Source organism: Salinimicrobium marinum, assembly GCF_014651535.1.
GTDB lineage: Bacteria > Bacteroidota > Bacteroidia > Flavobacteriales > Flavobacteriaceae > Salinimicrobium > Salinimicrobium marinum.
Genome location: NZ_BMXB01000005.1, coordinates 1 through 57,671, shown reverse-complemented (window position 1 = coordinate 57,671; position 57,671 = coordinate 1). Strand labels below are relative to the sequence as shown.

Genomic DNA, 57,671 nt, shown 5'->3' with positions numbered 1-57,671 from the left:
GAGAAAAAACGCTGACTTTAAAACAATTTGAAAAAAGGTATACCCCAAGATTTCTTCGCATCGCAAATGAACATCGGGAAAATACGATATTTCACAGGTATGAGCGGCTTTCTTCAGAAGAAAAAAACAATAAAAATTTAATTGAGGCGTTGCGTAATTTGGATGTTGCAGTCAATGTAAATTGGTTGCTTATACATATAGGTGCTGCACAGCGATATCTGGTAAATAAGAATAACTCAGTAGCGCCGGCAACAGGAGGAACCAACTGGAAAGAGTTCCTGCCGCCCAGTTTTCAGCGGATATCATTTTTTCCGCAGTTATGGAGTGAAGAGGAGTTGAAAACCTGGGGAAAAGAATGGGTGGAAGAGACATTTAATAATAAAAATTGAGATTTACATTGAAAAGATTAAGTTACCTGCTAGTGATGATGTGGGCGTTTACGTCCTGTAGCGATGAGGTTAGACAAGCTGAAATTGCTGAAGTGATAGAGGAAGAACCTGCTCCTGTGGTACAGGAATTTGGTTTTACCTTAAACGATTATGTGGTGGTGAGGGATACAATTCGATCTGGAGATAGTTTTGGTAATATTCTGATCAACCATGGGGTAAGTCACGGTGATGTCTTCAAGATTGTGCAGGAGGTGAAAGATATTTTTGATCCTCGTAAAATTGTGTTGGGAAAGCCTTACGTGATTTTGAAAGCGAAAGATTCTGCGCAAACTCCTAAAGCTTTTATTTACGAGAATGATAAGATCCAGTATACGGTTGTTAATACAGGCGACAGCATAGCTGCTTATAAGGCAGAAAAACCGGTAACCATCAAGCAACGTGCAGTTTCGGGCGTTATCAGCTCCAGTTTGTCTGCAGCGGTAGAAGAGGAAGGATTGAACTTCCTTATAACACACGAAATGAGCAACATTTACCAGTGGAGTATTGACTTCTTTAGATTGCAAAAGGGTGACAAATTCAAGCTGGTTTTTAACGAAAAATATATCAACGACACTATCTACGCCGGAATAGACAATATAGAAGCTGCGGTTTTTGTCCACCAGGAAAAACCTTACTATGCTTTTAATTATGCCAGTGATTCTACTTCGGGAGACCTGGCTTATTATGATGAAGAAGCAAGACCTTTGCAAAGTTTCTTTTTAAAAGCCCCTTTGAACTACAGCAGGATCTCCTCAAGATTTAGTCCGCGTAGATATCATCCGGTACAGAAAAGATGGAAAGCACACAAAGGAACAGATTATGCTGCCCCGCACGGGACACCCATTTGGAGTACTGCAAACGGCGTGGTTATCGCTTCCAGTTATACAGCCGGAAATGGAAATTATGTAAAAGTGAAGCATAATGGTACTTATACCACCCAATACCTGCACATGTCTAAAAGAGCTGTAAAGCAGGGACAACGTGTGAAGCAGGGAGATGTGATTGGTTATGTGGGAAGCACAGGTTTGGCTACAGGACCTCATGTGTGTTACCGATTCTGGGTAAACGGGGAACAAAGAGATCCATTCCGACAAAACTTACCATCGGCCGAACCTATTGAAGATAAATTAAAACCAACTTATTTTGCCGCTATTGAGCCTTTAAAAGCTGAATTGGGTAAAATTGAATTTAAAAATATATAACGAATGAAAAATATTAATCCAACCCATACAGACGCCTGGAAAAAATTAGAAGAACATTTTCAATCTGCAAAAGATTTTCAGATGAAGGAGCTCTTCAAAGAAAATCCCGGTCGTGCAGATGAATTTTGTATTCAATGGGAAGATTTTTATGTTGATTTCAGTAAAAATATTATAGATAAAGAAACACAGTCACACCTCTTGTCTTTAACTGAAGAGGTTAAATTAAAAGATGCTGTAGATTCTTATTTTTCAGGAGAAGCTATTAATAGGACCGAGGGCAGGGCTGTTTTGCATACTGCTTTAAGAGAGGGTAGTGACGCAAATGTGAAAGTGGATGGTGAAAATATTATTCCTGAAGTGTTTGAAGTAAAGGAAAAGATCAAAAATTTTAGTGAGGCTGTCATTGACGGTACTCGTAAAGGTTACACAGGACTTCCTTTTACAGACATCGTAAATATTGGAATTGGAGGATCGGACCTTGGTCCTGTGATGATCACCGAATCACTTGAGTACTATAAAAATCATTTGAATGTGCACTATGTCTCCAATGTAGACGGGGATCATGTTCATCAGGCTATAAAAAATTTAAATCCTGAAACCACTCTTTTTGTAGTGGTTTCCAAATCCTGGTCTACCCAGGAAACCTTGTCTAATGCCAGCACGATAAGAACTTGGTTTACCAAAAAGGCGCCGCAGGAGGCTGTGGCAAAACATTTTGTGGCCGTTTCAAGTAATGTAGAGGCGGTTCAGGAGTTCGGGATCGACAGTGATAATATTTTCCCGATGTGGGACTGGGTTGGAGGAAGATTCTCCCTTTGGAGTGCAGTGGGTCTTTCCATCAGTTTATCTGTAGGATTTATTAATTTTGAATCACTTCTGAAGGGGGCAAATGCGATGGATGTGCATTTTAAAGAAACTCCTTTTGAGCAGAATATTCCTGTTCAACTTGCACTTTTAAGCGTGTGGTATAATAACTTTTTCAAGGCAGAATCTGAAGCGGTTATACCTTATTCACAATACCTGCACCGTTTGCCTGCATATCTTCAGCAGGCAATTATGGAAAGCAACGGTAAAAGTGTGGACCGTAACGGAAAACCTGTAGATTACCAAACCGGAACGATCATCTGGGGTGAACCCGGAACAAATTCACAGCATGCGTTTTTTCAGTTGATACATCAGGGAACAAAATTGATTCCTGCGGAATTCATCGGATTTAAAAAATCCCTTTTTGAAGATAAGGATCACCACAACAAGCTTATGGCTAATTATTTCGCTCAAACCGAAGCTCTTTTGCAGGGAAAAGATGCGGCCACGGTTGAAGCTGAGTTAAAAGCAAAAAATGTTTCCGAAGAAGAGATTGGTCATCTTGCACCTTTTAAAGTATTTTCAGGAAATAAACCGACTACCAGCATTCTTATTGATAAGTTAACACCTGAAAGTTTAGGGAAACTTGTAGCCCTTTATGAGCATAAAATCTTTGTTCAGGGAGTGATCTGGAATATATACAGTTATGATCAATGGGGAGTGGAATTGGGTAAACAGTTAGCAACGAATATCTTGAAAGAGATAGAGGGAAATGACGTAGCACAGCATGATTCTTCTACAGAGAAAATGTTAAAATTTTTCCTTAGTTAGATTCTTTATTCATGTAGCTATTGTTATGTACTTGTTAAGTATATGATAATTAGTTGTTTGTAATTTTTAGTTAAAAAGTTTTGGATGAGAACTTTTGAAAAAAAATCTTAACGTTCAGTTAAAGGTTATTTTTCAGGAAATGCGTTCTTTTGCATCAACTTTTAAAACTCAAACTAACAAATTACACAATGAGGAAATTATTAGCATTAGCGTTGTTTCTAACATCAGCGACAATTTTTGCTCAGGGGACTATTACCGGAACGGTAATAGATGCCGAAATGGACGCTCCATTGCCGGGTGCAAACGTAGTGGTCACCGGTACCGATAACGGTGCTATTACTGACTTCAACGGAGAATTCAGTCTTAATGTGCAGCAGGGAACAGGTACTATAGAAATTAGTTTTCTGGGCTTTGTAAAAGAAGTGATTAGCTTCAACGTTTCTAACGGAGCTACTGTAGATCTAGGTCAAATCCAAATGTCTCCCGATGCAGATGCATTAGATGAGGTAATTGTTACCAGCTATGCATTGGCAATTGACCGTAAAACACCTGTAGCTGTTTCTACGATTCGTGCAGAAGAAATTGAAACTAGATTAGGAAACCAGGAATTTCCTGAGATCTTGCGCTCTACACCTGGTGTTTATGCTACCAAAGGTGGTGGTGGTTTCGGTGATTCTGAACTAACGTTAAGAGGTTTTAACTCAGAAAATATTGCAGTAATGATCAATGGTATTCCTGTAAATGACATGGAAAACGGTCGTGTTTACTGGAGTAACTGGGCAGGTCTTTCAGATGTTACCCGTACTATGCAGGTGCAACGTGGATTAGGAGCTGCACGGGTTGCTGTTCCATCTATTGGAGGTACTGTAAATATCCTTACCAAAACTACAGATGCCGTTGAAGGTGGTAATATATTAATGTCAACCGGAAACGATGGTTACCAGAAATATGGCTTCACTCTTTCTACAGGTCTGCTTGATAATGGTTTTGCAGCTACAGTTTCTGCATCCAGAACTACGGGTAACGGATATATTGACGGAACTCAGTTTGAAGGTTATTCTTACTTCGTAAACCTTGCAAAAGATTTCGGTGATGATCACCAATTATCTTTCACTGCTTTTGGAGCACCACAATATCACGGTCAGCGTCAAAACGCAGAATCTATTGAAACTTACAGAGACAGTGAGAGCGGAACAAAATTTAACCGTGACTGGGGTTACAGAGACGGTCAGGTTGTGCATATCGAAGACAACTTCTATCACAAACCACAGCTTTCCCTTAACCACTACTGGACAATTTCAGAAATCACTTCCTTATCTACGGCTGTGTATGCTTCCTTTGGACAAGGTGGCGGCGGCGGCTGGGGAGGCGTCAACAAATTTGGAATTGGAAGTTACAACAACCCAAATCCATATCGTGATGGCTACCTTCAACCCGTAAATGTAGATAGAATTGTAGATGAGAACGTTGCTCGTGGAGCACTAGGTTCTGAAACCTACTTAAGAGCTTCAAGAAACAACCACAACTGGTATGGAGCAATTTCTACACTTTCTACGGATATTACAGATAATATTGAATTTATTGGAGGAATTGATGCGAGATATTATGTTGGAGAACATTATACGGAAGTAACAGATCTATTAGGAGGCCGTTTTGTATTTGATGATGATGATGCAAACAATCCTGTAGTGATGGCTCAGGTGGGCGATAAAATTGATTATTATGATGAAGGAACTGTACTTTGGGGTGGAGCTTTTGCACAGGCAGAATATTCAAAAGACGATCTTTCTGCATTTATATCTTTAGCCGCTTCTAATACTGGTTATAAAAGAGAAGATTTCTTTAGCTATTTAGATACAGATCCTTTAAGAGAAACAGATTACCAAAATTTCTTTGGATATAGTGGTAAAGGTGGAGCTAACTACAACCTTGATCAAAACAATAACATTTTTGCCAATATTGGATATTTCGAAAAAGCACCTTTCTTTGATGCTGTATTCTTAAACTATCGAAATGATATTAATGATGAGGCCAAAAACCAGAGAATCTTTAGTGCTGAACTTGGATATGGTTTCCGTAGCCCAAATTTCAGGGCAGACCTTAACCTATACAGAACTAACTGGAGAGATAAAACTTTGGTTCAGTCATTCCAGAATGCAGATGGTAGCTCAGGTTCTGCGAATATTTTAGGTGTGAATGCACTTCACCAGGGTGTGGAACTTGAATTCTCTTACAGACCATGGGAAAACCTTACTTTTACAGGGATGGGCTCAATAGGTGACTGGAGATGGCAGGATGATGTAACAGGAGTTCAATTGTTTAATGATGAACAGGAATTGGTTGCTACAGTAGATCTTTATATTGAAGATCTAAAAGTAGGTGGATCTGCGCAAAATACATTTGCTTTAGGAGCAGATTATGAGGCTATCGAAGGAACTTTCATCCGGCTTAACTTCAACTATTTTGATGAGTTGTACACAAACTTTGATCCTAACACTCGAAACAATCCGGAACTTGGACAATCTTGGGAAGTGCCAGCATACAGTCTCGTGGATTTCGGTGTAACGCATGATTTTGAATTTGGTGGATTTGATGCTACTTTAATGGGGAACATCAACAACCTTTTTGATACCGAATATATTGCTGTGGCACGTGACTCCGGACAATATTTCTACGGGTTTGGAAGAACCTTCAATGTTGGAGCAAAAATTAAATTCTAAAAAAAATATAAAATGAAAAACTCAATTTATTTTTTAATGTTGTTAGTAGGCCTGGTCTTCACCGGTTGTGAGCCTATGGAAGACATTCACGAGGACGTGGACGCGGAACTGGAGGCGAGACCTAATGCCGGAAATCAGGAATATACTTTGACTGACGAGGATTACGAAGCTCTAGGTTTGGAGTATGGAAATTTCAACTCTGTTGAAGAGGCTAACGAATTACTTCCGGAATATTTATCTGAATTGTATCCTGTTTTGGGAAGAGGTTCAATTGCTAATGTAACAATAGATATTTATCATCCTAACCGTGCGACCGAGGTAGAAAACAGTACTGAACATGAAGTAACTGAAGAAGAATACGAGGAGCTGGGATTCAACTATGGTAACTTTGACAGTGCCGATGATATGCAGAAATTTCTTGATTGGAAATACGCTGATGCAACTGCCGGAGACGTTGTTGAATTAACCTACAAATACTACGCGGGAACAACTACTGAACGCACAACAAACTTTGTTCTTGTAGATGAACAATGGACTCCTGCTGTAACACTGGAGAGAGAAGATTATACTGACATGGGTCAATCTTATCCTAACTTTTCTAACAGGGAAGATGCTCAGAGTTACATTGCTACTTACTTAGGACTAAATAATCCGTATGCTGTAGAAGGCGATGAAGTAGCTGTTATTTTTGATATGTATTCAAGTGGATCTACCAATACGTATGTAGAAGTATTTACTTACAATGGTTCGTCCTGGGCAGCACCTGTTCCGGGTGCTTTAGTTCCAACTACGTTGCAGTTTGGGCATAACGGTGATGAATGGGAGCCAGATAATACTATTTTGTACACTATGACCGCAGCTGATTTCAGCCTGGTTGGGGAAACTCTTGCAGACGAGTATACAGATCCTGCCTGGAGTGCAGGAAACTATGCGAATTTTGACAGACGTGAAGGAAACAGAAATTACTGGAGCGATGAAATGCTTCTTGAAGCAGTTAACATTGTATTGAATAATGTTGCTTCAAACGCCGAAGAAGGACAGAAGTACGTTGTATATTTTGAGATATACAATGGATCTGCAGGTGTTGAATCCCTGAATGTTATTAAACAAGACGGTGAGTGGATTCTTAATCAATAGAATTCTATCTTCATATTTATTAGTACCGCCCCTCAAAAAGGGGCGGTTTTTTTGTGTAAAAAAACTACCTTTACAAATAAAATTAATCTTATGTATTCAACCGTATACTTTATTCATTCCTGGTGGGCTTATCTTGTAGTATTAGTACTAATTATTGCATCGGTCAATGCTTTGATCGGGCTCTTTACTAAAAGAGATTACAACGCAAATGATTTCCGTATTTCTCTCTTTACTTTAATCGTTTCCCATATTCAGCTGCTAATAGGTATAGTTTTATTCTTTGTCGCGCCATATTTTCAGGTGCTTTTAAATAGCGGAATGGGTGAAGTGATGGGTGACAGTACCTTGCGGCTATACATTGTGGAACACCCGTTAATGATGATCATTGCAGTAGTTTTGATCACTATAGGTTATTCCAAGCACAAAAAGAAACTTACATCAAACCCTAAGTTTAAAATGCTGGCCATTTTTTATACCCTCGGATTATTATTTGTTCTTTCCAGAATACCGTGGGCGACCTGGCTGAGCTAGAGAAATCTTAGTCTTTATTTACCTTTCTCCATGTTTTAAAGTAAATGAAGCGTACTGATGAACAAAACAAAAAACCGGGAACAGACTCTTCTAAAATGAATGATCTGTTTCCGGTTTTTTTGCTTCTGAAGGAGCAGTAGTAATAGGAAAGTTTCAGGAATAGAGGTTCTATTTTTAATCTTCGGTTTCAGAAAATAATTCTGAACCGTTACTCTCCTTGATAAGATAAATGTACACCGGAAAATGATCTGAATATTCTCCCGTGTATCCGCTATACCCAAAACTCCTGAAAGGATAGTCTTTGTACTGCCCTGAAGTCGTCACCAGAAAATTATCATTTGCTATGTTCGCCCGGTAAAATTGAAAGGAGGAATAATCCTTTTCAAGAAATGGTTTAGAAGGAATGATCTGTTCACAAATATTCTAGCCATCTCTGTAGCCGAACTCCCAGTGCTTTTTTGGAAAAGGATGCCATAGGATTATAAAGATCTTTTATCCGACTGGTTTTCCTCCGGAAAAGTGGATCTTTCCTGTGCCGAAGGAACAGGTTACATAGCCTTCAAATTCACCGGAAGTGATTTGCCGCACTACGACGGGATCTATGAACTGGATGATGTTTTAGTCACTTCGGATTAATTGAACCAGAGGAAGTGAAATTCAGTATTCTTATAGCAAAGGTGAATCAGTTATATTTGCAGCATTCTAAATATACAAATGCAGCACGAATACAATATACAGGTACCACCCGAAACAGCAGGAAATCAGGAAGCTTTAAAACAATTTGTTTCTAAACATGCTGAAATTTCCCTGCATGAAATTTCACACATCAGAATCCTGAAAAGGAGCATTGATGCCCGGCAGAAAGCGATAAAAGTGAACCTACGAGTGTTGGTTTTTGTTCAGGAGGATTTTAAAGAACAGAAACCGTCACTTCCCAATTACAGGAATGTTACAGGTGCCGAAGAAGTTATAATTATTGGTGCAGGTCCGGCAGGATTGTTTGCGGCTTTGCGTTGCATCGAACTAGGAAAAAAACCCATAGTCCTTGAACGTGGAAAGGATGTGAGGGCGCGACGTCGGGACCTGAAAAAACTCAATATTGAGCACATTGTCAACGAGGATTCCAACTACTGTTTTGGAGAAGGTGGCGCCGGAACTTATTCCGACGGAAAGCTCTACACCCGAAGCAAAAAACGCGGAGACGTCAACCGGATCCTGGAGCTATTTGTTGCCTTTGGTGCGACCGATCAGATTCTGGTGGAAGCGCATCCGCATATCGGGACAAACAAGTTACCGGGAATCATCCAGGAGATGACAAAAACCATTCTTGACAATGGGGGAGAAGTGCTTTTTGAATCACGGGTAGTAGATATTGAGGTAAGGAATAATGAAGTAGCCGGAGTAGCCCTCGCGACCGGAACAAAAATTCCTGCAAAGAAACTGATTTTAGCTACCGGACATTCAGCAAGGGATATTTTTGAGCTGCTGCATAAAAAAGATATTCTTATTGAAGCAAAATCTTTTGCGCTGGGAGTGCGAATAGAGCATCCTCAGGTGTTGATAGATAAGATCCAGTACAATAGGAAAGACAGAGGAGAGTTTTTGCCGCCATCGGCTTATAGTTTGGTAAAACAAGTGGAAGGTCGGGGAGTGTATTCCTTCTGTATGTGCCCAGGTGGGATCATTGCACCCTGTGCCACCTCTCCGGGAGAAATTGTTACCAACGGCTGGTCGCCAAGCAGGCGGGATCAACCTACGGCCAATTCCGGAATTGTGGTGGAAGTTCGCCCGGAGGATTATAAGATCTTCGGAAATTCTCCTCTTGCAGCATTAAATTTTCAGAAGCAGGTGGAACAGAAAGCCTGGCTGGAAGGTGGAAAAACACAAACGGCACCCGCACAGCGAATGGTGGATTTCAGTAACGGAAAACTCTCTGCAGACCTTCCGGAATCTTCCTATAAACCAGGAATCGCTTCGGTAGAACTGGGCAGTATACTTCCGGAATTCATTTACAGAACCCTACAAAAGGGATTTCAGGAATTTGGGAAAAGTATGAGAGGATACTACACCAATGAAGCTGTAGTCCACGCAACGGAATCCCGGACTTCTTCGCCTGTGCGTATTCCGAGGGACAGGGAAACTCTGGAGCACGTTCAGATCAAAGGATTATACCCGTGTGGCGAAGGCGCAGGCTATGCCGGCGGAATCGTTTCTGCGGCTATAGACGGTGAAAAATGTGCTGAGAAGGCTGTGGGTGCGATGAAAAATTAAATTGTTTAAACAAGATACCTCTCAGGTTTTTAAAACCTGAGAGGTCTACTATTGAATTTGTTTTTGTTTTATCTTTAAGTTATAGAATTCAGCTAACTGTGATTGTTGTAAATGGTTCCGAATTTCGTGCACAGCTTGACAAACTTCTTGATGACGTTGAGAAGAAAAGTGAAACCTTTGTGATCAAAAGGGGGGAAGAGCAAAGGCAAAGGTGCCGTCATAATTTCCCTTGATGAATATTATTTTGTCATGGAAACAATACATCTATTGGGTTCAAGGAAAAATGCAGAAAGGTTTGTTTGAATCCGTTCAGCAAATGGAGGAGAAAGAAGAAAAGATGATCGATAAAAAATAATTAGAAATCGAAGGTGTAGAGACCTCACAGGTCTACGAGACCTGTGAGGTCTAATCAATAACTATTGTCCCTTCTTATACGCCTCTTCGTAAGGAGACCAGATTTCATAAATAGGATCACCTTTTGAACTTTTTCCGCTGTGGTACCATTCTCCGTCTTTTACTTCATATTCGAATTCCAGGTTGGCTCCTACACGACTGTCGTCTCTTGAAAAGAATTCAATGTTTTCGGTGTATTTTCCATTTTCAGCAGAATAGGTACCGCCGCCTGTACCGCTGAATTCCTTAGTTTCAGAATTAAATGCCACCCACTGAAACCTTCCGCCTCCAAGGATTTTTATAGTTCTTCTTGCTCCCGGGGTGCTGTGGCGGATTTCTCCATCCCGCATTCTTCCCGTGATTACCCAGTTTCCATTTAGATCATCATCTCTTTCAGAAATTCTTTCCCACACTTCAGAATACTCGTCATTCCAAATCTTTAGTTTATCTCCCTGTACGCCAAATTCAAACTGACTTGTCTTACCAATTTTTTCAGGTTTTTCAGTATTGAAATCCTGAGTTTCCTGGTAAAATGATTCGTTCAGTGAATATTCTCCGCCAGCTGCTTTTACAAATGCATCTGTAGCTTTTTCTTTTGTTCCGTAAGCGAAGTATCCATCCTGGTAAATACGTACTGTTTCTTCATCTGTTACCCATTGTCCCTCTTTTTCAATAAGTTTCCATGAGCCTTCGATATCCTGAGCAGAAATGATTCCGAAGAAAAATAAAAAGCCGAGTAAAAATAACTTTTTCATAATCAGTGGTTTAATAGGTGATTAAAAATAGTAAATTTTAAAAATAGAAAGCCTTACAAATTATGATATCTGCAAGGCTTATAAAATTTTGTTGTGTATTGAACCTATTCTTCCTCTTCCCCATACGTATCATATTCGGGGTACAGGAAATTGTTATACGGAAACCTTGTGATGTGGATCTCACGAACGGCTTCATATACTTTCCTTCTGAATTCTTCCATATTCTCCTTGTTGAGGGCCGAAATGAAAAGCACATTGTCTCCCAGCCTGTTCATCCATGTATTTCTCCAGTCGTCCAGAGTATAATGGGATTCGGTTCTTTCGGTCATCAGATCGTCTTCTTCAATTTGTTCAGCAACATAATTGTCGATCTTATTGAATACCATTAAAGTTGGTTTGTCTGCTCCTTTAATTTCAGAAAGCGTCTGATTCACGGAAGCTATATGTTCTTCAAAGTTGGGGTGAGAGATGTCCACCACGTGCAGGAGTAAATCGGCTTCTCTTACTTCATCTAAGGTAGATTTAAAAGACTCTACCAGTTGGGTCGGTAATTTCCTAATGAATCCTACGGTATCGGTTAACAGGAAAGGTAAATTGCGAATTACAACTTTTCTTACTGTGGTATCGAGTGTGGCAAAAAGCTTGTTTTCGGCGAAAACTTTACTTTTGCTAATCACATTCATTAAGGTGGATTTTCCCACGTTGGTGTAACCTACAAGGGCAACCCGCACTAATTGTCCTCGGTTTCCGCGCTGTACCTCCATCTGTTTATCGATGGTTTCCAGTTTCTTTTTAAGAAGTGCTATTTTATCCCGAACAATCCGGCGGTCAGTTTCAATTTCTGTTTCTCCGGGCCCACGCATTCCAATCCCACCACGCTGTCTTTCAAGGTGAGTCCACATTCCCGCAAGTCTGGGGAGTAAATATTGGTATTGCGCCAGTTCTACTTGTGTGCGGGCATAGCTGGTCTGTGCCCTTTGGGCAAAAATATCTAGAATTAAATTAGTTCTGTCGAGTACTTTGCACTGAAGGATCTTTTCAATGTTCTTTTGTTGTGCAGGAGAAAGTTCGTCATCAAAAATGGCAGTTCCAATTTCGTTTTCAGAGACATACAACCGAACTTCTTCCATTTTCCCTGTTCCAATAAAAGTCTTGGGATTGGGCATGTCAAGTTTTTGTGAAAACCTCTTTTGTACCTCGCCACCGGCAGTATAAGTGAGGAATTCCAGCTCATCCAGATATTCCTTTAGTTTTTCTTCATCCTGTTCCCTGGAAACGATTCCTATTAAAACAACCTTCTCATATTCTAAATTGTTCTTTTCTAGCATAGAATGTTTTGCTTTTACTACAAAGTTACATAAATGATTGCTATTAATTTCGTCGAGAAGAGCAGCCTTTAATATTAAATTTAATATTCAAATATGCCGCAAATATTTAAAAGTTCTCTTTACCGAAACTTTAAATTTTTGGAAGGATTAAATTAGTAATAATATCTTTCAGGAAGAATGAACAAACCTGTGATTACTATTATTCTATAATTATTCGTGGAATTAGTTGCTTTCGAGAAATATCAATATTTCCTGAAATTTGCCGCGAATGCACGAATGTTCTTTTTCTACAAATTCCGAAAAGAAAATTCTAAGGCAAAGGAATGGGTTCGTTTGCATCTAATCCTCACGGAAGGAAGCAAATAATAAATGATTATCCGTGAATTTGTGGTTTTCATTCAACAAGAGAAAAGGAAAGTTACAAGGGGTAACCTGATTAAAATTCAATGTTGAAACCTAAACCAAATACTTCCCTTATCTGAAAAGCACCCACGGCATTATCATCATAGATTGCCTGAAATATAAGGTTAGTGGTTAGGAAGCTGTTGACCCCCATTTCAAGGTTAAGAAGATAATCAAGGTCTACATTATCGGCATTTTCGAGATAATTGGAATACAGACTCAGTGTGTTTTCCATAACAACATTCTCAATAATTTCGAATTTTCCATATCCTGTGAGGGATGCACCCCATTCAAATCGTGTGGATTCTCCTTTGGAAATCCCAAAATACCTTCCGTCCTCATAATTTTCACTGCTTGTAAATCGCGCATCTACAAAAATAAATCTGGCAGTGGAAGGGGCGATATTGAAAAAGAAATCTTCATTCTTTTTCCACATAATCCCAGGTCCGAACTGGAGGTAAGCAGGGGAAAGAAAAGTGGTGAATTCGGTTCTGGATTCTTCCCCGGTGTCGGGGTTATTGGCGTATTGATAGCCTTTGTCGATCTGAGTTCTAAAGTTGGTGAAAAAGGAATAAAACCAGTATGATTCTTTCAGCTGTTTTCCAACAGTAGAATTAATTTCGAGTCGGTCGCTGGTTTTCCGGAAGTAATCGCTGGCTTCAGTACGTGTGAGTCCGTAGTTGGCAAGGATCTTTGTGCCCCAGGTGATATCATCTTTCCGGTAATTGAAATCGTAGTCTAAAGTTGCATTTCCGGCAATACTGGAAGTTCCGCCGCCGGTCCATTCTTTATTAAATGCCGACTGATTAAAAAGGATCTGAAATTTACCTTCTGAAGACCATTCTCTCGTTTCTTCATCTTCCTCCGCATCTTCCTGAGCCTGACCCGAATAAATTCCGAAGAAAAGAATTGCAGAAATAACCCACTTGTACATATACCCGTTTATTTTTTAAAGAGTGGAACAGAAGAACAGGCTTCCCCGTACATAAGGCTTCGCGCCACAGGCTGTAATTTTTCAATAAGCTGTATGTAAGCATTTTGCGGCACAGGTTTGTTGGAGCAGCCTTTAACAATAACTGGTTTGTCCTTATATTCAGATACATCAAGCTTATCAATAACCTCTGCGTATAAAATACTGTTTAAGGTTTCCAGGTCTCCTACCACTACTTTTTTTGAATATGGAGATAGATAAGTGGTAAGAAGCATATATGCCCAACCTGGAATAATGGCATCTGTTGAACAATGTAAGGCAACAAATTTATCCTGATAAATTGACCAGTCATGATGTTTTGCTGCTTCCCGGAAATCTTTCTCCCGCAGCACAAATCCTTCCAGCAACCAGTCTTTGATATCAAAAAGAACTCTTTCCCCCTTTGGATAATGATCTTCCAGGTCAAAGGTTATCAACTTGCTATTCGCAATTCTGTTTACTATTTCTGCTGACATAATTTTTCCTTTTTTTCGGCTATTTTTACCACAAATCCCCAAATAAAAATTCAGAATTCGGAGTTTATACAATGTAAACCCTGTCTCCTGAATTTTTGCAAAATCTTGTGAAGTGTAATTTACAATTACAACATTCCGAGTTCCAGTTTGGCTTCTTCGCTCATAAGCTCCTGCGTCCATGGCGGGTCAAAAGTAATCTCCACCTCTGCGTCTTTGACCTCATCAAGTGACTTTACTCTTTCTTCAACTTCCTGTGGTAAAGATTCTGCTACCGGACAGTTTGGGGTAGTAAGCGTCATTAATATTTTAACCTCATCATCTTCATTGACCATAACGTCATAGATAAGGCCCAATTCGTATATATCTACCGGAATTTCGGGATCATAAATGGTCTTTAATACCCTTACAATTTTCTCTCCTAATTCCTCTGAGTTCTCTGCGTGTTCCATCTTAATTCAATTGTGTTTGGTATGCTACAGCATACATTTTTAGCTGCTTGATCATACTCACCAATCCGTTGGCACGGGTGGGCGAAAGGTGTTCTTTTAATCCAATTTCATCAATGAATTGGGTATCTGCATCAATAATATCCTTCGGGTGTTGGTTTGAAAAAGATCTTATCAACACGGCAATGATACCCTTGGTGATAATGGCATCACTATCTGCAGTGAAGATCAATTTTTCGTTCTTCATTTCAGCATGTACCCAAACCTTACTTTGACAACCCATAATGAGATTATCTTCAGTTTTATATTTTTCGTCAATTAGTGGAAGAGATTTTCCCAATTCGATCATATGCTCATAACGTTGCATCCAATCATCGAAAAGTGCAAATTCATCTACAATTTCTTCCTGTATCTCTTTTATATTGTTACTCACTTTAATTCGATTTAGTTAACGTAATTAGAGGTCTGTTCCCTTCGGAAAAGAAGGTGAATTCATCTCCTGTACGAATAAATTTTGTAGCTTCTTCAAAGGATTCCAGTATTCGCTGTTCGGTTTTCATTTTACCTTCGCAGTATTTCCTGGTACTTATAGGCGTAGTGAAATTCACATCCCTGCCTTCCTGATAGAAATTAGCCGAAAACTGATTGCAGCCGGTATTTCCCGAAATGATATTACCAATAGGATTAAAACTGAAAACGATCTCTTCGGAAAAAGAATTCCCGCGTAATCCTGTTAATTGATATTCCCCGTCCAGAACTTCATCTGAAACAGTATCTGCGGTATTAGCACAGGATACTGAAAATATTACCGCCAAAATGAACAGGAGAGCTCTCATATCAATTAAGATAACATGGTTTTTGCCTTTTTCACTGCTTCTACAAAGGTATCTATTTCTTCTTTAGTATTATAGAATGCAAAAGAAGCTCTTACTGTTCCCGGGATTTTATAGTAATCCATAATAGGCTGGGCGCAGTGATGCCCTGTTCGGACCGCAATTCCCAGTTTATCTACAATGGTGCCTATGTCATAGGGATGAATTTCGCCAATATTAAAAGAGATCACGGCCGTTTTCTCTTTTGAAATTCCGTAAATTCTTAGATCTTGAATTTCCAGTAATTTTTCTGTGGCATACTCCAGTAATTCATGTTCGTATGCCGCAATTTTTTCAAAACCAATATTGTTCAGGTAATCCAATGCTGCTCCAAAAGCAATTCCGCCGCAAATATTGGGGGTTCCGGCTTCAAATTTATGTGGCAGACCTGCATAGGTGGTTTTTTCAAAAGTCACTGTTGCGATCATTTCACCACCACCCTGATATGGAGGAAGTTTTTCCAGCCATTCTTCTTTTCCATATAGTATCCCAACTCCTGTAGGACCACACATTTTATGTCCTGAAACGACGTAGAAATCTACATCCAGTTCCTGTACATCTGCTTTTATATGAGGGGCAGCCTGTGCTCCATCAAGCAGAACAGCTGCTCCTTTAGTATGTGCTTTCTGAATGATTTCTCTCACCGGATTTATAGTTCCCAATGCATTGGAAACGTGGTTTAAAAATACAAGCTTTGTTTTTTCTGAAAGTAATTCTTCAAATTGATCCATTTGCAACATCCCGTTGTCATTCATGGGAATAACTTTCATCACTGCTCCGGTGCGTTCGCATAGCATTTGCCAGGGAACGATGTTGGAATGATGCTCCAGTGCAGAAACCAGAATTTCATCACCTTTGGAAAGTAATGAACCAAAACCATGTGCTACAAGATTAATGGCGTGTGTGGTTCCTGAAGTAAATATGATCTCATGACTTTTTTCAGCGTTGAAATGTTGCTGAACTTTTTGCCTCGCACCTTCATAAGCATCTGTTGCCTCCTGTGACAATGTGTGAACACCTCTGTGGATATTTGCATTATAACCTGTGTAATAATCTGAAATGGCATCAATTACCTGCTGAGGTGTTTGAGAGGTTGCTGCATTGTCAAAATACACCAGCGGATATCCGTTCACCTTGCGGGAAAGAATAGGAAAATCCTTCCGGATAGATTCGACGTCAAAAATATTTTTTTCAGCAGCAATTTTCATTTCAGAAGTAAATTAAGAGATGTTGGAACTTCGGTTATTAGAGATTGAATCCGATGCTTACGCCCAGTTTATTGGCGATGATCTTATTGATTTTTCTTTTAATTTCCGGAATCTTTACACTTTCCAGTACATTATTGGCAAAAGCATACATTAACAATGCACGTGCTTCTTTCGCCGGAATTCCACGGGAACGTAAATAAAACAACGCATCTTCGTCAAGCTGACCAATGGTACAACCATGACTACATTTTACATCATCTGCAAAGATCTCCAGTTGGGGCTTTGAGTTAATGGTGGCTTTATCGTCTAACAAAATGTTATTGTTGGATTGAAAAGCGTTGGTTTTTTGTGCTTTTTTATCTACCAGTATTTTACCGTTAAAGACCCCTGTGGAGTTTTCTCCGAAGACACCTTTGTAATCCTGATGACTTTCACAGTTAGGCTCCTGGTGATGAACCAATGTATTGTGATCTACATGTTGGTTTCCTTCTATCACCGTAATTCCCTTTAAAGTAGAATCTATGCGTTCTCCTTTTTGATAGAAGTTAAGATTGTTCCTTGTAATGTTTCCGCCAAAGGAAAATGTATGAACAGAGCAAAAGCTTTCACGGTGCTGTTCAATAAAAGTGTTATCTACCATAGAAGCAGATTTTCTGTCATTCTGGATCTTATAATAGTCCACAACTGCACGTTTATCAGCAAAGATCTCTGTCACTGAATTTGTCAATACCGGATTATCAGAAAGGCTTTGATGACGTTCAATGATCTGAACATGGGAATTTTCACCCACCACGATCAAATTTCGGGGTTGTACAAGCAAAGCAGCTTCATTTCCGGTAGAGAAATTCACCACTTGTATAGGCTTGTCGGCCATCGTGTTCTTCGGAATATTAATGTAGGCTCCTTCCCTTGAAAAAGCTGTGTTCAGGGAAGTTAGGCTTTCTTTTGGTGCTACTTTGTTAAAATAATTGTCTATTACCGCCTTATACTTTGGACTGTTCATAGCCGAAGACATAAGACATGCATCTATTTTTTCATGAGTGGTAGCCGAAAGGTGAGAAGAATAAATCCCGTCAACAAACACAATTTTATAAGTGTCGATGTCGTCGATAAAATATTTCTCAACATCCCGATAATCAATCGCATCCTCCTTTTTAGGGAAAACAGTGTAATCGTGCTTTAAAATTTTATTTAAAGAAGTGTATTTCCATGCTTCCTGCTTTTTAGAGGGAAAACCCAAATCATCAAAATCTTTAATGGCACGACTTCGTATATCATGCACTTCAGAATGCATATTCACCTGCTCTTCAAAAGCTAGAAAAGAGGATAATAATTTATCTTTTAATTCCATATCAATATCAAATTGTCCTTTTCCGTTAACCGGAAAATATATTTTGTAAGCTTCTTTATGTTCAGTTTTTGCAACTGAGTCTATGAGGCGCTCACTTCTTCTTTCAGCCAGTCGTAACCTTTTACTTCAAGCTCTTTTGCAAGCTCTTTGGTTCCGGATTTTACGATCTTTCCGTCCACCATTACGTGTACAAAATCCGGAATGATATAATCCAGTAATCTTTGGTAGTGAGTGATCACTAAGGTAGCATTGTCTGGCCGTCTCAGTTTGTTCACTCCGTTTGCAACGATTCTAAGAGCATCAATATCCAGTCCGGAATCTGTTTCATCAAGAATAGCTAATTTCGGCTCAAGCATCGCCATCTGGAAGATCTCATTTCTTTTCTTCTCCCCACCGGAAAATCCTTCATTGAGAGAACGGGATAAAAACTTACGGTCGATCTCAAGAAGTTCAGATTTGTCTCTAATCAACTTAAGCATTTCATTGGCCGGCATATCTTGCATGCCCTTTGCTTTTCTGTTGGCATTGATCACAGCTCTCATAAAGTTTGTTACAGACACTCCGGGAATTTCAACAGGATACTGGAACGAAAGGAAAACTCCTTTGTGTGCTCTTTCTTCCGCATCAAATTCTGTAAGATCTTCTCCTTCAAAGTTAATCTCCCCACGCGTCACTTCATATTCCTCTTTTCCTGCAATCACAGATGAAAGGGTACTTTTTCCCGATCCATTGGGCCCCATGATAGCGTGAATCTCTCCCGGATTAATTTCCAGGTTAATACCTTTTAATATTTTAAGGCCTTCTACTTTAGCGTGTAAATTCTTTATTTTAAGCATAATTTCTATTGAATATTTCCTGTTCTCCAGGTATTTCCTAAATTTTATTCTTCAAAAGCTTCTTTTTCTGAAGCCGGTTTACTTTCCGGTAATTCCAGTACTTCCCTAATTTCTATAGTTTCATTCCAACCCCTGGTACTACTGTTCTTCAGGATTTTGGCTTTCACTTTTACGGGTACCATATCAAAACTTTCATTTTTGAATGGTTTTACCTTTTCGGCAAGATTCAGAGAAACAGAATCTATAGCCACCCCATAAATGAAACTTTCTCCTTTAAGTATTGCTTCATTTGAAAGGAATATGAATTGCCCTTCCAGGGTAGGGATGCTGTCTGCAACAGCCTCTGGTTCCATGCTTTCCATTTCATCATCACCCGAATCTCCACAAGCGGAAAACAGGAACAAACAAAGTAGTAATGCTAAAACCTTCTCTTTCATACTTATTATCCTACAGATCCTTCCAGGGAAATCTCCAGAAGCTTTTGTGCTTCCACTGCAAATTCCATTGGAAGTTTATTTAAAACTTCTTTACTAAATCCATTTACAATAAGTGCAATGGCTTTTTCGGTGTCAATTCCACGCTGGTTACAGTAAAATATCTGGTCTTCACCAATTTTACTGGTGGTCGCTTCGTGTTCTATCTTAGCCGTTTTATTCTTTGCTTCTATATAAGGAAAAGTATGAGCGCCACATTCATTACCCATTAACAGAGAGTCACACTGCGAGAAATTTCTTGCATTTTCTGCCTTGCTGTTAATTTGTACGAGTCCGCGATAGCTGTTTTGCGATTTTCCGGCGGATATTCCTTTGGAGATGATGGTACTTTTTGTGTTTTTTCCAATATGGATCATTTTAGTACCGGTATCTGCCTGTTGATAATTGTTGGTAAGTGCAATGGAATAAAATTCCCCAACAGAATTATCGCCTTTTAAGATACAGCTAGGATATTTCCATGTAACGGCCGATCCTGTTTCTACCTGAGTCCAGGAAATTTTTGCATTTTTCTCGCAAATCCCTCTTTTTGTCACGAAATTGTAAACTCCGCCTTTTCCTTCTTTGTTCCCGGGGAACCAGTTTTGTACAGTGGAATATTTGATCTCTGCATTATCTAACGATATCAATTCCACAACTGCAGCATGCAGTTGATTTTCATCCCGTGATGGCGCAGTACAACCTTCAAGGTAGCTAACATAACTTCCTTCATCTGCAATTACCAGCGTACGTTCAAACTGGCCTGTACCAGCCTGATTAATTCTGAAATAGGTAGAAAGTTCCATTGGACAGCGTACTCCCTTTGGAATATAACAAAAGGAACCGTCACTAAATACTGCTGCATTTAGGGCAGCATAAAAATTATCTCTCTGAGGAACTACAGTCCCCAAATATTTCTTGACCAGTTCGGGATGCTCCTGAATTGCTTCTGAAATTGAACAGAATATAATTCCTTTTTCTGCCAGTGTTTTTTTGAAAGTTGTGGTTACGGAAACCGAATCCATTACAATATCCACGGCCACCCCGGCTAGTTTTTTCTGCTCATCAAGAGAAATTCCAAGTTTCTTGAACGTATCCAGCAATTCCGGATCTACTTCATCCAGGCTGTCGTATTTAGGCTTCTTATTGGGAGCCGAATAATAAGAAATATTCTGAAAATTAGGTTTTTCGTAATGTACGTTTGCCCAATCTGGTTCCTTCATTTTCTCCCACGCGCGATATGCTTCCAAACGCCAGTTGGTCATCCATTCCGGTTCGTTTTTCTTTTTGGATATCGCACGAACAATATCTTCATTCAAGCCCACAGGAAAGGTATCAGATTCTATATCGGTATAAAATCCGTACTTGTATTCTTCTTGCTGGTCGAGCTCTTTTTTTAAGTCGTCTTCAGTATATGCCATATTCTTGGTTTAAAGTTCAAGGTTCAAAGATTTTTCCCGAACCTGAAAGCTTAGATTTACTTTTCTGATGATAATTGTAAAGCCAATTATCACATACTCAGTATTATTTTAATGGATTAAAGTGAAAAACTTTCTCCGCATCCGCAGGTTCTCTGGGCGTTCGGATTGTTAAAAACAAACCCTTTTCCGTTCAAGCCTCCCGAATATTCCAGCGTAGTGCCGGCAAGATATAAAACACTCTTTCTGTCAATTACTATCTTTATATCATTATCCTGGATAAGTTTGTCACCTTCAGCCTGACTTTTGTCAAACTTTAATTCATAGGAAAGGCCCGAGCAGCCTCCACTCTTAACTCCAACGCGTACAAAATCCTGTATCGCATCGTAGCCGTCTTCTGTCATTAATGCCGCGATTTTCTTTTTCGCGCCTTCGCTTACCTTTATCATAGCTTATAAAGATTAAATCTAAATTGTCTGCAAATATACTACAATCTGTAGGTTTTACCATAGTGAAATCCATTAGAAAAAGGAATAAGACTATCATTCTTCGCTATTCCCTGTATTCCACGCAGATCTGCTTAAAAATTTGTAAACTTGCTGATTCTTAAATAGTTTGGTTAAGGTTCTAATCCTGGTCAAACTTTCTAAATACTTCTTTATCCAAATTAGTGCCGTAATACCTTGTTTTGAAATTTTATCCTTTAATTTTGCAGTTCAAAACAATCAGGATATGTTCGAGAATAGTGGAGAAAACAAAACAAGCCTTTCAGAATTAGGAGAATTTGGTTTAATAGATCATCTAACGCAACATTTTAAGATCATTCATTCTACAACGATCAAAGGAATTGGGGATGACGCTGCTGTTATCGATTTTAAAGAGGAAAAGGCAGTTGTTACTACAGACTTGCTTGTGGAGGGTGTACATTTCGATCTTGCTTATATGCCTTTAAAGCACCTGGGGTATAAATCTGTGATGGTAAACCTTTCAGATGTGTATGCAATGAATGCAAAGCCAAAACAAATTACTGTTTCTATAGCAGTTTCCAGCAGGTTTCCGCTGGAAGCGCTGGAAGAGCTTTATTCCGGAATCGAACTTGCTGCCAAATTATATAAAATTGATGTGGTTGGTGGTGACACCACCTCTTCTACTTCCGGATTGTTAATCAGCATCACTGCTTTGGGTGGGGCAAACGAACAAGATATTGTCTACAGGAGCGGAGCAAAACCGAACGACCTGTTGGTAGTGACCGGAGATCTTGGTGCTGCTTACATGGGGCTTCAGGTACTGGAACGGGAAAATGAGGTTTTTAAAGTAAACCCACGTTCACAACCCGATCTTGAACCGTATTCTTACCTGGTGGAAAGACAGTTGAAGCCTGAAGCAAGGCAGGATATTCCGCCGTTGCTGAAAGCGCTGGAGCTGAAACCAACTTCTATGATCGACATTAGCGACGGACTTTCTTCTGAAATTATTCATTTGTGTAAAAGTTCTAAAGTAGGTGCAAATCTTTTTGAGGAGAAAATTCCCTTAGATCCTGCAGTAATTTCAGTATGTGAGGAATTTGAGATCGATAGTACCACCATTGCTTTAAGCGGAGGAGAGGATTATGAACTTTTGTTTACCATAGATCAGGGGGATTATGAAAAGATCAAAGGGAATCCCAATTTCACGGTTATTGGGCATATGACTGAAGAAAATGAGGGAATGCACCTGGTGACCCGTGCAAATCAAAAAATTCCGTTGATTGCAAGAGGCTGGAATGCATTAGGGAAAGAAGAGGAATAATTTAGACTCTAAAGTAGTTTTCGAAGGATAGGAAAGCCTGAAATGATATTCTGCTTCATGCTTAAAAGATATTTTTCCATTGCTTTTTTGGGCCTTGGACTGCCGGACAAACCTCTTTGTAATGTAGATTTCGATCAGCTGAAGGAACTTTTATGAAGCGGAAGTTTATCTGTGAAAATCGTATTAAGAGGCTTTTGGATATGCTCTTATCCTTCTTCTGCGATCATGTATCTTCGCCAGGAACGCGTTGGTTTCCTTAAATTTTGGAGTTAATTTCTCCAGAAGTCCGTTGGCAGTATTGGTTACTTCTTCTCCGCAATACCTGCATTTGTATTCTTTAATGTGATCTGTAATCACATTGGACACCCGGTAATTATGACCGAAAACTGAGCAGAAGATCCGGGTGACCGAAAAAGAATGGGGGGCTTTTTCGTAATTCACTTGTTAAGTGTTAAGGGTTTCCCGTAAACATACTAAAAAAAAGTTAAAACACGACAAAAGTGGTTTTTTATTCGATGAAATACATTATTCTAAGAAATTCCTCCTTGTTTTCCATGCTTGTAAGATGACCTCCCGGAAATGAATAAAATTTACATCCGGTTTTTTCTGCTAAAGTTTTGATGTCGTTGTGGTTCAGGATAGGATCCTGTTCTCCTGCAAGAATGAATTTCTCACCTTTAAACCTGGCTAAAACAGAAATCCGGTCTTTGCGAATCTTCATTCCTTCCAGGGCAGCGGTAATTCCTTCTGTGGGGAATTGCAGGGCTTCAGTCTTTATTGCTTTCAATTCAGATTGAAACATCTGGTGGCTTTCGGGAGTGAGTAAGTTGGAAATGGCCATATTGACAAATCCTTCTTTATTTCGCTGCACCAGGTCTATCGCTCTTTCTCTGTTCTCTTTTCGTTCTTCGGAATCTGCTGCGGGGGTGGAATTAAGCAGTACGATTTTTCCTACCATCTCCGGATACTTTTCCAGAAAAGCTAATGAAACATAGCCTCCCATTGAATGCCCAATGAAATCAACTTTTTCCAGTTTCAGTTCCTGGAGAACATGATGAACGGCTTCTTCCATTTCTTCCATGGTGTGGTTTTTTCCTATAACCCCGGATTTTCCGTGGCCGGGAAGATCGATGGTGATCATTTGACGGTTTCCGGAGTAGTCATTTAAAAGATCTTCCCAGATATTTCCAGATTCCAGGAATCCATGCAGGAGAACTACCGGGTTGCCGGTTCTTCGGCTGGTATAGAAGATGTTGGTGTTTTTGTATTTCATTGAATTTTTTCTAAAATTTAATCAATATACAGAAAAGCCGCAAGTCATTGAAGGTTGACTTGCGGCTTTTAAAATATTTTTTCAGGAGTGAGATTATTTAGAATTCATAATTTCTTCTATTTCCTCTGCCTCAATAGGAATGTTTCTCATAAGGTTAAACGGATCTCCTTTAGACTGGATCACAACATCGTCCTCAAGCCTAATTCCAAAACCTTCATCGGGTAAATAAATTCCCGGCTCCACCGTAAATACCTGGTTTGCTTTCATGGGTTCATGCAGCAACCCGTAATCGTGGGTGTCAAGACCAATGTGGTGAGAGGTACCGTGCATAAAATATTTTTTATAAGCCGGCCATTCAGGATCCTCATTCTGAACATCCGCTTTATCCAGAAGTCCTAGTCCCAGCAATTCCGAAGTCATTAATTTTCCTACTTCCACGTGATAATCTGCCCAGATTGTTCCCGGAACCAGCATTTTTGTGGCGTCATTTTTTACGCGGTTCACGGCATTGTAAACTTCTTTCTGTCTCTTAGTGTATTTACCTGAAACAGGAATTGTTCTGGAGAGGTCACTGGCGTAATTAGCGTATTCTGCCCCGGTATCCAAAAGGATTAGTTCTCCTTCTTTACACTGCTGGTTATTCTCAATGTAGTGCAGTACATTAGCATTGCTTCCACTGGCGATAATAGGGGTGTAGGCGAATCCGCGGGAACGGTTTCTAATCATTTCATGCCAGTATTCGGCTTCGATCTCAAATTCCCAGACTCCGGGTTTTACAAATCGAAGTACCCGGCGAAAAGCTTTTTCTGTAATATCACAGGCGGTCTGCATTAAATCCAGCTCAATAGGGTCTTTGACAGATCTAAGGCGCTGCAGGATAGGGTTGCTTTTTTCTACCTTGTGTGCAGGGTAATTTTCTTTGCACCACTTCACAAATCTTGCTTCCCTGGTCTCCGTTTCAATATTTGCACGGTAATGCTCGTTGGTGTTGAAGTAAACGGTTTCTGCCTGAGTCATCACTTCAAAAAATACCTTTTTGAAATCTTTTAGCCAGTACACATTTTTGATCCCTGAAACTTCAAGCGCTTTTTCTTTAGTAAGTTTTTCTCCTTCCCAAACCGCAATATGTTCATTGGTTTCAGTAAGAAAAAGCATTTCTCGATGTTTTTCTGAAGGCGCATCGGGGAACATCACTAAGATGCTGGTTTCCTGATCTACCCCGCTCAGGTAAAAAAGATCTCTCGCCTGCTGAAACGGCATAGTGCTGTCTGCTCCAATCGGGTAAATGTCATTGGAATTGAAAACCGCTAAACTTTTTGGCTTCATGTTGGCCATAAAATTCTTGCGGTTCTTTATGAATAAATCCCGATCTATTTGATGATATTTCATGTTTGCATTTTTATGTTGTGCCACAAATTTAAATATAATTAAGTGAAGGATGTGGGTGACGGCCGGAAACTTCTGTATTTGAAAAAAGACCTTCAGAGGTTCTTTAAATCCATTCTAAATAGCAGTTAAAAAAAGTGTGAAAGTTTGTTAATCACTTTAAAGGGGTGTATTTTTGCCTCACTTTTTATCAAATAATCATTTTATTTTATGGCAAAATCTGCGCTATTAAAGTCATCTCTGGCAAAAAAATACTGGATGGCTTTCACCGGCCTTTTTCTTTGTGTGTTCTTAGTTGGGCATCTTGCGGGAAATTTACAACTGTTGGTTTCCGGGGAAGGTGCAAGGGATCAGTTCAATGAATATGCTCTCTTCATGACCACAAATCCGGTGGTGAGGATCTTATCTATTGTAACATTTGTGAGTATCCTTTTTCATGCTATCGACGGAGTGATCCTGACTATTAACAACCGAAAGGCAAGACCTCAGGGATATGTTAGTTTCAGGCCATCAACAAATTCAACTTGGTCTTCTAGAAATATGGGAATTCTTGGAACAGTGATCCTTGCTTTTATAGTGATCCACCTGGTGAACTTTTGGGGCGAAATGAAATTCGGCGGGCTCGATAATACAATGTACACCACTGCGAACGGAGATGAGGTAAAGGATTTATATTCTTTGACCATTATGACTTTTCAGGATCCCGAATGGGGATTGGTATGGGCATTTGGTTATTTAATAGCAATGATCGCAATTGCTTTTCACCTGTATCACGGTTTTGGGAGCGGATTCCAGTCATTAGGGCTAAACCATCCGCAGTATAACAGTATCGTCAGGAAAATTGGAGTGGCATTCGCTATTATTGTTCCCTTGCTGTTTGCCATTATACCTTTTTACATCTATTTTGTACTAGAAACTATTTAAGCTATGGGAGTTTTGGATTCAAAAATACCACAAGGGCCATTGGCCGATAAGTGGGTAAAACATAAAAACGATATTAATCTTGTCAATCCTGCCAACAAGCGTAACATAGATGTTATTGTTGTTGGAACAGGGCTTGCAGGAGGAAGTGCTGCCGCTACTCTGGCAGAACTTGGTTATAATGTAAAGACATTCTGTTACCAGGATTCCCCAAGACGAGCACACTCTATTGCGGCTCAGGGTGGAATTAATGCAGCAAAGAATTATCAGGGAGACGGAGATTCAGATTACCGGCTTTTTTATGACACTGTGAAAGGTGGAGATTACCGGGCGCGGGAGGCAAATGTGTACCGTCTTGCCCAGGTTTCAGGAAATATCATTGACCAGTGTGTGGCACAAGGGGTTCCTTTTGCCCGTGAATATGGTGGATTACTTGATAACCGATCCTTTGGTGGGGTGCTTGTTTCCCGTACGTTCTATGCAAAAGGACAAACAGGGCAGCAGTTGTTGCTGGGATGTTATTCAGCAATGAACAGACAGATCAACCGCGGAAAAATTAAATCCTACACCCGTCACGAGATGCTGGATTTAGTCTTGGTTGGCGGAAAAGCCCGTGGGATCATTGCACGTAACCTGGTAACAGGAGAAATAGAAAGACATTCTGCACACGCAGTGGTAATTGCTTCTGGTGGATATGGGAATGTGTTTTTCCTTTCTACCAATGCAATGGGAAGTAACGTAACTGCCTCCTGGAAGATACATAAAAAAGGAGCGTTTTTCGCGAATCCTTGCTTTACACAAATTCACCCGACATGTATTCCGGTTTCAGGAGAGCATCAATCTAAATTGACTTTAATGTCTGAATCCCTTCGGAATGACGGAAGGATCTGGGTTCCGAAGAAATTAGAGGATGCTGAGAAGATCAGAAAAGGAGAGTTAAAGCCTACAGATCTTGCGGAAGAAGATCGTGATTACTACCTGGAAAGACGTTATCCTGCTTTCGGAAACCTCGTGCCTCGTGATGTGGCTTCAAGGGCAGCGAAGGAAAGATGTGACGCCGGATACGGGGTAAATAAAACGGGAGAAGCGGTATATCTAGATTTTAGTGCTGCTTTTATGCGCTACGGAAGAGAAGCTGTGGCGACTCAACATATTACCAATGCTACCGAAGAACAGATCAGGGATCTGGGTGTGAAAGTAGTGGAGGCCAAATATGGAAACCTTTTCCAGATGTACGAAAAGATCGTAGATGAGGATCCATATAAAACTCCGATGAAAATTTATCCTGCAGTGCATTACACCATGGGTGGTATTTGGGTAGATTACAACCTTGAAACCACAATACCAGGATGTTTTGCGGCCGGAGAAGCAAACTTCTCAGACCACGGAGCTAACCGTCTAGGAGCATCTGCCTTGATGCAGGGTCTTGCAGATGGTTATTTCGTATTGCCATATACTATGGGAGATTATCTTTCTAAGGATATTAGCACAGGATCTATTCCAACAGATACAAAGGAATTTGATGAGGCTGAACAAAAAGTGCGTCAGCAACTGGAATCCTTCATAAATACCAAAGGGACAAAAACAGTAGATCATTTCCATAAGAGATTAGGAAAGATCATGTGGAATAAAGTTGGAATGTCCCGAAACGCTCCGAATTTAAGAGAAGCGATTCAGGAAATTAAAGCTTTAAGAGAGGAATTCTACCGCGACGTTAAAGTTCCGGGAACTGCTGACGGAATGAATACTGAGCTTGAGAAAGCCGGAAGAGTAGCCGATTTCCTCGAACTGGGAGAATTGTTTGCTAAAGATGCACTGCACAGGGAAGAATCCTGTGGGGGACACTTTAGAGAAGAATATCAGACAGAAGAAGGAGAAGCATTACGAGATGATGAGAACTTTATGTATGTAGCAGCATGGGAATATACTGGAGAACCCGGAAATGCTATCCTGCATAAGGAGAATCTGGAGTACGAAAACATAGAGGTTAAAACAAGAAGCTATAAATAGAAATAGATGTGAGATATGAGAAGTGAGATGTTAGAATCTCAAATCTTGAATCTCATTACTCAATACTAAAACAGTATGAATCTTACACTAAAAATATGGCGTCAAAAAGATGCCAAAGCAAAAGGAGGGATCCAAACCTATCAAATAGCAGATGTGGATCCAGATATGTCTTTTCTGGAAATGCTGGATGTCCTTAATGAAGGTTTGGTTGAAAAAGGGGAAGAACCGGTAGTATTTGACCATGACTGTCGTGAAGGAATTTGTGGTACCTGTAGCCTGCAGATCAATGGGGAACCGCACGGTCCCGATCGCGGAGTTACGACCTGCCAGCTTCACATGAGAAAGTTCAAAGACGGCGATACCATAGTGATTGAGCCTTTCAGGGCAAAAGCTTTTCCGGTGATCAAGGATTTGATCGTTGACAGATCTGCTTTTGAAAGAATTCAGCAGGCAGGTGGATATGTTTCCGTGAATACTTCCGGAAACACTCAGGACGCCAACTCTATTCCTATTGAAAAAGAGAAAGCTGATGCTGCCTTTTTTGCGGCAACCTGTATACAATGTGGAGCTTGTGTGGCAGCGTGTAAAAATGCCAGTGCCATGTTATTTACTTCAGCAAAAGTAAGTCAGTATGCCTTATTGCCTCAAGGAAAGGTAGAAGCTACGAAACGAGTTTTAGATATGGTGGAGCAAATGGACAAGGAAGGCTTCGGGAACTGTACCAATACAGGGGCATGTGAAATCGAATGTCCTAAAGGAATTTCTTTAGAAAACATTGCCCGTATGAACAGAGAGTATTTAAAAGCCAGTGTCGTTTAAATAATACATGTTCTACATTATAAACCCGGACTTTGCAGTCCGGGTTTTTTTATGCATCTTCATAGAAAAACACGATGTCAGGATTAGAATTGCTTCCTTCAAAACTTCCTCAAAGTAAAACCAGCATTTTCACCGTAATGAGCCAGATGGCGCAAAAGCACAATGCGGTAAACCTTTCACAGGGGTATCCAAATTTTGAAACCGATGAACACCTGAAAGACCTGGTGACTAAAGCCATGAAAAACGGATATAACCAATATGCCCCATTGGCAGGAATTCCGGAGTTGCGGGAACAGATCGTGAAGAAGGTTGAGACCCTACACGCTCATGCCTATGATATGAAAACGGAAGTGACTGTGACCAACGGAGCCACTCAGGCGTTGTTCCTGGCGATTACGGCTTTTGTGCACCGTGGAGATGAAGTCATCGTCCTTAAACCGGCCTATGATAGTTATGAACCTGCCATAGAACTGAACGGAGGAAAAATAGTTCCGGTTCAAATGAAGGGGAAAGATTTTCAAATAGACTGGAAGGAGGTTGAGGAAAAAATTTCTTCCAGGACCAGAATGATCATTATTAATACGCCGCACAATCCGAGTGGAAGAGTATTTTCGAGAGAAGAAATGGAGCATCTGGAAAAGCTGCTGAAGGGTACCGGTATTATTCTGTTAAGTGATGAGGTGTATGAACATATAGTTTTTGATGACCACAAACATCTTAGTGCCTCGTCCTTTGCCGGTCTGGCAGAAAGAGCTATTGTCTGCGCCTCCTTCGGAAAAACTTTCCATAATACGGGCTGGAAAATGGGCTATTGTGTAGCTCCTGAAATCCTGATGAAAGAAATCCAGAAAGTACAGGAAGTAAATGTATTTTGTGTAAACCATCCCATGCAAAAGGCTTTTGCAGAATATCTGCAAACTCCTTCCCATTATCTTGATTTAGGTAAATTCTATCAGGCAAAAAGAGATAAATTCCTGTCACTGGTAAAGGATACCCGGTTCAGGATGGAACCTGCAGAAGGAACATATTTTCAGTTGCTGGATTATTCTGAATTAACCGATGAGAAGGATGTTGATTTTTCCCAACGGTTAATTACCGAATTTGGACTCGCTTCGATTCCCGTTTCTGTCTTTAGTTTACCTGGAGAAGACCACAGGCAGCTTAGATTTTGTTTTGCAAAAACAGATGAGACCCTCGAAAAGGCTGCTGAAATTTTAATGAAAGTCTCGGGCTAAGAAATTCAAAACTTACCTCAGTTTCTTGATATTCTGACTTATAAGGCCTCGTACCACTTCTGTGGTTACTCCAAAGATAAGATGCGCTGCCAGCTCTTGCAGCTGTGTAGTGATTGGAACGTCTTCCGGACCTTTTTCTATTCCGGCCATAGGAAGAGATGTTTCGTGAGTGGAAGCCCAGGTAGTCGCTCCTAAAATGACTCCGTCGATGATGTTTATTTCGTCATTATCCTTTTTTCCATATCCATAAGCAGCACCTACACTGGCACCTAATGGAATATCTGCGAACTGCTCGGCAATTTGTTCACTGACTCCAGAAAGTTGATTTCCTGTGATTTTTTCAGAAAGATCATCTATTACTGTCATCTGTGCTGCTTCTTCGTCTATTTCTCTTACCTCCAGAAATTGTTCTGCAGCCGATTTTACCATGGAGCCCACCAGGCCTCCCAAAAATCCTGAAATGATACCTCTTGCTATATTGCCTTTGTTTTCCATAAATCTGCGTTCATATAATTATCTAAATAAAGCTATTTATTATACTGCTCTCATGCAACCTTTTAACAGGTATTTAGGAGCGTATCAGCATTTTTTAATAAATTTACGTATGGGAGAAAAATTACATACCGCATTGCTCCAGACAGATCTTGTGTGGGAAAATGCAGAGGCAAACCGAGAACAGTTTCAGAAAAAAATTGGAGGTCTTTCTAAGGAAGTTGATCTTATCATACTACCGGAAATGTTTAGTACGGGATTTTCCATGAATGCCAAAAATCTGGCTGAACCAACAGGTGGCCCCTCTCTTGAATGGATGAAAAAAATAGCTTCAGAAAAGGATGCTGCAGTAACCGGAAGCCTCATAGTTTCAGAAAATGATAATTACTATAATCGCCTTTATTTTGTCTTTCCCGATGGTTCTTTTAAAAAATATGACAAAAGACACACTTTTACTTTGGCAAAAGAGAATGAAACTTACGCCTCGGGAACCGAAAAGCTTATTGTGGAATACAAAGGCTGGAAGATATGTCCGCTGGTTTGTTATGATCTGCGGTTCCCCGTGTGGTCGCGAAATACCGAAGATTATGATGTGCTAATTTATGTGGCCAACTGGCCATCGGTACGGGTGCGGGCGTGGGATACCCTGCTGCGGGCTCGTGCCATAGAAAATATGTGCTACTGTATTGGCTTAAACCGGGTGGGGACAGACGGTAATGACCATCCATACCCGGGACATTCTGCTGTTTTTGATAGCCTGGGAAATCCCTTGAATGATCCTTCAGTAGAAATGGAGTTTCAGAAGGAAATAATCCTTGAAAAAGCACATTTACAGGAAACACGCAGTAAACTTCGTTTTCTGCAGGATCGGGATAAATTCAGTATTATAAAATAGAAGAGACCTTTCTAAAGAGGGAAAACGTACGTCTGGTCCCAGTTTGCTCTTATATCCAGCAAATCCGGGAAGTAAATAATTTCTTCTGGCTGCTCCTTCTCAAGATAATTTCCGGTGTCCCAGATGCCGTTTTTGTTGGTGTCATAAATAGCGCGGAGGAGATATGTTCCGGCTTTTAAATACTGAAAAGTGAAATTTGTCCCCGATTCGATATATTTAGAAGACTGAACTTCTCCTTGTTCATTTGTTAGCTGTAGGATCACAGGGTATTGTTCTACATCCTGAAGGTTCACAATGGCACTTCCGAAATCTGAATAGGAAGGGGTCCTGAAACTTTGTTCTATGGTGTCATTCTGCGTTCCGAAAAAATCTGTAAAAGCTCCCGGCAGCGCCATAAATTTATAGCTGCTGCTTTCCTCTTTTTCAAATTCCAGAACCAGACGGTTCTCAAAGGCTTCGTGCCTGGTCGTAAATTCCACCGGAATGGAATCACTTCTGAAGACGTTTATCAGCGAGTCGTTAATATTTTCTAATGGAATGGTAGGTAAGATAACTAAATTCCTGTTAAATGCCAGTGTTCCTGAAGGATCGAATGAAAAAGTGAGGGAGTCATTATCCATTTCTCTCCTGCGCACGAAAAGGGTGTCTTTTACCTGCGGCGCTTCTGCTATAAATCGTAAACTATCACTTTCTATAAGAGGTTTGTACCAATAGTGCAGTGTGTCTTTTGCTGGATCTTTGGTAATTCTGCTTATAAAACCTTCGGGAGTTGGAGAGATCATGTTGATCTGTACACTGTCTCTGTCTAATTTACCGGTGTAGCCAAAAACGAGATGTTGTTTTGCGATTTGGGCAGGACGCGTGGTGGAAAAAGCCGGAATTTCTTTGAACAGGTTAAGTTCAAACAGAGAATCTGTAGGAACAGTAATAAATTCTTTTAAAAAGGCTATTTTTTCGTTTTTAGGATCAAATTGATAATTGTTGTTGTCATCCCTTATGGCTACCATTTGGTAAGTACCTTCCTTTAAATTGTTCAGCTGAAAAAAGGTGGAGTCAAGGGTGTTTGTGATATAACGTGGGGTTTCCTTGTAAACTACAGAATCTGAATATGTAGAGTCAACCTCGTACAACATTACAGAAATAAATGGATCGGGCTGAGCTAAATAAGCATCGGTGACAACTCCCGAAATTGACAGGGAATCAATATAACTTCCGGTAGAAAAAACATACTGAAAAAAATCTAACGGATTTCCCTCATTGTTGTCTACAATACTCCTTCCGAAGTTAATCGTATAAGTAGTATTTGGCTGAAGTGTATCGTTTATTCTAATCCTTACAGATTTGCTGGCAGTTCCCATGGGAGTGATCTCCGGTCGGGGATCCATGGGAGGGGAAATGATAATTTGGCGCTGGGCTTCATTTAATTTTATGTATTCATTGAAAAGGATTCTTATTTCATCTGAATTAAAATTGGTCGAAAAATTTTCAGGATTTGCCCGTACAAAACGAGGAGGTTCTATATCAATGGGCCCTCCCTGCGGAGTTCCTCTTTTTGCGCAATTATGAAACATCAAAACGATTACCAGGAGTAGTAAAATGTTGCCCGCCTTCTTCATTCAATGGAAACTTTTTACAAATAAACGATTAATTCTACTATTTCTGAAGCAGATTAATGGGTGATGGCCATAGTTGCCAAACTTACTTTTACGCCGGGAATTTTCAATAATTTTGTAGCACAGGCTTCCAGGGTAGCGCCGGTAGTAACGAGATCATCCACCAGCAGTACATGGGACTGTTCAAGTACAGCAGTATTTTCGAGTAGAAATGTAACATCTATATTTCCCCAGCGGGCAAATCTTTTTTTAATAGTTTGAATTGTGGAAACCGATTTCTTGACCAGCACGGTATATTTGTATGGTACCTCCAGAAAGTTTGCAGTGGCTTTTCCAAATTTCTCCACCTGATTATAACCTCTTTTCCGCAATCTGGATCTGTGCAAGGGTACGGGTACCACAGCAGTAATTTCCTTGTAGCAGTCAATTTCCTTTAGTTCATTGCCCATCCAGGAACCAAGGAATTCTCCTATCTCTTAGTGTCCTCGGTATTTGAGGTTATGGATGAGCTGTTGGACCATTCCTTTTTTCTCAAAGAGCAGCAGGATTGCCGCATTTTCGATTTTGACCCGGGGGTAAAATACTTTTTCTACTGCATTTTCGTTTTCAAGGTGATAATTTGTAGCAGGAAGTTCATGTATATACTTTGTACAGACCACATTTTCATTGGCTAACAATACTGCTTCACAGGTATGGCATAAACGTGGGTGTAAAAAATTTAAGAAATCGTGAAACATTCGTTAACAAATTAGTTTTTACGTTGTTAAAATCAATAAATTTACAAACTAAACCGAAATTAAAGGAGTGATGACTGATCAAAAAAATAACAATGCCCTCAAAATACTAACCGGTATACTTGCAGTGGCTTTGGTAGCATTAGCAATATACACCGTACGGTTCTACAATGAGGAGAAGGAGAACCAGGAATTGCTGCAACGGCAAAAAGCGGTGATTGAGGAAGAACTGAATGATTTGATCGTACGCTATGACGAGGCGATTGGAGAAAATGAGGAATTGGATACAGAGCTCATTGCAGCAAGACAACGCATTCTGGTCTTACGGGATTCTGTACAGGATATGGAAGCTAACCTGCGGGTGCTGGACAGGTATCGCAACGAACTGAATAATCTTAAGCGGGAGCGGGATGAGCTTTTCAGGGTGGTAGACAGCCTTAGCAACCAAAATCAGCGTTTGATTACCGAAATGGACAGTACCAATAATGTGCTTCTGGAAAGAACGAGAGTTTCTGATTCGTTAAGACAGAGAACCGAAAATCTGGCAGACCAGGTGGACCGGGCTTCTGAATTGAAAGTAAGTGGGCTTCGCGGAGAAGGAGTGATTGAAAGAAACAGTGGCCGTCTTGTGGTAAATGACCGGACCAGAAGAGTAGATAAAATCAGGACTTGTTTTACACTTACCGAGAACGAGCTTACCGAAGCAGGAGAAAAAGAGCTATACGTACAGGTTTATAATCCTAACAATAACCTTGTTGGCGATCAAATTGCCGTTCAGCATGATGGCGGGGTAATGGTGTACAGTGCTGCGACGAAGGTTTATTATGAAAATAACGAACTGGATGTTTGTATCCTGGCAAATACTCTGGAGGAGAATTTAATTGAAGGGACTTATAAAGTTTTAGTGTATAACGGAGCCCAACTAATTGGTGCGACCAACTTTAGCTTAAGATAACCCTCTCTTTTTAAAAATATACAGCCGCCTTGACAGGAATCAGGGCGGTTTTTTTATTTTTGTGCTATGGCAAAACAAGAAGATCTATTTAGAAATGTAATTTCCCATGCCAAGGAGTATGGGTACATCTTTGCATCGAGTGAAATTTATGACGGTTTAAGCGCTGTGTATGACTACGGTCAAAACGGGGCTGAACTTAAGAAAAATATCCGCGACTACTGGTGGAAAAGTATGGTGCAGTTGCACCAGAATATTGTGGGCCTTGATGCCTCTATTCTTATGCATCCTACTACCTGGAAAGCTTCGGGACACGTAGATGCATTTAACGATCCTTTGATTGATAACAAGGATTCAAAGAAGCGTTACCGGGCAGATGTTTTGGTAGAAGATCATGCCGAAAAAATATACCAGAAAGCTCAAAAGGAGATCGAAAAGGCGAAAAAGCGTTTTGGAGATGCTTTTGATGAAGAGCAGTTTGTCGCTACAAATGACAGGGTGAAAAGATATTTGTCTGAACGTAAGGAGATCCTGGAACGTTTAGGCCGCTCCCTTACCAATGAAGATCTTAAAGATGTAAAAGCTTTGATCGAGGAGCTTGAAATAGCCGATCCTGATACAGGTTCTAAAAACTGGACAGAAGTAAGGCAGTTCAACCTAATGTTTGGAACTAAATTAGGTGCTTCAGCAGAGTCTGCTTCCGATCTTTACCTGCGTCCCGAAACGGCTCAGGGGATTTTTGTGAACTTCTCCAATGTTCAGAAAACCGGAAGAATGAAGATTCCGTTTGGAATAGCCCAAACCGGAAAAGCTTTCAGAAATGAGATCGTGGCGAGACAGTTCATTTTCAGGATGCGGGAATTTGAACAAATGGAAATGCAGTATTTTGTTCGTCCCGGGGAAGAACTGAAATGGTACGAACACTGGAAAGATATCAGGTTAAAATGGCATTTATCACTGGGATTAGGTGAGGAAAATTATCGTTTCCACGACCACGATAAACTCGCACATTATGCCAATGCAGCAGCCGATATTGAATTCAATTATCCTTTCGGATTTAAGGAGCTGGAAGGAATTCACTCCAGAACAGACTTTGACCTTAAAGCTCATGAAGAGCATTCGGGCAAGAAATTGCGTTTTTACGATCCTGAACTTAAGGAGAATTATGTCCCTTACGTAATCGAAACCTCCATTGGTCTTGACAGGATGTTCCTGGCAGTCCTTTCTGCAGCCTTAAAGGAAGAAACCCTGGAAGATAACAGTACCAGAACTGTACTTAAGCTTCCGGCCATCCTGGCGCCTTATAAAGCAGCAATTTTGCCATTGGTGAAAAAAGACGGACTTCCCGAACTTGCCCAGGATATCTTTGAAGAACTTAAGTGGGATTTCAACATTCAGTATGATGAAAAAGATGCCATAGGAAGAAGATATAGAAGACAGGATGCTGCCGGTACTCCATTATGTATAACGGTAGATCATGATTCCCTGGAAGACAAATCGGTAACCGTTCGGTTCCGGGATTCCATGGAGCAAAAGAGGGTTTTGATTACAGAACTTTCAGAAATAATTGCCGAAGAAGTAGATTTTAAGAAGTGGTTAAAATCGGAATAATTTCACCACTTCTGAAGAAATACCGGAGGCTGTCTAAAAAGTGCTTTTTTGACAGCCTCTTTTTCTTCCCGGACTTTTCCTTTTGGGTACATCTGCAAAATGTAAAATTCTCAGTAACAACAAAATCATTCTTGTAAAAGTGAGAATTTAGGAAAATTTTGTGGTTTAAATGCCTGTTTCTTTGTTGCAGCTCTTTTTAATTCTGTAATTTTAGAGCTGCTTTTAAGAAATTGTACATGCTCAAAAAATACCTTTTTATTTTATTTCTGATTCTGGGTGGAGCCCAAAGTGTTTTCGCTCAGGTAAATGAAGAGGCGCAACCTGTGTGGGCAGGTTCGAGCCATGCCATTCACACAGATGCTTTAGCGAAGAAAGATCTGCTTCCGCCTTCCGGAGAATATAAAGTAGTGAATCCGCGGAACCGTGGTTCAAACAAAGTCGTTCCGGGAAAAGGATATCCAAAGACCAAAGACGCTGCGAGGCAAAGTAAACAGGGAGAAATAAAAAGCAAAGCACCCATTCTTTCCTTTGATGCCGCTACTTCGGGCTCGACTCCTACAGATCCTACCGGTGCGGTGGGTCCAAATCATTATGTAAATGCATGGAATTCTTCTTTTGCAATTTATGATAAGGAAGGAAATATACTTTCTCCACCAGCAGCCCTGCGAACAATTGGCGGAACTTTTGACGGAGAGGATCTTGGGGATCCAATCGTGTTGTACGATGAATTTGCAGATCGTTTCTTGATCACCCAGTTTAGTGACACCCCTAATAGTTTTTTAGTTGCAGTTTCGCAGGGTCCCGACCCTGTTAATGACGGCTGGTACACCTACCGGTTCGAAACCGGAACAGCCTTTCCAGATTATCCTAAATTTTATATATGGAGTGACGGGTATTATATTACCACCAATAAAGATTCTAATACAGCGACTACCAGTGAAGTGGTTTATGTGCTGGAAAGGGATAAGATCCTGTTAGGGGAAGAAGCCCAGCATGTGGGTTTCCCGTTGCCGGGTATTAATACAAATGGGTTTTACAGTCCGTCAGGATTTTTTGCTGTTGGAGAGGAGCTGCCTCCCCGGGGAAATGCACCCATAGTTTATTTTCAGGATGATGCCTGGGCCGGGGTGAATGAAGATCACTTAAAATTCTGGCTTATCAATATGGATTGGCAGAATCTCCAGAATTCTACTATTGCCGAATCTCAAACCTTAGGCCCTTCCGAAGGAATTACGCCTTTTCTGGCTACTTTTGATGGTGGTTCCTTCACCAACCTGTCACAGCCAGGAGATTCACCCGAAGTTGATGCGCTTCAGGGAGCGATCATGTATATGACTCCCTACAGAAGGTTTGGAACCCATAATTCGGTTGTAATGAATTTTGTGGTAGACACAGATGCTTCAGCAGCAGAACATGCTGGAATCAGGTGGTATGAGCTTAGGCAGGATTCAGACGGGCAGCCCTGGTATGTGTATCAGGAAGGCACGTATGCACCCGATGGGAGTGACCGATGGTGCGGAAGTATTGGAATTGATCAAGCCGGAAATATTGGAATGGGTTTTACGGTGATGAACGATAACCCCGAAAATCCTGTTTATCCTTCGCTTCGTTTTACCGGCAGGTATGCCCAGGATCCTTTAGGAAGGATGACCGTTCGAGAAGAAAGCGTGGTGGAGGGGCCAAGTCCTAATCCTTCGAGCAGGTATGGAGATTATGCTCATCTCACTATAGACCCCGTAGATAATGTCACTTTTTGGTATATAGGCGAGTATTTCGTGAATTCGCAGCGCCGAAACAGGGTGGGAGTTTTTCAGCTGGAGCCCGATGATGCAGTAGATGTAGGAATTGTAGATATTGTTTCTCCGCAGGATGCCACTCTGGGGGCTTCTGAAGAAGTTACGGTGGTAATAAGAAACTTCGGCTTGTCGCCACAATCGAATATTCCGGTAGAATTTTCAATAGATGGAGGTCCGGTTTTCACTGAAGTTTATTCAGGTACTATTCCAAGAACTTCAGAAGTGGAATTCACCTTTTCCACTACTATTGATCTTTCAGAAATTGGTGAATCCTATGATATCTCTGTTGCGACCACCCTTGAAGGAGATGAAAATCCAGATAATAATATGTATTCAGAAACTATAGAAAATCTATTCCCTGTAGATGTGGGAATTACCTCCATAGATGCACCTACTACCGGTCAGTCTTTAAGCGTGATCGAAGAGGTAACGGTGACTATCCAAAATTTTGGGGGAGAGCCGCAGAGCGATATTCCGGTTTCATACAGCATTAATGAAGGCAGCGCCGTCACAGAAGTGTATAATGGTACGCTTGAGGTGGGGGAACAGGTTTCCTATACCTTCAATAACGGGGCAGATATATCGGTGCCGGGGGCTTACAATTTTTATGCAGAAACAAATCTGGAAGGAGATTCTGATACTGCCAATGATGGTACAGAAAAAGTGATTGCTAATTTAAATTGTATTCCTGAAGGCTCTGATTGTAGTTTCGGAGACGGAATCTCCCATTTTTACCTGGAAGAAATAATCAATGAAAACATTCCCTGCGGTGATGGTTACGATGATTTTATAGGCTATAGCACGCAGCTGGATCGTTCTGTAGGAACTTTTACGGTTTCTGTGCGCTCCCGGTTTGCAGAAGATGAAGATGAAAAATTCTCCATGTGGATAGATTTTAATGACAACGGAACTTTTGATGAATCTGAATTATTGATCGACAGTGCTGTGATTCCAACCGAAGATGAGGTGCATAGCTATGAATTCAGCATTCCTGAAGATGCCAGTCTGGGAGAGCATATTTTACGAATAAGGGCTGGGGATACCTCTTTTGACGGAGACCTGAATGATCCCTGCAGTGTGATTGAATATGGCACTACGCACGATTATTCTGTAGTGGTTACCGACAGCACCATTGTTATTGACGATTCTATTTTAAATGAGGCAGAACTTATCATTTCTAGTGGAGATGATAACATTTTTGACATAAGAATGATTACTCCTTTTGAAGATAACTTGCGAATCACTGTTCACAACCTGCTGGGGCAGAAACTTGTTGAAAATAAGATAGAGAAATCTGCCAGGGCTTTCCTGTACGAGCTGGATATGTCTTATGCGGCAACAGGAGTGTATTTGATAAGGGTTGGAACCAGAAAAGTGGGAAAAGTTCAACGAATTATTGTACAATAGATAAGCAGCCAGCCGCAATAGAGACTAGTGCTTGAATTTTATTATTTTCCACTGGAGGGAGTTGCATATTAATACAATTCACACAATAACTTGCGCAATCTTTTGGTGCTCAAAAATTGCACGAAGCAACTGATTTTTCTGCTTCGGGTGTAAATTAAAATTACCCTCTGAATCTCCTGTATTTTCCGTAATAATCTTATTTTTGAGCAACCTCAGAAAAGACAGGTTTTTCTGTCAAAAATATAAGCATTACACGTATGAAAATTATCTCTTACAACGTTAACGGAATAAGGGCAGCAATAAAAAAAGGTTTTGTAGAATGGCTGGAGCAGGCAAATCCAGATGTGATTTGTCTTCAGGAAATAAAAGCAAGTCCAGATCAATTTGACACCAGTGTTTTTGAGGAAATTGGTTATAAATACAATTACTGGTATCCGGCAACAAAAAAAGGCTACAGCGGGGTTGCTATTTTAAGTAAGGTAGAACCAGAAAATGTTGCTTACGGTACAGGCATCGATTATATGGATTTTGAAGGAAGGAATCTCCGTGCAGATTTTAAGGATTTTTCTGTAATGAGTTTGTACCTCCCTTCGGGAACTAACATTGCCAGGCTGGATCATAAGCTGCAGTTCATGGCCGATTTTCAGGAATATATCAATGAACTGAAACAAGAGATCCCAAACCTCATTATTTGTGGGGATTACAATATTTGTCATCAGGAAATTGATATTCATGATCCTGTGAGGCTTAAAAATACCTCGGGCTTCCTTCCGGTAGAAAGAAAATGGATTGATGGCTTTATGAAGAGTGGGTTTATTGATTCTTTCCGACATTTTAATTCCGAACCCGATCATTATTCGTGGTGGAGTTACCGCGCCGGTGCAAGAGGAAATAACAAAGGGTGGAGGATAGATTATAATCTTGTGGCAGAGCCTTTGCAGGACAAACTTAAACGAGCAGTGATCCTGCCCGAAGCAAAACACAGTGACCATTGCCCCGTGCTGGTTGAACTGGAATAACATTTTATACGAACCCTAAATATGTTCACTATGTCTAAGAAAATCATTTTAGCTTTTTTAAGCAGTACACTGCTTCTCACTTCTTGTGTGTCTTCAAAGGTTTACAAGGATCTTGAGGGCAGATTTAATGAGCTTGAACGTGAAAATAATGAGCTTTCTACAGAATTTCAGGACCTGAAAGAGAGGAATGCCAAAAATGAACAGGATCTTCAAAATCTGCATGTGCAGTATGAAGAAGCTGTAGCCGAGAGAGACCGGCTACAGGAGGAATATTCGGCCACTAAAGCCAGTTATGAAAAACTGAAGAATTCGTATGATGCGCTCGAAACCAACAGCTCATCTGCTTTGGCAGAAAACTCCAAGAGGAACCGTGAACTTCTTGCAGAGCTGGAAGCGAAGGAGAAAGCTCTTGCGGAAGAACAATCCCGTCTCGAGCGTCTTGAAAAAGATCTTGCTGCCCGGTCCAGAAGAGTAGATGAGCTGGAAAGCGTAATCGCTGCGAAAGATGCAAAAATGAATGCCTTGAAAAATTCTCTTTCTGAAGCGCTTACCAGCTTTGAAGGAAGGGGCTTAACTGTGGAACAGCGTAACGGAAATGTGTACGTTTCTATGGAGAACAAGTTGTTGTTTAGCTCCGGAAGCTGGGCGGTTGGTGCCGAAGGTAGAAGAGCAGTTCAGCAGCTGGGGGAAGTGCTGGCAGATAATCCTGATATTGCTGTACTCATTGAAGGGCATACAGATAATGTGCCTTACGGTGGAAGCGGACAACTTAAAGATAACTGGGATCTTTCTACCAAGAGAGCAACTTCCATTGTTCAGATCCTTCGGGAGAATAATAATATTGATCCGCAGAATTTAACTGCTGCCGGAAGAGGAGAACATGCTCCCGTGGCCAGCAATGCAACTTCCGATGGAAAAGCAAAAAACAGAAGGATTGAAGTGATCCTCACGCCGAAACTTGATGAGATCAGCAGATTATTAAATGAAATTGAATAAATGAAGATTAAAAAAATAATGCACGCCTGCCCATCCGGCAGGCGTGATGTTTAAAGAAAGATTGTAATTGAAATCCAAACCTGCGGGTTTTTAAAACTGAAATTAAAAAATGAAATATACCACCCTTCCTGACTCCGATATTAAAATAAGCAAGATCTGCCTTGGTACCATGACCTGGGGTCAGCAGAATTCTGAGGCCGACGGGCATGAGCAAATAGAATATGCACTGGAACAGGGAATCAACTTCCTGGATACAGCCGAAATGTATTCCACGCCGGCACGATCTGAAACTCAGGGAAGTACTGAGAAGATTATTGGATCCTGGTTTAAAAAATCGGGAAAGAGAGAGGAAGTAGTCCTCGCTTCCAAGATCGTAGGTCCCGGGGAATCGATGCAGCATATCCGCCCAAAACTGGATTACAGCAAAGCTTCCCTTACAGAAGCTCTCAATAACAGCCTGGAGAGACTTCAGACAGATTACATCGATCTGTATCAATTACACTGGCCGGAGAGGAATACCAATTTCTTCGGAAAACTGGACTATAGAATGGATGCTTCTGAAGAGTGGGAGGATAACTTCAAAGAGATCCTGCAGCATCTAGAAGGATTTATTCAGGAAGGAAAGATCAGGAAAATAGGACTTTCAAATGAAACTCCGTTTGGGGTGATGAGGTGTGTTGAGGAAGCGAGAAATGGAGCTCCAAAGATCAGCACCGTTCAGAATCCTTATAGCCTGCTCAACCGGAAGGATGAAATTGGATTAACCGAGATCCTGCATCGGGAAAACATCGGACTTTTTCCTTATTCTCCACTGGGAATGGGAACTCTCACCGGAAAATACCTTGATGCACAACCTGAAAATTCAAGGTTAACTATTTTTCCGCAGTACAACCGGTATTCAAATCCACAGGCAGTGGAGGCAACGAGAAGATATGTGGAGCTGGCGAAAAAGTTTGATCTAAAGCCTGCACAAATGGCCCTGGCTTTCGTAAACCAACAGCCTTTTGTCATCAGTAACATTATTGGAGCGACTAAAATGGAGCAATTGAAAGAAAATATTGAAAGTATTAACGTGGAACTTTGGGAAGAAATTTTAACCGAGATTGAAGCAATTCATACAACTATTCCAAATCCTGCGCCTTAGGATATTCGGCTTAAGGTAAATGTTAATTTGATGCCTCCGTGTCCATCCTTCGAATTTATAAAATAAGCGGGCTCAGGGTAACCAGTAGAAATGGCATCTAAATACTAGACAATTTTCATTGTAACTACATAGACCTTCCTCATATCGGTGTGACCAGGCTTTCATGTATGAACGATTTGCGGTTGCCGGCCATGATATGGTACCATTGATTTGATTTTCCCAGGAGGCGCAGAGTATCCTGAGACTGACTTTGGCCAAGAACGGGTGATTTTGTAGACGGTCCCATCCTTAAATTGGCCCGGGCTCCCGTTACTATGAGATGATTGGTAAATTGTTCGACCGGAAAATCTGGAATTTGAGGTTTTTCTGTTTCCGAGATGTAATGAAGAGGATCTACAGCACCAAGATATCCCTTATATATTCCGAAGTGTAAGTGGGGTGGAGTGGTGCGGGCGTTTCCGGTGTTGCCAACCAGTCCTAAAGTATCCCCGGGGGAAACAGACATTCCGGGAGTTGCAATAATGCTATCCAGATGTGCGTAGTAGAGGGAATTCCCTCTTTCGCTGTCCCTTAGCCAAACCTGTTTGCCTCCAAGTCCGCGATTTCCCGTGCGGGTCACCCGGCCTTTCACGGCTGCAACAACAGGCGTTCCACGCGGCGCAAAAATATCAATTCCCTCATGGCTCCTTCTGCCGCCATCTCTGGTTGCTCCCCAAAAACTCTGGATAGATTGGCTGTTGATGGATGCTACCGGAAAACCATATACCGGTTCCCGGTACAACTGAAGCTGAAAAGGAGTGTGAGCCTCAATTTCAGGCTGAATCAGTACTTTATAAATTCCAGGTTGGGTGATTTCTTCAGCTAAAGAAGAAGCTTCATATTTGGCACTGCGTTCATGTTTAAAAGTTTTTAAAGAATCACTCTGCTGCCGGAAAAAGTCGATAAAAATTAGGGTTTCCAGCGTATCTGTATTCACTTCCACTCTAAGCCTTTCGCCGGGGTTAAGAGCCACTTCATAAGAATATACCGGGAAAGCGCGCGGGGAGAAAATTCCTTTTTCTGCATAAGGCAGGTTTACGGCTACCGAGTCAAAAAGTGCATCTGCAGCCTCATTTTCCCAGAGCGCATACAAATCCTTAGCTTTTTTATATTCCCTGGAATAGATATCCTTTGCCGAAGGATTTGCAATCAGATCTTTGGCTTTATTTATTCTTGAACAGGAAGTGGTGAGCAATGCGATTAGCACTACCCATACAAGTGTCTGAAGTACAGTTGATTTCTTTTTCACGCTTCTGAAATGCAGAAATTGTGCCATTATAGAAAAGGTGGAATTAAGGGGTTACAGCTTTGTATCTTTCAACCTTTTTAATCTGATGAGAGAATGGCATATTCGAAGTTGTCTGACCATCCTGAAGATAGTGGCAAAACCTGTCTTTTTCTTCCTTCCCTGGTCATTCCCGCTTTTTCTAAAGTCCGTATGGAACCTATGTTGTCAACGGCACACCCGGCTTCGATCCGGTGGAAGTTGAGCTGATGAAATCCGAAATCCAGAATTAGTTTTAAAGCTTCCGTAGCATAACCTTGATTCCAGTGGACAGGATGATATTTATACCAGACTTCGGCATTATTAAATTTTTCTTTTCCGGAGTTCAGGGCAATCAGACCAATAAATTCTTCTTGATCTTTCAGATGTACAACAAAAACGAAATTACGCTGCGGGGATTTCTCATGAATTGCAATCCATTCTGAAATGACTGCTGATGTCTGCTCTAAATTTTCTGGAATTCCCAGAGTATTGAACCTGTCTGTTTCAGGGAAGGAATGGAGCTGGTGGATGTTTTCCAGATCAGATAATTTTACCGGTCTTAGATCCAATCTTGCACTATGTAATTTTCTTTCGCTCATCCTGGTAAATGTAGTTTAAAAGAATATGTGTTCTTAAGACTGTTTAGTAGGTGATACATAAATTCCTGAATTTTGTATCTTAACCTTAACAAGTTAGTGAAATGCATTAGGAAAGTGATTTTGAGCTGCCGAAAAAGAAGTACACCTATAGTGAAAACGTCTGCAGATTCATTTCAATTAATGAGAAAACCAGGTAAAAATTTATGAGAATAGCAACTTACAATATCAACGGAATAAATGCACGGCTGCCGGTATTGCTGCAATGGCTGGAAGAAGAGAAGCCTGATGTAGTATGCCTTCAGGAACTCAAATCCCCCGATGAAAAAATCCCGAAGAAGGCAATTGAAGATGCCGGATATAACGCAATCTGGCACGGACAAAAGCGCTGGAACGGAGTGGCCATTCTTGCAAAGGGAATGGAAATAAAGGAACTGGAAAGAGGACTTCCGGGAGATCCCGATGATGTGCAGAGCAGATACCTTGAAGCCGTGGTAAACGAGCTGGTGATTGGCTGTATTTATTTACCAAACGGAAATCCCGCACCGGGACCCAAACTGGAATATAAGCTCAGGTGGTACGAACGACTTACTGCCCGAGCAGCTGAACTTATCGAATACGAGGTGCCCGCAATTTTAGTTGGAGATTACAACGTGATGCCCACAGAACTTGATACCTATAAACCTGAAAAATATAAAAATGACGCCCTTTTCCTGCCCGAAGTAAGGGAGGCTTTTCATAATCTTGTGGCACAGGGGTGGACAGATGCCCTCCGGAAACTTTATCCTGGAGAAGAGATTTATACCTTTTATGATTATTTCAGGAATGCATACGGGCGTAATGCCGGGTTGCGTATCGATCATTTTCTGCTGAGTCCGCATCTTAATAAAAAGCTGGTTTCCGGAGGTGTGGATAAACATGTTCGAGGCTGGGAAAAAACGAGTGATCATTGTCCTGCGTGGATTGAACTCAAATAATATGAGATGAGAAGCTTCGGTAAATCTTTTTACCGGAGCTTTTTTAATAGTGATTCCTAAAACCCCCCAGTCGAAATCACTAATGTCTCATCTCATTGACTCTGGTAAGATTCCAGATTTTTTGGTTTAAGAGGATCTAAATTAAACCGAGATTTTTAAATTAAAATCATGGAATACCCGATTAACACAACTTTATTACAGGATGTAGGAGATACTGCAGGATTTTGTGGGAAAAAAGAGCTTTTTATCTCCGTTAATCGATGAAGTAAGTCATACTAAGTTTCGAATCGATAGTCATGAAAATAAAATATTAAGATATCTTTTAGCGGTTTCTGATATCAAAATGGAAAAGGGAAAATTATGAATAGTTTTCGAAAACTAAACTATTTTACTACGTACTGCCAGTGTTTTTTACCCAAACAAAAACTCCACGACATCTTCAATTTTTGAAACTTTTTGAATATTAATGGCATAATTGCTTTCGGGGATTTTGCTTTGTTTGGAGACCATAATTGTGCTGAATCCGAGTTTTTCGGCTTCTATGATCCTTTGTTCAACACGGGTAACGGGCCTGACTTCTCCGGCAAGACCAATCTCAGCAGCAAAACAAATATCCTTGGCTACTGCAATGTCTTCGCTGGAAGAAAGGATGGCTGCGATTACTGCAAGATCCAATGCGGGATCATCTACAGAGATCCCTCCGGTGATATTCAAAAAGACGTCTTTTGCTCCAAGTTTGAAGCCGGCACGTTTTTCGAGTACCGCCAGGAGCATATTCAGGCGTTTGGCATTGTAACCCGTAGTGGAGCGTTGCGGAGTACCGTAAACAGCAGAACTTACCAATGCCTGAATCTCTATCATCAATGGCCGCATTCCCTCCAGGGTGGCAGAAATAGCAGTTCCGCTGAGGTCTTCTTCATTTTTGGAAATAAGGATTTCGGAAGGGTTATCTACTTCCCTTAATCCGTTGCCCTGCATTTCATAAATCCCGAGTTCATTGGTAGAACCAAAACGGTTTTTGTGAGCTCTTAAAATTCTGTACACGTGGTTGCGGTCTCCTTCAAATTGTAATACCGTATCTACCATATGTTCCAACACTTTTGGACCGGCAATACTTCCTTCTTTGGTGATGTGGCCTATGAGAATTACCGGAACACTGGTTTCCTTTGCGAATTTAATAAGCTCTGCCGTGCATTCCCGAATCTGGGAGATACTGCCCGGGCTGCTCTCGATATAATCGCTGTGCAGGGTTTGAATGGAATCAATAATGATAATTTCCGGATCCAGTTTCTCAATCTGTTTAAAGATATTCTGAGTCTTGGTTTCGGTGAGAATATAGCAGTTCGAGGAATCGGGTTTAATTCGGTCGGCTCGCATTTTAATTTGTTGCTGACTTTCCTCTCCCGATACGTAGAGCGTTTTCAGCTTCAGGTGTAACGAGATTTGAAGGAGCAACGTACTTTTTCCAATTCCCGGTTCTCCGCCCAATAATGTAAGGGAACCAGGAACAATTCCTCCGCCAAGCACCCTGTTCAGCTCATTGTTGTATGTATTAAGGCGCACCTCTCTGGAAGCTTCAATTTCAGAAAGCTTTAAGGGCTTTGCAACGCGCTTCAACTCTTTGGAAGCAGGAGATTTCCAGTCTTTTGGATCTTCTTTTTGTAAAACTTCCTCTACGAGGGTATTCCACTCACGGCAGGAGGAACATTGTCCCTGCCATTTGGAATGTTGTGTGCCGCAATTCTGACAGTAAAAAGTTGTTTTGGTTTTGGCCATTAAGAATCAATATTTGGAACAGCTAATAACCGAAATCTTCTTTAATTTTTTCAGCTTTTTTCAGCATAAAATCGGTGGTAATAAAGGCAATTTCCTGCTGTCCATAAGCATTTTGATAGGTGCGCATTGCCTTTTTCGATCTTCCGCTTTCTTCGTAAGATCGTGCCAGATAATAGGTGCCCAGCATAGTGTCCGGAAGATGATCTATGGCAAGTTCTCCCAGTTTTTCCAGGTCATACCATCTCTGATTAAATTCCAGGGCTTTTCCAATGGCTAAAAAATCATTGAGTCTTACTGGAAGCTCCAATCCGTAGTTATTCTCAATGGTTTCATATTTATCAATGAGATAATCATAAGGAGATATGCCTGAATTTACGATTTCTGTATCATAATCCTTTTGGTTGATAGGCCGGTAAGGACTAAAAATGCTTTCAAGAGCTTTTGGGAGAGCCTGGGCGACCAGGGAGTAATGTGTGGCATTTTGAAAGACCTCAAATTTGTAATGAAGGTTAGCATTATCTATCATCTTGAGCTGTTGATCCAGTAATTCGGAGCCTTCTTTCAGGCTGGGTTCATCATTTGTAGCAGTGGCGAGATAAAACCACTTCTTTGATTGTGCAGTATTCAGGCTTTCTACCAGCCAGTTTTCCATTTCTGGTGCGAGCTCCGGACTAAGGTTTATGTACGCTTTGAATAAAGGTTCATCTTTAAAGAGATAGTAATTGATGAAATTGGCGGTGAGGTCATGTCCTGCCAGTACGGAAAATCTTGAGGTGCGGTAGTTGCTGTCAATATAGGGAAGTAGCTCCATACCGAGGAACTCAAAAAAATTAGCGCCAGTATCTGAAGGCAGAAAAGTTTGATTATCGTAGAAGCTGTCCATTACCCGGGTTTGTGCCTGGTTTACTCCCACTACAATGGCTTCGGGGATTTCATCCCAATAGGAATAATAATCCACATTTCCGGCCATAGGTTCAAAGAGGTAATCCCCGTCAAGAACAATTATTACGGGGTAGATTTTTTCAGTATTCTCGTCGTAATTTCTAGGTAGTTGTATCTTTATTTCCCGCTCCTGTTTCAGTTTGGAGGAATTAATTCTTTTGTATTGAGTTTGGGAATAAATAAATCCGGAGATCAGAAAGATCACCATGAGGAGTAATTTTTTTATCATGTGCTATAGATTTGGAAATCATAGCAATATACCATTTATTTCTTTCGATTTATAATGGGCAAAAAAATTAGTGAAAGTCCTCCCAGTACTAGGGTTAACAGGGTTTGAGAGCCCCAAACGATCCATCCGAATGCTTCGCCGGCCTGTTGATTTATTCCGAAGAGAAGAAGAACAGCTCCCATAGCAACAGGATATACGCCAATCCCGCCACTGGTGGTAGAGATCGCGAAGGTGCCAACTATAAAAGCAGCCATGACGGCTGCCCATGAAAGTGAAACGGTCTCGGGTATGGTGAATTTTACCACATAGAACATAAGTACATACATGAGCCAGATAAAAACAGTGTGAAAGATAAAGGCTCCTTTCTGTCTCATTTTTAAAATACTACGCATTCCTTCCAGCAGCCCTCTGGCAAAATTTCTAACCTTGATAAAAATTGGCCAGTCAGAACTTTTAATTATTCTGAGGGCAATGATTCCCAGCAGCACCAGGATGAAAAAGATCCCAAACGACCAGAAGGGATTGATGTTTTCATCATTAAAATAGGATAGGATGGTATCGGTTTGTAGCAAAAGACTAAAAATGACAATGAGCAGTAACATGACAAGATCTGCTATTCTTTCTGAAACAATGGTTCCAAAGGCTTTCTCGAAAGGAACTTTTTCGTAGGTAGTAATGGTGGCACCCCGTAAAACTTCCCCCGACCTTGGAATACCCATATTGGCAAGGTAACCTGCCATCACCGCCATAAAGCTGTTCGCCAGGCGTGGATAGTAACCAAGGGGCTCCAATAAATATTTCCAGCGGTAGGCACGGGACAGATGGGATAGAATTCCAAAAAGAACAGAAAGCCAGATCCATTTTGAATCTGCTAAAACAATATTTCTCCACAATTCCTGTCGTTCTTCGGCAGTGGCACTGCTTAAAGAATACCATATCAAAAAAACTCCCAGCAAAAGTGGGAGTGTGGTTTTCAAAATTGTGACGGTTTTCTTTTTCACCTTATCAGGTCAAAAGGTTGTTTTCTTCGTTTGGAAAAACCAGGGAGGGTTTAAATTTTTTTGCTTCTTCAATGTCCATAATGGCGTACGTGATAAGAATAAGAATATCGCCTTTTGCCACTTTTCTTGCTGCAGCACCATTAAGTGTAATTTCTCCGGAATTGCGTGGACCGGGAATAGCATAGGTTTCAAGACGTTCGCCATTGTTGTTATTGACGATCTGTACCTTTTCTCCTTCAATGATATTCGCTGCATCCATTAGATCTTCATCAATGGTGATGCTCCCAATATAATTCAGGTCTGCACCTGTTACTTTTACTCTATGAATTTTCGACTTTACAACATGAATTTGCATGGTGTCCTAATTTAATGCTAAGTTATCAATTAACCTTATGTCACCGGAATATGCTGCGATAAAAGCTCTGTACTTTTCTCCGTTGACGGGCTCCTGTATGCTTTTTAAAGTTGCTTCATTTGCTATTTCAAAATATTCCAGCTTCAGGCCAGAATTTTGATCAAAAAGTTCCTTTACTCTGCTGGTCACTTCAGGAACACTTTTTATGCCAAATTCCTTTTTCACATGCTGCAGGGTTTCGTAAATGAATGCTGCTTTTTGTCGTTCTTCAGGGCTCAACCTTTCATTTCGGGAGCTACGTGCAAGTCCGTTAGTTTCCCGGTCTATGGGACAGCCTATAATCTCTGTGTTCCAGTGGTTCTTCTCGGTAAGTTTCCTGATGATTTGTAACTGCTGAAAATCTTTTTCCCCAAAAAATGCCTTATCTGGTTGTACAATTTCGAAAAGCCTTTTTATAACGGTCCCCACCCCGTCAAAATGTCCTTTTCGGTACTTTCCCTCCATTTCAAATTCTAGTCCGTCAAAGGAAAAATGCTCCGGAGAAACCTCATTTCCGTATATTTCTGAAGGTCTGGGAGAAAATATAATGATGTTTTCATCGAGGTTTTCCAGTAGAAATATATCCTCCTCAAAGGTGCGGGGGTATTTCTCCAGGTCATTGGGGTTATCAAATTGAGTTGGATTGACAAAAATACTTGCCACCACTCTGTCACAGGAGGCTAAGGCCTGCTTTACCAGGGAAATATGTCCCTGATGTAGTGCTCCCATTGTGGGAACAAAACCAATGCTAAATCCTCCTTTTTTGAAGGTTTTAACGAGCTCGCGAAGCGCTTGCTTCTCCTTATAAATCTGCATCTTATTCGAAAATTAACAGCGTGCAAACTTAATATAATACTATCAATCTGCATAAATTTTTGTAATTTTGCGTGTTAATTATTCCCAACAGCATTAAAAGAAGTGATTCTATGAAAGATAAGAGGATATTGTACGTATCATCTGAAGTAATACCCTACTTACCCGAAACCGAAATCTCATCATTGTCGTTTGAAGCCCCCAGAGCCGTGAACAGTCAGGGCGGGCAGATCCGGATTTTTATGCCGCGGTTCGGGAATATCAATGAGAGAAGACATCAATTGCACGAGGTGATTAGATTGTCGGGTATGAACCTAGTGATCAATGATCTCGATATGCCGCTTATTATTAAAGTGGCATCCATTCCTAAGGAGAGGATGCAGGTTTATTTCATTGATAATGAAGATTATTTCAAAAGAAAGGCTACACTTACAGATGAAGAAGGGAATCTCTTCCCCGATAATGATGAAAGAGCGATCTTTTTTGCAAAAGGGGTGATAGAAACTGTGAAAAAATTAAACTGGGCTCCAGATATTATTCATGTGAATGGCTGGCTTTCATCGCTGTTGCCACTGTACCTAAGAAACTATTATGGCAATGAGCCGTTGTTCAATACTGCAAAAGTTGTTACCTCTGTATACAATTCCGGCTTCGAAGGAACGTTAGATAAGGATATGTACAAAAAAGTATTATTTGACGGACTGGAAGATGAGCAGGTAAGGCATTTGAAAAAGCCAAACTACGTGAATATGATGAAAACTGCAGTGGAAAATTCTGATGCAGCTATAATTGCCGGCGACAATATTCCTGAAGAACTGAAGAAATACCTTAAGAAGATCGATCAACCTGTGCTTGACTACAAGAACAGAGAGGAATTCGCGCAGGCTTATCAGGATTTCTACGCTAATAAAGTTTTATCTTAAAACACGAATTTAATAAACCGAATGACTTTAAAAAATACGATTTTGAAAACAACAGCAATTTTTATTGTTGTTTTTTCTTTTATAGGATGTGAGAATGATTTTGATCCCATAGGGAGCGAAATTATAGGTGGCCCAGGCTTTAATAATGAATTGTATGATGAGGCTGAAATTACAGCTTATTCCGCTGCGCTCGAAGCTGTTCAGACTAATAATCTTACTTTTTCTTCAGGACAAAACACGGTTAGACTACATCTTTTAGGAGTTTATAAAGATGCTGCCTATGGTTCTCAAACAGCAAATGTTTACAGTCAGCTGAGTTTAAGTAATCAAAATCCTGATTTTGGAATTGAGCCTGTTGTGGACAGTGTGGTATTAAGTATTCCGTATTTTTCTACGGAAGGTGCTCCTAATGATGATGGTGAGACGGCTTATAAACTGGATTCCATCTATGGGAATTCGCCTATAAAATTGTCTATTCATGAATCAAGGTATTTCCTGAATAGCTACGATCCTGCAACGGGTTTTGAGAACGAACAGAAATATTATTCCGATATGCAGCCTGTAATAGAGAATAATTTTACGGGAGAGGTTCTTTTCGAATCTGACGATTTTAAGCCTTCTTCTGCAAAATACACCTATTATGAAGAAAATTCTGAAGGCGAAAATGACACAATCACGGTTGCTCCACGCATGCGCCTGAAGCTTTCCAACAAATTCTTTCAGGAAAAGCTGTTGAATAAAGCCGGTTCCGGAGAGCTTTCCAGTGATAACAGTTTCCAGAATTTTGTACGTGGTCTGTATTTCAAAGCAGAAGCAGTGGGTACTGATGGAACTATGATGTTGCTCGATTTTAGTGGCTCAAATGCCGATATCACGGTATATTATACTTCAAAAGCGGCAGATGTCCAGGATGCAGATGAGGATGAAGATACAGAGGAATTGGTTGATGTGCAGGATTCTTACCAATTAGGATTTGGACCTAATTCCATGAGCACTTTTCAGCAGGAAAATCCTACCATGATCAATGATAATTTATATCTTAAAGGAGGTGAGGGATCTATGGCGGTTATCGATCTCTTTCCGGGAAGTTATGAAGGCAATAGTGAGCCTTCCGAAGATCTTAAATTCCTTCGGGAGAATGAATGGCTCATCAATGAAGCAAACCTTATTTTCCATGTAAATCAACAGGAAGTGGGAGGAAGCCGGGAGCCGGAGCGTATTTACCTGTATGATCTTAAAAACAATATCAGGCTGGCAGATTATTCCTTGGATAATAATCAGGGTCAGTTAAATGCCTGGTCTGCCAATGTGAACCGTGGGCATTTAGGAGCGCTGGAGCGTGATGATGATGGTAACGGCGTTAGCTATAAATTAAGGATCACAGAGCATATTCGTAGAATACTAAAAGAAGATTCTACCAATGTAAAACTGGGTCTTGTAGTTTCTCAAAATGTGAACTTGTTAAAAAATTCTGCAGTGCGTGAGTCTACACCTTCAGGAATTGATCGTGTGCCTTCAAGCTCATTAATTACTCCTCTCGGGACGGTACTTTACGGCCCTAATGCTGATGATGAGGAGAAAAGGCTTAAGCTGCAAATATATTATACTGAACCAAAAAATTAAATTATGTGTGGAATTGTAGGATACATTGGCCATAGAGAGGCCTACCCCATTGTTCTTAAAGGTCTCCAGAGACTGGAATACAGAGGTTATGACAGTGCGGGGATCGTTTTATATGACGATGAGAAAGAAGAAATTAAATTAACTAAGACCAAAGGGAAAGTAGCCGATCTGAAAGCAAAGCTGGAAGACGAAATCAATACAGCTGGTACCATTGGTCTTGGACATACAAGATGGGCAACTCACGGGGTGCCTAACGATGTAAATTCCCATCCACATTTTTCTAATTCAGGAGACCTGGTGATCATACACAACGGAATCATCGAGAACTATGAATCGCTTAAAAAGGAGCTGATAAAGAGAGGGTATAGCTTTACTTCAGACACTGATACTGAAGTGCTTATCAACCTTATTGAAGATGTTAAGAAGAAGGAAGATGTTAAGCTTGGAAAAGCTGTGCAGATTGCTTTGAATCAAACTGTTGGTGCGTATGCAATCGCGGTTTTTGATAAAAACAAGCCAAACGAAATTGTAGTAGCACGACTGGGTAGTCCGTTAGCTATTGGAGTTGGTGAAGATGAATATTTCATCGCTTCTGATGCTTCTCCGTTTATAGAATTCACGAACAATGCGATTTACCTGGAAGACGGGGAAATGGCTGTGGTTCGAAGAAAGAAAGGGGTAAGCGTTCGTCAGATCAAAGATGATAAACTGGTAGATCCATATATTCAGGAGTTGCAGTTAAACCTGGAGCAGATTGAGAAAGGTGGTTTCGAACATTTTATGCTTAAGGAGATCTATGAGCAGCCAAGCGCTATTACAGACACCTATCGAGGACGGTTGCTTGTAGATGAAGGAGTAATTAGAATGGCTGGTATCGATGATAACCTTGAGCGTTTCACCAATGCCAAGAGAATTATTATTGTTGCCTGTGGTACTTCATGGCATGCAGGTCTTGTTGCAGAATATATATTCGAAGACCTTGCCCGTATTCCGGTAGAGGTCGAGTATGCGTCGGAATTCAGATATAGAAATCCGGTGATTACTTCAGAAGACGTGGTGATCGCTATTTCTCAGAGTGGGGAAACGGCAGATACCATGGCGGCCATTAAACTTGCGAAAGAGAAAGGTGCTTTCGTATTTGGAGTTTGTAACGTGGTAGGTTCTTCTATTTCAAGAGAAACTCATGCTGGAGCTTATACGCACGCTGGTCCTGAAATTGGGGTGGCATCTACAAAAGCATTTACTACCCAGATCACCGTCCTTACTTTAATTGCGCTTAAACTGGCAAAAGCTAAAGGAACGATCTCGAAAACAGATTTCCACATGCACTTAAGTGAACTGGAAACAATTCCGCAGAAAATTGAAGTGGCTCTTTTGTCAAACGATCATATTAAGGAAGTAGCAGATAAATATAAAGAGGCAAGAAACTGCCTGTACCTGGGAAGAGGGTATAATTTCCCTGTGGCTTTGGAGGGAGCTCTTAAACTTAAGGAGATTTCTTACATACATGCAGAAGGGTATCCTGCTGCCGAAATGAAGCACGGCCCTATCGCTCTTATTGATGAGGATATGCCGGTGGTGGTTATTGCTACCCGAAAAGGGCATTATGAGAAGGTGGTTAGTAATATTCAGGAGATCAAATCCAGACAGGGTAAAATCATAGGTATTGTTACCGAAGGAGATACCAGTGTACGTGATCTTGCAGATTACGTGATCGAGGTTCCTGATACGATTGAATCTTTGACTCCGTTACTAACAACCATACCTTTGCAGTTGCTTTCTTACCATATAGCAGTGATGCTTGGTAAAAATGTAGATCAGCCAAGGAACCTTGCAAAATCGGTGACTGTAGAGTAACCGGAATTCAAAAATTAAAACCAACCCCTGGAGAAAATTTTTCTTCAGGGGTTTTTTCTTTTTTCAGAAGAGGTTTTCTGGAATTCACTCATTGCAGCCTTTATTGCCTGAAATCCAGTGTATACGGACTTTTTGCTGAAGTTAAAAAAGTTATAGTTTCCCTTATAAACTTTTGCACAAAAAACATATCTTTGCAGCCTGAAAAAGATAATGGCTTTCCCTAAGTTAGTGGAAATTAAAATTGTACTTTTCTTACTTAGTATTATAAAACAATAAAGTATTAGATAATGTCTAAATTTACAGGTAAAGTTGCACAAGTTATCGGCCCTGTGGTTGACGTGGCTTTCAACACAGAGAATGCTGAATTGCCAAGAATATACGATTCCTTGGAAATTACTCGAAAAGATGGATCTATTTTGGTTCTTGAGGTTCAATCACACATTGGGGAAGATACTGTAAGAACAGTTTCCATGGATTCTACCGATGGTTTGAGCAGAGGAGTAGAGGTAGTTGCTACCGGAGCTCCTATACAAATGCCAATTGGAAAAGATGTTTACGGAAGATTGTTCAACGTGATTGGAGATGCGATCGACGGAATTGGTAATTTGCCAAAAGCCGGAGAAGCAGGCTTGCCAATTCACCGTGAAGCACCAAAATTCGAAGACTTATCTGTATCTACAGAAGTTTTATTTACCGGGATCAAAGTAATTGACCTTATTGAGCCTTATGCAAAAGGTGGTAAGATTGGTTTATTTGGTGGTGCCGGGGTAGGTAAAACTGTATTAATTCAGGAATTGATCAACAACATCGCAAAAGGTCACGGTGGTTTATCTGTGTTTGCAGGTGTTGGAGAAAGAACCCGTGAAGGAAATGACCTTTTAAGGGAGATGCTGGAATCGGGAATTATAAAATATGGAGATGATTTTATGCACTCCATGGAAGAAGGAGGATGGGACCTTTCTAAAGTAGACAAGTCTGCTTTGAGAGAATCAAAAGCAACCTTCGTATTCGGACAGATGAATGAGCCACCTGGAGCACGTGCGCGTGTAGCCTTATCTGGTCTTACCATTGCTGAATACTTCCGTGATGGAGCCGGGGAAGGACAGGGGAAAGATGTACTTTTCTTTGTAGATAACATTTTCCGTTTCACACAGGCAGGATCAGAGGTGTCTGCCCTTCTTGGACGTATGCCATCTGCGGTAGGTTACCAACCTACACTTGCAACAGAGATGGGTGCAATGCAGGAGCGTATTACTTCCACCAAAAATGGATCTATTACATCTGTACAGGCGGTTTACGTACCTGCAGATGACCTTACAGATCCGGCGCCGGCAACTACGTTTGCCCACCTGGATGCAACCACAGTATTGTCTCGTAAAATTGCAGAGCTAGGTATTTATCCTGCAGTAGATCCATTGGATTCTACTTCAAGGATCCTTACTGCTGAAATTTTAGGTGCAGAACACTATGACTGTGCGCAAAGAGTGAAAGAACTTTTACAACGATATAAAGAACTACAGGATATTATTGCTATTCTTGGGATGGAAGAACTTTCAGAAGAAGATAAGCAAGCTGTATCACGCGCTCGACGTGTGCAACGTTTCCTTTCACAGCCTTTCCACGTAGCTGAACAGTTTACCGGATTAAAAGGAGTATTGGTTGATATTAAAGAAACCATTAAAGGTTTTAATATGATCATGGATGGGGAATTAGATCATCTTCCTGAAGCAGCTTTCAACCTTAAGGGAACCATTGAAGAAGCTATTGAAGCAGGAGAGAAAATGTTGGCTGAAGCATAAAAAATAGTATTGAGTAATGAGTAGTTAGTATAGAGTGTTACTCCTGAACTAATTACTCAATACTCAATTCTCAATACTAAATTAAAAATATGTATTTAGAAATAGTCACGCCGGAGGCGGTTCTTTTAAGTTCAGAAGTGGATTCTGTAACAGTTCCGGGAGTTGAAGGTGAATTTCAGATGTTGAACAATCACGCTCCCATAATTTCAGTTCTTGAAAAAGGAACAGTTAAGGTGAAAACCAACGCTTCAAGTGTTGATGCTAAAAAACTTTCAAAAAATTTTACCAGGGATGCTGCAGATAATAAAGTTCTTTTGCTGGAAATCGACGGCGGAGTTGTGGAAATGAAAGATAATAAAGTTATAGTGCTGGCAGATTAAGTCTGGCATTATGTCTAGTCCTGAATAATCGATACAGATTATTTAATTAAATTTTTTATAAAGGTAGTGATTTCGGTCACTACCTTTCCTTTTTATACCTCACTGGTTGTAGTTG

Annotated in this window: 53 protein-coding genes (1 of these 53 running past the window's edge); 25 read left to right on the top strand and 28 right to left on the bottom strand. The window is 40.7% G+C overall.

Translation table 11 applies throughout. The annotated features are described in order from the left end of the window. The 6 genes from IE056_RS08595 to IE056_RS08570 all read left to right on the top strand — a co-directional run. Nucleotides 1–389: the end of a tryptophan 2,3-dioxygenase family protein gene (locus IE056_RS08595; RefSeq protein WP_189604301.1), read on the top strand. 577 nt of this gene lie to the left of the window's left edge; the window shows 389 of its 966 coding nt (coding positions 578–966); the start codon falls outside the window, past its left edge; the stop codon is at nt 387–389. Nucleotides 390–397: 8 nt separating this feature from the next. Further along, on the top strand, nt 398–1,630 hold the full coding sequence (locus IE056_RS08590) for a M23 family metallopeptidase (protein ID WP_229793708.1): 1,233 nt from the start codon (nt 398–400) through the stop codon (nt 1,628–1,630). 3 nt (nt 1,631–1,633) lie between these two features. Continuing rightward, nucleotides 1,634–3,265: a glucose-6-phosphate isomerase gene (pgi, locus tag IE056_RS08585; RefSeq protein WP_189604300.1), complete on the top strand. Its 1,632-nt coding sequence runs from the start codon at nt 1,634–1,636 to the stop codon at nt 3,263–3,265. Between the two features lie 188 nt (nt 3,266–3,453). Beyond that, nucleotides 3,454–5,985, top strand: a complete 2,532-nt coding sequence (locus IE056_RS08580) for a TonB-dependent receptor (protein ID WP_189604299.1) — start codon at nt 3,454–3,456, stop codon at nt 5,983–5,985. Nucleotides 5,986–5,997: 12 nt separating this feature from the next. Then, complete coding sequence (locus IE056_RS08575) at nt 5,998–7,122, top strand: hypothetical protein (RefSeq protein WP_189604298.1); 1,125 nt, start codon at nt 5,998–6,000, stop codon at nt 7,120–7,122. Nucleotides 7,123–7,212: 90 nt separating this feature from the next. Further along, nucleotides 7,213–7,653 (top strand): hypothetical protein, encoded by a 441-nt coding sequence (locus IE056_RS08570; protein ID WP_189604297.1) that lies wholly within the window; start codon nt 7,213–7,215, stop codon nt 7,651–7,653. Between the two features lie 174 nt (nt 7,654–7,827). Here IE056_RS08570 and IE056_RS18480 read toward each other — a convergent pair whose 3' ends face one another. Next, the gene (locus tag IE056_RS18480) at nt 7,828–8,073 is read right to left on the bottom strand and encodes an endonuclease/exonuclease/phosphatase family protein (protein ID WP_308427620.1); all 246 of its coding nucleotides are present in this window, start codon (nt 8,071–8,073) and stop codon (nt 7,828–7,830) included. Between the two features lie 294 nt (nt 8,074–8,367). Here IE056_RS18480 and IE056_RS08560 point away from each other — a divergent pair, with 294 nt between their 5' ends. After that, the gene (locus IE056_RS08560) at nt 8,368–9,924 is read left to right on the top strand and encodes an NAD(P)/FAD-dependent oxidoreductase (RefSeq protein ID WP_189604295.1); all 1,557 of its coding nucleotides are present in this window, start codon (nt 8,368–8,370) and stop codon (nt 9,922–9,924) included. A 416-nt stretch (nt 9,925–10,340) separates the two neighbouring features. Here the strand turns inward: IE056_RS08560 and IE056_RS08555 are convergent, their stop codons facing one another. The 13 genes from IE056_RS08555 to IE056_RS08495 form a co-directional block, all read right to left on the bottom strand. After that, nucleotides 10,341–11,072: a hypothetical protein gene (locus IE056_RS08555; RefSeq protein WP_189604294.1), complete on the bottom strand. Its 732-nt coding sequence runs from the start codon at nt 11,070–11,072 to the stop codon at nt 10,341–10,343. Between the two features lie 104 nt (nt 11,073–11,176). Then, complete coding sequence (gene hflX, locus IE056_RS08550; RefSeq protein ID WP_189604293.1) at nt 11,177–12,400, bottom strand: GTPase HflX; 1,224 nt, start codon at nt 12,398–12,400, stop codon at nt 11,177–11,179. Nucleotides 12,401–12,836: 436 nt separating this feature from the next. Further along, nucleotides 12,837–13,736, bottom strand: a complete 900-nt coding sequence (locus IE056_RS08545; protein WP_189604292.1) for a DUF3078 domain-containing protein — start codon at nt 13,734–13,736, stop codon at nt 12,837–12,839. 8 nt (nt 13,737–13,744) lie between these two features. Further along, nucleotides 13,745–14,248 (bottom strand): DUF2480 family protein, encoded by a 504-nt coding sequence (locus tag IE056_RS08540; RefSeq protein WP_189604291.1) that lies wholly within the window; start codon nt 14,246–14,248, stop codon nt 13,745–13,747. A gap of 125 nt (nt 14,249–14,373) precedes the next feature. Beyond that, nucleotides 14,374–14,697, bottom strand: a complete 324-nt coding sequence (locus tag IE056_RS08535; RefSeq protein ID WP_189604290.1) for an SUF system Fe-S cluster assembly protein — start codon at nt 14,695–14,697, stop codon at nt 14,374–14,376. Between the two features lies 1 nt (nt 14,698). Continuing rightward, nucleotides 14,699–15,127: a SufE family protein gene (locus tag IE056_RS08530; RefSeq protein WP_189604289.1), complete on the bottom strand. Its 429-nt coding sequence runs from the start codon at nt 15,125–15,127 to the stop codon at nt 14,699–14,701. Between the two features lies 1 nt (nt 15,128). Beyond that, nucleotides 15,129–15,530: an META domain-containing protein gene (locus IE056_RS08525; RefSeq protein ID WP_189604288.1), complete on the bottom strand. Its 402-nt coding sequence runs from the start codon at nt 15,528–15,530 to the stop codon at nt 15,129–15,131. Between the two features lie 5 nt (nt 15,531–15,535). Further along, complete coding sequence (locus IE056_RS08520; protein ID WP_189604287.1) at nt 15,536–16,774, bottom strand: aminotransferase class V-fold PLP-dependent enzyme; 1,239 nt, start codon at nt 16,772–16,774, stop codon at nt 15,536–15,538. Nucleotides 16,775–16,811: 37 nt separating this feature from the next. After that, entirely contained in the window at nt 16,812–18,125 is a 1,314-nt protein-coding gene (gene sufD / locus IE056_RS08515; RefSeq protein WP_189604286.1) for a Fe-S cluster assembly protein SufD, read from the bottom strand. An 80-nt stretch (nt 18,126–18,205) separates the two neighbouring features. Next, nucleotides 18,206–18,961, bottom strand: coding sequence for a Fe-S cluster assembly ATPase SufC (gene sufC, locus IE056_RS08510; protein ID WP_189604285.1), 756 nt, complete (start codon nt 18,959–18,961; stop codon nt 18,206–18,208). A 44-nt stretch (nt 18,962–19,005) separates the two neighbouring features. After that, complete coding sequence (locus IE056_RS08505; protein WP_189604284.1) at nt 19,006–19,398, bottom strand: hypothetical protein; 393 nt, start codon at nt 19,396–19,398, stop codon at nt 19,006–19,008. A 5-nt stretch (nt 19,399–19,403) separates the two neighbouring features. Next, nucleotides 19,404–20,852, bottom strand: a complete 1,449-nt coding sequence (gene sufB, locus IE056_RS08500; protein ID WP_189604283.1) for a Fe-S cluster assembly protein SufB — start codon at nt 20,850–20,852, stop codon at nt 19,404–19,406. Nucleotides 20,853–20,968: 116 nt separating this feature from the next. Next, nucleotides 20,969–21,298, bottom strand: coding sequence for a HesB/IscA family protein (locus IE056_RS08495; RefSeq protein ID WP_189604282.1), 330 nt, complete (start codon nt 21,296–21,298; stop codon nt 20,969–20,971). A gap of 283 nt (nt 21,299–21,581) precedes the next feature. Here IE056_RS08495 and thiL point away from each other — a divergent pair, with 283 nt between their 5' ends. Continuing rightward, nucleotides 21,582–22,637 (top strand): thiamine-phosphate kinase, encoded by a 1,056-nt coding sequence (gene thiL, locus IE056_RS08490; RefSeq protein WP_189604281.1) that lies wholly within the window; start codon nt 21,582–21,584, stop codon nt 22,635–22,637. 183 nt (nt 22,638–22,820) lie between these two features. On the opposite strand, the gene IE056_RS08485 is transcribed toward thiL, so the two are convergent. The 3 genes from IE056_RS08485 to IE056_RS08475 all read right to left on the bottom strand — a co-directional run bounded on the left by IE056_RS08485 (nt 22,821) and on the right by IE056_RS08475 (nt 25,299). Continuing rightward, entirely contained in the window at nt 22,821–23,078 is a 258-nt protein-coding gene (locus IE056_RS08485; protein ID WP_189604280.1) for a DUF1660 family phage protein, read from the bottom strand. Nucleotides 23,079–23,145: 67 nt separating this feature from the next. Then, nucleotides 23,146–23,910 carry an alpha/beta fold hydrolase gene (locus tag IE056_RS08480; RefSeq protein ID WP_189604279.1) on the bottom strand — a complete coding sequence of 255 codons (765 nt, stop codon included), beginning with the start codon at nt 23,908–23,910 and terminating at the stop codon, nt 23,146–23,148. Between the two features lie 93 nt (nt 23,911–24,003). After that, nucleotides 24,004–25,299: an aminopeptidase P family protein gene (locus IE056_RS08475; protein ID WP_189604278.1), complete on the bottom strand. Its 1,296-nt coding sequence runs from the start codon at nt 25,297–25,299 to the stop codon at nt 24,004–24,006. A 207-nt stretch (nt 25,300–25,506) separates the two neighbouring features. Between IE056_RS08475 and IE056_RS08470 the strand changes: the two genes are divergently transcribed. From IE056_RS08470 to IE056_RS08455, 4 genes are all read left to right on the top strand, one after another. After that, nucleotides 25,507–26,220 (top strand): succinate dehydrogenase cytochrome b subunit, encoded by a 714-nt coding sequence (locus IE056_RS08470; protein ID WP_189604277.1) that lies wholly within the window; start codon nt 25,507–25,509, stop codon nt 26,218–26,220. Between the two features lie 3 nt (nt 26,221–26,223). Further along, nucleotides 26,224–28,227 (top strand): fumarate reductase/succinate dehydrogenase flavoprotein subunit, encoded by a 2,004-nt coding sequence (locus tag IE056_RS08465; RefSeq protein ID WP_189604276.1) that lies wholly within the window; start codon nt 26,224–26,226, stop codon nt 28,225–28,227. A gap of 75 nt (nt 28,228–28,302) precedes the next feature. Continuing rightward, complete coding sequence (locus IE056_RS08460) at nt 28,303–29,046, top strand: succinate dehydrogenase/fumarate reductase iron-sulfur subunit (protein ID WP_189604275.1); 744 nt, start codon at nt 28,303–28,305, stop codon at nt 29,044–29,046. A 74-nt stretch (nt 29,047–29,120) separates the two neighbouring features. Then, on the top strand, nt 29,121–30,281 hold the full coding sequence (locus tag IE056_RS08455; RefSeq protein ID WP_189604274.1) for a methionine aminotransferase: 1,161 nt from the start codon (nt 29,121–29,123) through the stop codon (nt 30,279–30,281). 12 nt (nt 30,282–30,293) lie between these two features. Here IE056_RS08455 and IE056_RS08450 read toward each other — a convergent pair whose 3' ends face one another. Then, complete coding sequence (locus tag IE056_RS08450; protein ID WP_189604273.1) at nt 30,294–30,776, bottom strand: DUF1440 domain-containing protein; 483 nt, start codon at nt 30,774–30,776, stop codon at nt 30,294–30,296. A gap of 109 nt (nt 30,777–30,885) precedes the next feature. Between IE056_RS08450 and IE056_RS08445 the strand changes: the two genes are divergently transcribed. Further along, complete coding sequence (locus IE056_RS08445) at nt 30,886–31,668, top strand: amidohydrolase (protein WP_189604272.1); 783 nt, start codon at nt 30,886–30,888, stop codon at nt 31,666–31,668. An 11-nt stretch (nt 31,669–31,679) separates the two neighbouring features. Here IE056_RS08445 and IE056_RS08440 read toward each other — a convergent pair whose 3' ends face one another. Genes IE056_RS08440 through IE056_RS18685 form a run of 3 tightly spaced genes read right to left on the bottom strand, consistent with a single transcriptional unit; the run spans nt 31,680 to nt 34,018 of the window. Next, entirely contained in the window at nt 31,680–33,284 is a 1,605-nt protein-coding gene (locus IE056_RS08440) for an Ig-like domain-containing domain (RefSeq protein ID WP_189604271.1), read from the bottom strand. A 53-nt stretch (nt 33,285–33,337) separates the two neighbouring features. Continuing rightward, a complete protein-coding gene (locus IE056_RS18690) occupies nt 33,338–33,730 on the bottom strand; it encodes a ComF family protein (RefSeq protein WP_308427614.1) in 393 nt (130 codons plus the stop codon). A gap of 27 nt (nt 33,731–33,757) precedes the next feature. Beyond that, entirely contained in the window at nt 33,758–34,018 is a 261-nt protein-coding gene (locus IE056_RS18685; RefSeq protein WP_308427613.1) for a hypothetical protein, read from the bottom strand. Between the two features lie 70 nt (nt 34,019–34,088). Here IE056_RS18685 and IE056_RS08430 point away from each other — a divergent pair, with 70 nt between their 5' ends. From IE056_RS08430 to IE056_RS08405, 6 genes are all read left to right on the top strand, one after another. Next, a complete protein-coding gene (locus tag IE056_RS08430; protein WP_189604270.1) occupies nt 34,089–34,970 on the top strand; it encodes a DUF8428 domain-containing protein in 882 nt (293 codons plus the stop codon). Nucleotides 34,971–35,036: 66 nt separating this feature from the next. Further along, entirely contained in the window at nt 35,037–36,578 is a 1,542-nt protein-coding gene (locus IE056_RS08425; RefSeq protein ID WP_189604269.1) for a glycine--tRNA ligase, read from the top strand. A 236-nt stretch (nt 36,579–36,814) separates the two neighbouring features. Next, on the top strand, nt 36,815–39,781 hold the full coding sequence (locus tag IE056_RS08420) for a T9SS type A sorting domain-containing protein (protein WP_189604268.1): 2,967 nt from the start codon (nt 36,815–36,817) through the stop codon (nt 39,779–39,781). A gap of 257 nt (nt 39,782–40,038) precedes the next feature. Then, a complete protein-coding gene (locus IE056_RS08415) occupies nt 40,039–40,800 on the top strand; it encodes an exodeoxyribonuclease III (RefSeq protein ID WP_189604267.1) in 762 nt (253 codons plus the stop codon). Nucleotides 40,801–40,830: 30 nt separating this feature from the next. Further along, nucleotides 40,831–41,796 (top strand): OmpA family protein, encoded by a 966-nt coding sequence (locus tag IE056_RS08410; protein ID WP_189604266.1) that lies wholly within the window; start codon nt 40,831–40,833, stop codon nt 41,794–41,796. 109 nt (nt 41,797–41,905) lie between these two features. After that, a complete protein-coding gene (locus tag IE056_RS08405) occupies nt 41,906–42,940 on the top strand; it encodes an NADP(H)-dependent aldo-keto reductase (RefSeq protein WP_189604265.1) in 1,035 nt (344 codons plus the stop codon). Nucleotides 42,941–43,079: 139 nt separating this feature from the next. Here IE056_RS08405 and IE056_RS08400 read toward each other — a convergent pair whose 3' ends face one another. Further along, nucleotides 43,080–44,255 (bottom strand): M23 family metallopeptidase, encoded by a 1,176-nt coding sequence (locus IE056_RS08400; RefSeq protein WP_189604264.1) that lies wholly within the window; start codon nt 44,253–44,255, stop codon nt 43,080–43,082. 50 nt (nt 44,256–44,305) lie between these two features. Continuing rightward, the gene (locus IE056_RS08395; protein WP_189604263.1) at nt 44,306–44,845 is read right to left on the bottom strand and encodes a GNAT family N-acetyltransferase; all 540 of its coding nucleotides are present in this window, start codon (nt 44,843–44,845) and stop codon (nt 44,306–44,308) included. A 203-nt stretch (nt 44,846–45,048) separates the two neighbouring features. Between IE056_RS08395 and xth the strand changes: the two genes are divergently transcribed. Further along, the gene (gene xth, locus IE056_RS08390; protein ID WP_189604262.1) at nt 45,049–45,819 is read left to right on the top strand and encodes an exodeoxyribonuclease III; all 771 of its coding nucleotides are present in this window, start codon (nt 45,049–45,051) and stop codon (nt 45,817–45,819) included. A 411-nt stretch (nt 45,820–46,230) separates the two neighbouring features. Here xth and radA read toward each other — a convergent pair whose 3' ends face one another. From radA to panC, 5 genes are read right to left on the bottom strand one after another with little or no spacing between them, the layout of a single operon-like run. Next, complete coding sequence (radA, locus tag IE056_RS08385) at nt 46,231–47,595, bottom strand: DNA repair protein RadA (protein WP_189604261.1); 1,365 nt, start codon at nt 47,593–47,595, stop codon at nt 46,231–46,233. 22 nt (nt 47,596–47,617) lie between these two features. Next, nucleotides 47,618–48,766: an alpha/beta hydrolase gene (locus tag IE056_RS08380; protein ID WP_189604260.1), complete on the bottom strand. Its 1,149-nt coding sequence runs from the start codon at nt 48,764–48,766 to the stop codon at nt 47,618–47,620. A gap of 35 nt (nt 48,767–48,801) precedes the next feature. Continuing rightward, nucleotides 48,802–49,743, bottom strand: a complete 942-nt coding sequence (locus IE056_RS08375; RefSeq protein ID WP_229793707.1) for a lysylphosphatidylglycerol synthase transmembrane domain-containing protein — start codon at nt 49,741–49,743, stop codon at nt 48,802–48,804. Between the two features lie 28 nt (nt 49,744–49,771). Then, complete coding sequence (panD, locus tag IE056_RS08370) at nt 49,772–50,122, bottom strand: aspartate 1-decarboxylase (RefSeq protein ID WP_189604258.1); 351 nt, start codon at nt 50,120–50,122, stop codon at nt 49,772–49,774. 6 nt (nt 50,123–50,128) lie between these two features. Then, on the bottom strand, nt 50,129–50,977 hold the full coding sequence (gene panC / locus IE056_RS08365; RefSeq protein ID WP_189604257.1) for a pantoate--beta-alanine ligase: 849 nt from the start codon (nt 50,975–50,977) through the stop codon (nt 50,129–50,131). Between the two features lie 110 nt (nt 50,978–51,087). Between panC and IE056_RS08360 the strand changes: the two genes are divergently transcribed. The 5 genes from IE056_RS08360 to IE056_RS08340 all read left to right on the top strand — a co-directional run bounded on the left by IE056_RS08360 (nt 51,088) and on the right by IE056_RS08340 (nt 57,556). Further along, nucleotides 51,088–51,897: a glycogen/starch synthase gene (locus tag IE056_RS08360; RefSeq protein ID WP_189604256.1), complete on the top strand. Its 810-nt coding sequence runs from the start codon at nt 51,088–51,090 to the stop codon at nt 51,895–51,897. 42 nt (nt 51,898–51,939) lie between these two features. Next, nucleotides 51,940–53,520: a BamH family beta-barrel-assembly machinery protein gene (bamH, locus tag IE056_RS08355; protein ID WP_229793706.1), complete on the top strand. Its 1,581-nt coding sequence runs from the start codon at nt 51,940–51,942 to the stop codon at nt 53,518–53,520. 3 nt (nt 53,521–53,523) lie between these two features. Beyond that, on the top strand, nt 53,524–55,377 hold the full coding sequence (gene glmS / locus IE056_RS08350; RefSeq protein WP_189604254.1) for a glutamine--fructose-6-phosphate transaminase (isomerizing): 1,854 nt from the start codon (nt 53,524–53,526) through the stop codon (nt 55,375–55,377). Between the two features lie 287 nt (nt 55,378–55,664). Beyond that, nucleotides 55,665–57,176, top strand: a complete 1,512-nt coding sequence (atpD, locus tag IE056_RS08345) for a F0F1 ATP synthase subunit beta (RefSeq protein ID WP_189604253.1) — start codon at nt 55,665–55,667, stop codon at nt 57,174–57,176. 89 nt (nt 57,177–57,265) lie between these two features. Then, complete coding sequence (locus IE056_RS08340) at nt 57,266–57,556, top strand: F0F1 ATP synthase subunit delta/epsilon (RefSeq protein WP_189604252.1); 291 nt, start codon at nt 57,266–57,268, stop codon at nt 57,554–57,556. Nucleotides 57,557–57,671: the final 115 nt, after the last annotated feature.

Coding starts and splice junctions, on each gene's coding strand:
- pgi (WP_189604300.1), top strand. CDS start 1,634: ATGAAAAATATTAATCCAACCCATACAGACGCCTGGAAAAAATTAGAA.
- IE056_RS08580 (WP_189604299.1), top strand. CDS start 3,454: ATGAGGAAATTATTAGCATTAGCGTTGTTTCTAACATCAGCGACAATT.
- IE056_RS08575 (WP_189604298.1), top strand. CDS start 5,998: ATGAAAAACTCAATTTATTTTTTAATGTTGTTAGTAGGCCTGGTCTTC.
- IE056_RS08570 (WP_189604297.1), top strand. CDS start 7,213: ATGTATTCAACCGTATACTTTATTCATTCCTGGTGGGCTTATCTTGTA.
- IE056_RS08560 (WP_189604295.1), top strand. CDS start 8,368: ATGCAGCACGAATACAATATACAGGTACCACCCGAAACAGCAGGAAAT.
- IE056_RS08555 (WP_189604294.1), bottom strand. CDS start 11,072: ATGAAAAAGTTATTTTTACTCGGCTTTTTATTTTTCTTCGGAATCATT.
- hflX (WP_189604293.1), bottom strand. CDS start 12,400: ATGCTAGAAAAGAACAATTTAGAATATGAGAAGGTTGTTTTAATAGGA.
- IE056_RS08545 (WP_189604292.1), bottom strand. CDS start 13,736: ATGTACAAGTGGGTTATTTCTGCAATTCTTTTCTTCGGAATTTATTCG.
- IE056_RS08540 (WP_189604291.1), bottom strand. CDS start 14,248: ATGTCAGCAGAAATAGTAAACAGAATTGCGAATAGCAAGTTGATAACC.
- IE056_RS08535 (WP_189604290.1), bottom strand. CDS start 14,697: ATGGAACACGCAGAGAACTCAGAGGAATTAGGAGAGAAAATTGTAAGG.
- IE056_RS08525 (WP_189604288.1), bottom strand. CDS start 15,530: ATGAGAGCTCTCCTGTTCATTTTGGCGGTAATATTTTCAGTATCCTGT.
- IE056_RS08520 (WP_189604287.1), bottom strand. CDS start 16,774: ATGAAAATTGCTGCTGAAAAAAATATTTTTGACGTCGAATCTATCCGG.
- sufD (WP_189604286.1), bottom strand. CDS start 18,125: ATGGAATTAAAAGATAAATTATTATCCTCTTTTCTAGCTTTTGAAGAG.
- sufC (WP_189604285.1), bottom strand. CDS start 18,961: ATGCTTAAAATAAAGAATTTACACGCTAAAGTAGAAGGCCTTAAAATA.
- IE056_RS08505 (WP_189604284.1), bottom strand. CDS start 19,398: ATGAAAGAGAAGGTTTTAGCATTACTACTTTGTTTGTTCCTGTTTTCC.
- sufB (WP_189604283.1), bottom strand. CDS start 20,852: ATGGCATATACTGAAGACGACTTAAAAAAAGAGCTCGACCAGCAAGAA.
- IE056_RS08495 (WP_189604282.1), bottom strand. CDS start 21,298: ATGATAAAGGTAAGCGAAGGCGCGAAAAAGAAAATCGCGGCATTAATG.
- thiL (WP_189604281.1), top strand. CDS start 21,582: ATGTTCGAGAATAGTGGAGAAAACAAAACAAGCCTTTCAGAATTAGGA.
- IE056_RS08480 (WP_189604279.1), bottom strand. CDS start 23,910: ATGAAATACAAAAACACCAACATCTTCTATACCAGCCGAAGAACCGGC.
- IE056_RS08475 (WP_189604278.1), bottom strand. CDS start 25,299: ATGAAATATCATCAAATAGATCGGGATTTATTCATAAAGAACCGCAAG.
- IE056_RS08470 (WP_189604277.1), top strand. CDS start 25,507: ATGGCAAAATCTGCGCTATTAAAGTCATCTCTGGCAAAAAAATACTGG.
- IE056_RS08465 (WP_189604276.1), top strand. CDS start 26,224: ATGGGAGTTTTGGATTCAAAAATACCACAAGGGCCATTGGCCGATAAG.
- IE056_RS08460 (WP_189604275.1), top strand. CDS start 28,303: ATGAATCTTACACTAAAAATATGGCGTCAAAAAGATGCCAAAGCAAAA.
- IE056_RS08455 (WP_189604274.1), top strand. CDS start 29,121: ATGTCAGGATTAGAATTGCTTCCTTCAAAACTTCCTCAAAGTAAAACC.
- IE056_RS08450 (WP_189604273.1), bottom strand. CDS start 30,776: ATGGAAAACAAAGGCAATATAGCAAGAGGTATCATTTCAGGATTTTTG.
- IE056_RS08445 (WP_189604272.1), top strand. CDS start 30,886: ATGGGAGAAAAATTACATACCGCATTGCTCCAGACAGATCTTGTGTGG.
- IE056_RS08440 (WP_189604271.1), bottom strand. CDS start 33,284: ATGAAGAAGGCGGGCAACATTTTACTACTCCTGGTAATCGTTTTGATG.
- IE056_RS18690 (WP_308427614.1), bottom strand. CDS start 33,730: ATGGGCAATGAACTAAAGGAAATTGACTGCTACAAGGAAATTACTGCT.
- IE056_RS18685 (WP_308427613.1), bottom strand. CDS start 34,018: ATGTTTCACGATTTCTTAAATTTTTTACACCCACGTTTATGCCATACC.
- IE056_RS08430 (WP_189604270.1), top strand. CDS start 34,089: ATGACTGATCAAAAAAATAACAATGCCCTCAAAATACTAACCGGTATA.
- IE056_RS08425 (WP_189604269.1), top strand. CDS start 35,037: ATGGCAAAACAAGAAGATCTATTTAGAAATGTAATTTCCCATGCCAAG.
- IE056_RS08420 (WP_189604268.1), top strand. CDS start 36,815: ATGCTCAAAAAATACCTTTTTATTTTATTTCTGATTCTGGGTGGAGCC.
- IE056_RS08415 (WP_189604267.1), top strand. CDS start 40,039: ATGAAAATTATCTCTTACAACGTTAACGGAATAAGGGCAGCAATAAAA.
- IE056_RS08410 (WP_189604266.1), top strand. CDS start 40,831: ATGTCTAAGAAAATCATTTTAGCTTTTTTAAGCAGTACACTGCTTCTC.
- IE056_RS08405 (WP_189604265.1), top strand. CDS start 41,906: ATGAAATATACCACCCTTCCTGACTCCGATATTAAAATAAGCAAGATC.
- IE056_RS08400 (WP_189604264.1), bottom strand. CDS start 44,255: ATGGCACAATTTCTGCATTTCAGAAGCGTGAAAAAGAAATCAACTGTA.
- IE056_RS08395 (WP_189604263.1), bottom strand. CDS start 44,845: ATGAGCGAAAGAAAATTACATAGTGCAAGATTGGATCTAAGACCGGTA.
- xth (WP_189604262.1), top strand. CDS start 45,049: ATGAGAATAGCAACTTACAATATCAACGGAATAAATGCACGGCTGCCG.
- radA (WP_189604261.1), bottom strand. CDS start 47,595: ATGGCCAAAACCAAAACAACTTTTTACTGTCAGAATTGCGGCACACAA.
- IE056_RS08380 (WP_189604260.1), bottom strand. CDS start 48,766: ATGATAAAAAAATTACTCCTCATGGTGATCTTTCTGATCTCCGGATTT.
- panD (WP_189604258.1), bottom strand. CDS start 50,122: ATGCAAATTCATGTTGTAAAGTCGAAAATTCATAGAGTAAAAGTAACA.
- panC (WP_189604257.1), bottom strand. CDS start 50,977: ATGCAGATTTATAAGGAGAAGCAAGCGCTTCGCGAGCTCGTTAAAACC.
- IE056_RS08360 (WP_189604256.1), top strand. CDS start 51,088: ATGAAAGATAAGAGGATATTGTACGTATCATCTGAAGTAATACCCTAC.
- glmS (WP_189604254.1), top strand. CDS start 53,524: ATGTGTGGAATTGTAGGATACATTGGCCATAGAGAGGCCTACCCCATT.
- atpD (WP_189604253.1), top strand. CDS start 55,665: ATGTCTAAATTTACAGGTAAAGTTGCACAAGTTATCGGCCCTGTGGTT.
- IE056_RS08340 (WP_189604252.1), top strand. CDS start 57,266: ATGTATTTAGAAATAGTCACGCCGGAGGCGGTTCTTTTAAGTTCAGAA.